Here is a 56,192-nt window from a genome sequence, read left to right as displayed (position 1 = left end):
CCGCGGCCGTCAGGGCCCCACACCACGGCCGGGATGACCAGGCACAGCAGCAGGGTGCGGACCGCGCCGCGGGCGAAGCCGACGGCCGTCCCCGCGGGGCCGCCGAGCGCTCGGACCTGCAGGCGCAGCAGCCGGTGCCCGATCGTGAACCCGGCCGTGCTCACCAGCAGCACGTTCTCGAGGGCGAAGACCCCGAGCGTGACCATCGGGTTCAGCTCGGCGAAGGAGCCGGGGCTCGTCACGAGGTAGGCGATGAGGGTGGCGACCGCCCAGTCGACGACGAGCGCCACGAGCCGCCGTCCGACGGGTGCGGGCGACCCCGGGCCGGACTCCGGGAGCCCGAGCCGGGCGGCCGCCGAGGGGCCCTGGTGACCGGACGTCCCGCCCTCGAGCCACGATCCCATGTCCTCGCGCGATGCCATGGGATCAAGCCTACGTGCCGGTCACGAGGCCGTGTCCGACGCCCGGACCTGCCCGGTGGCCGGCCGGGGGATGCGCGTAACGTGTCGGAAACACCGGCGCCACGCCAGAGAAACGCCCCACCCCTAACGTCGTGGACGCCGACCATCGGCCCCTCACCGCGGTACGTCCGAGCGGTCTGTCCGACCAAGGAGCGCATGCATGTTCACCAACGCCGACGAGGCCATCGCCTTCACCCGTCGTGAGGGGGTGGAGTTCATCGACGTCCGGTTCATCGACCTGCCGGGGGTGATGCAGCACTTCAACATCCCCACCGAGCAGTTCTCGGAGGACTCCTTCACCGAGGGCCTCATGTTCGACGGCTCGTCGATCCGCGGCTTCCAGGCGATCCACGAGTCCGACATGAAGCTGGTCCCCGACGTCACGACGGCGTACCTGGACCCGTTCCGCAAGCGCAAGACGCTCATCATGAACTTCTCGATCGTGGACCCGTTCACGGACGAGCCGTACTCCCGTGACCCGCGCACGATCGCCGCCAAGGCCGAGGCGTACCTGAAGTCGACCGGCATCGCCGACACCGCGTTCTTCGCCCCGGAGGCGGAGTTCTACATCTTCGACGACGTGCGCTTCAAGACCTCGTCGAACGAGGGCTACTACCACATCGACTCCGTCGAAGCCGCGTGGAACACCGGCCGCGAGGAGGAGGGTGGCAACCTCGGGTACAAGACCCGCTACAAGGGCGGCTACTTCCCCGTCTCCCCCAACGACCAGTTCGCGGACCTGCGGGACGAGATGTGCGCCGCGCTGGCCGAGGTCGGCCTCGACGTCGAGCGCGCGCACCACGAGGTGGGCACCGCCGGCCAGCAGGAGATCAACTACCGGTTCAACACGCTGCTGCACTCCGCCGACGACCTGATGAAGTTCAAGTACGTCATCAAGAACGTCGCGTGGCAGGCCGGTAAGTCGGTCACCTTCATGCCGAAGCCGATCTTCGGCGACAACGGCTCGGGCATGCACTCGCACCAGTCGCTGTGGCTGAACGGCGAGCCCCTCTTCTACGACGAGAAGGGCTACGGCGGTCTGTCCGACATGGCCCGCTGGTACATCGGCGGCCTGCTCAAGCACGCGCCGTCGCTGCTGGCGTTCACCAACCCGTCGGTGAACTCCTACCACCGCCTGGTTCCGGGCTACGAGGCTCCGGTCAACCTGGTCTACTCGGCCCGCAACCGCTCCGCGTGCATCCGCATCCCGGTCACCGGCTCGTCGCCGAAGGCCAAGCGTGTCGAGTTCCGCGTGCCGGACCCGTCGGCCAACCCCTACCTCGCGTTTGCCGCCCAGCTCCTCGCGGGCATCGACGGAATCAAGAACCGCATCGAGCCGCCGGCGCCGATCGACAAGGACCTGTACGAGCTGCCCCCCGAGGAGCACGCGCAGATCGCCCAGGTGCCCGCCTCCCTCGGTGAGGCCCTCGACAACCTCGAGCGCGACCACGAGTTCCTGACCCAGGGCGACGTCTTCTCGGAGGACCTCATCGCCACCTGGATCGAGTACAAGCGCAGCGCCGAGATCGACCCGATCCGGCTGCGCCCGCACCCCCACGAGTTCGAGCTCTACTACGACATCTGAGCCATAGCTGCAGGTCAGAAAGATTTCTGGCCGCAGGTGGACATGCAGGTGGACATATCCGCCCTGGCGAACACCCTCACGACGCCCGAACCGAATTCTCGGAATCGGCCGTCGTGAGGGCGTTCTGCACTGCCTGGCGGGCACGCTCGACGCCCTCGGCCGTCACGCTGGTGTAGACCCCGAGCGTGAGGCCTGAGGACTCGTGCCCGGTTACGGCGTCGATCGCCTTCAACGGCACGCCGGCGTCCCCGAGGGTCGTGGTGTAGGTCTTTCGCAGACTGTGCGGCGTGACCCTCCCCGGCAGCTCGGTGCGCTCGCCGAGCGCCCGCACCGCGCGCGCCAGGACGGACTCGTGCACCGGCGCCGGGCCGTACGCCCCGGAGAACAACAGCTCCACGGTGCGCTGTCCCCGTTCAGCGCCGCGCTCCACCCATGGCAGGTTCACCTCGTGCGGCGCACGGTGCGCCGAGAGGACCGCGAGAGTGTCGGCCACGGCCGGCGCGAGCGGCACCGTCCGCACCCCGGCGTCAGTCTTGGGCGGGCAGAGGTAGAACCCTCCCCCGCTCCGCCGCTGGAGCTGGTGGACCACCTCCAGCCGCGTGGGTTGGGGGTAATCGAGCTCATCGACCGATAGCCCGACGAGCTCCCCACCACGTAGCCCAGTGCCGACGGCCAGGCGGACGAACGCCCAGACGTCCACGCGCCCCTCCGCTCGGGCGAGGTCCGCCATGCGTAGCGCCTCAGCCACCGTCGGCACATGCTCGTTCTGCCGGCGCGTCTGGGCACGGGTCAGGCGTATCCGCCCCACGCGGGCAAACGGGCTCATGTCCCGCCACCCGTCGGCGACGACGCCGGCGAACAGCGCACGCACCTGGGAATCGACCTTGCCCTGGGTGCTCGGGGCCATGTCGCTCTGCTCCAGGCGGCGCATGAAGCCCATGGCGTCGCGGTGCGTCACCTCGTCCACCCGCAGGTGCCCGAGCCCTGGGTAGACATGCCGCCGCAGCGTCGCGGCGACGTCGGCGGCCGTGAGCGGCCCGTGGCGCGACTCCACGCGCCAGGACTCGCCGAACGCCTCAACGGTCGGAGCTCTCCCTCGCCGCTGGCCGTTGTCAGCTTTGGCGGCGTCGGCACGCAGCTCGGCCTGCACGCGGCGCGCCTCACGTAGACCGACGACGCGGCGCTGGATGTAGGTGCGCGTCGCAGGGCTGTACACCCGCACTCGGTAGCGGCCACCCCCGACGTCGGAGATGCCGGGTGGGAGGCTGCCCGCGCTCATGCTCGCTCCGCCTTCGCCATCGCAGCCCATTCGTCCTTCAGTGCGGCGGCCACCGTGTCGGCGATTGACCGTGCGGCCTGCGCCCTCGTGCGCTGCACCGACAAATTCATATCGGGGTCGGCCTCGGCGTACCGGTCCAGCGCCCCAGATAGGCGCCCCTCGGCCTCGCCAAGGTGCTTGACGTCATCGCTGATCCTGCCCATGTACACAATCACGTCACGGTCTGCGCCCTGGACGTCGTAGAACAGGCCAGCATCACCCGCTGGCGCCAGCAGTTGGCCGACCTCGACCTGAAGCACCTCGGCTAGATGCACAAGCTCCCGCACGGCCAGCTCACGCGCACCCGTCTCCACCCGGTGCAGCTGTTGCTGGGCGAACGGCTGCCCCAGCCGCTCGGCCAAGTGTCGGGCGACGAACCGCTGGCTGTACCCCTGCGCCTCGCGCGCCTGCCGAACGCGCCGACCCAGGGCTACCACCTCGGGCGGGCGCGTCTTCATCGTCTGTCGTTCTTCATCGTCGTTGGTAGTCACATGCCAAAGTATGAATCCTCACAGGGTGTTGACGCAACACTCGCAGGTTGTCAACGATGGTCGCAGCCGACAACCGGCAGCCATCACCCTCACAACCTGGAGGCGTAATGAGCACCACGACCGCGACCCCGGTGCGCACCTACTACTGGATCGAGGAACTGTCAGCTGAGCTCGGTATCCCCCTGGCGACGCTGCGCCACTGGCGCCGGCTCGGCGCCGGTGGCCCTCGGTCTTTCCTGATTGGCCGCCGCGTGGCCTACGACCGTGCCGACGTCGCCCGCTGGATCAAGGCTCAGCGCGACGGCGGACGGCGGTGACGCGCAAGGAAGCCCCCGGCGCGCGAACGCCGGGGGCCGCAGACCAGCGCGATACCCGCCGAGGCAACCGGACCAGTCGTGCTGTCCAGGCTACCGAGGTGACCGAGGGACGCACAGACCTGGCGCGCCCCGGCGGCGGCAGCCCGTGCCCGTTCTGCGGGGCGAGGCCTGAGCCCCCGAGCCGCGCCGCTCGCCGGCTGGCCGCCCGTGCCGGCGTCGTCGTCCCCGTGCTCGGCGTCTACCGGCACGAGCCGCGCTGCACGGCCGCGCACCGAGGCGGCGACGCCCACGCACCACTGCCACCGCGAGGGGGTGCAGCACGATGACGACGGCCCCGAAGTCCGACCAGCACGACCCCGACGGCATCGACGGTCCGCGCGCCGGCGAGATGCGGCGAATCACCTGGGCGCGCGACGTGCGCGCGGTCTGCCTCGGCTGCGGCTACAAGATCGACAACACCGGCGGCGCCGCGTCGCACGCGCGTTCGGCCCGGCACGTCGTGCGCGTGCACTACTCGACGGTGTTCGGATTCGTCCCTGACGAGCGCCTGGGCGATTTGCTCGGGGGAGGTGGCCGGACATGACGACGACCACCACGACCGTCTGCACCGTCTGCGGCGAGCCGGTCAATCCCTTCACGCTGAGGGTCGGGCGGCACAAGAGCTGCACGCCGACCACGGCCGCGAGGTCGGCCGACGATGCCACGGCTCAGCGCCCATCCGTCTTGGACGTCGCCCTGGCGCTGAACGCTGCCGGCTACTCCACCGTCCCCATCCGCCCGGACGGCTCCAAGGCGCCGGCCGTGCCATGGATCAAACGCCAGCTCCATCTGCCGACCGAGGCCCAGGTGCGCGCCGACCACGAGGACCACCCGGCGCGCGGGCTGGGCATCGTCTGCGGGGCCGTGTCGGGGTGCGAGCTGCTGGAGTTCGAGGGGCGTGTCATAGACCGGCTCTCTGACGTCGTAGACGCGATGCACGACGCCGAGCTGGGCGAGGTGTGGGAGCGGATCGTGACCGGCTGGGCCGAGCGGTCCCCGTCCGGCGGGATGCACCTGCGCTACCGCATCGCGGACGGTGACGTGGCGCCGAACTACCGCATCGCGCAACGCCCGGCGACGCCGGCCGAGCTGGCCGAGCACGTCGCCCAGGAACGCGACCGGATCGGACGCGCCGGCTGGGACGGCGACAAGACCCGGCGGGCGCTCGCGCACGTGGAGACGCTGACCGTCCACGACGTGCCCAAGGTGCTCGCCGAGACGCGCGGAGAGGGCGGGTACGCGGTCGCCTGGCCGTCGAACGGGACGTGCCACCCGTCCGGCGGGTCGTGGGACCGGCTCGCCGGCGGACCCGACACCATCGCCACCGTGACGGCCGCCGAGCGGGCCGGGCTGCACCGGGTCGTGCGCGAGGTGCTGAACGAGACGGTGCCGCGCCAGCCCCGACCGGCGCGCGGCGGTCCGCCGCCGGCGTCCTCGGGAAGCTCAGCCTCGGACCGCCCCGGCGACGACTTCAACGCCCGCACGTCCTGGGCCGACGTGCTGGAGCCCTACGGCTGGCAGGCGGGCGAGCAGACGCCGGGTGGGGAGCTGTGGACGCGGCCGGGCAAGCGGCCGACCGAGGGGCACTCCGCCATCGTGAACGCCGAGACGGATCGGCTGAAGGTGTTCAGCACCTCGGTGGCCGAGCTGCCCACCGAGGGCACGCTGGACCGGTACGCGGTCTATGCGCACTACGAGCACGGCGGCGACTTTCGCCCCGCCGCGTCGGCGCTGCGGGCAGCCGGCTACGGCGGTACCGACGACGATCTGCTGGTCGACCTCGGCGTTGCTGACCCCTCGGCCGGCAAGCTCGACGCCGACCAGGAAGGTGAGCGCGCGGACCACGCCCCCGAGCCGGCGACGCTCGCCGAGGCCGAGGCGGTGTTCCGGCGCTGGCTCGGACCGGACTACGACCTGGACGCGCTGCGGGCGTCGCTCGCCGCCGTGGCCGCCGAACGACTCGACGGCGACCCGCCCTGGGTCTTGGTGCTGTCTGGGTCGGGGAACGCCAAGACCGAGACGGTCATGGCGGCCGAGGGCGCGGCGGCGCTGGTGACGTCATCCGTCTCGGGGCAGGCAGCTCTACTGTCGGCGTCGCCGAAACGGGATCGCGGCGCGGCCTCCACGGGTGGTCTGCTGCGACGCCTCGGCAGCCGGGGCGTGCTGGTCATCAAGGACGTGACGTCGATCCTCTCGATGCACCGCGAGGCCCGGACCGAGGTGCTGGCAGCGTTCCGGGAGGTCGCTGACGGTCGCTGGACCCGAGAGGTCGGAGCCGACGGCGGCACCCTGCACACCTGGCAGGGGCGCATCGTCGTCCTGGGCGCGGTGACGTCCGCGTGGGACAACCACCATGCGGTGATCGCCACGATGGGCGACCGGTTCCTGGTGGTCCGGATCGACTCGCGCACGGGCCGCCGGGCCGCCGGCCGGCAGGCGCTGGCGAACATCGGTCACGAGGTCCGCATGCGCACCGAGCTACGCGCGGCGTTCGGCGGCGTCATCGCCGGCATGGGCGACGCCGTGCCCGACCTGGGCGACCACGAGGTGGAGCTGCTGCTGGACGCCGCCGACCTCGTGACCCTGGTGCGGACCAACGTGGAGCGCGACCAGCGCGACGGCACACCGATGTCCGCCGACCAGCCCGAGGCGCCCACGCGGTTCCTCAAGCAGCTCGGCCAGATACTGCGCGGCGGCGTCGCCGTCGGCATGTCCCGCGACGACGCGCTGCGGCTCGCGCTGCGGCTCGCGCACGACTCCATGCCGCCGGCGCGGTGCGAGGTGCTGCGGTACCTGTCGGCACGGGGTCCGGCGTCGGTGACTGCCGTCCGCCGTGGGATCGGCACGTCGTACAAGTCGGCCGAGCGCGCGCTGCGCGAGCTGCACCTGCTCGGCGTCGTGGAGTTCATCGAGGACACCCTGAGCGACGAGCCCCGCCGTGCTGACGGGCGGTTCCCCACCAACGGCATCTACCGCGTGGGCGAGGCGTTCCAAGCCGCTGCCGAGGCGGTGACCCGGCGATGAAGGTGCAGGTCACACCGTGGCCAGAGGTGTCGGACACGCCCCCGGTGGAGCCATTCGCCGCTCGGGCGCCCTGTTTTCACCCGCACACCAAAGCGACACATCTGGCCACGGTCCGACCTGCGGAAACACCGGCGAGCCACCCGCCATGACGACGGCCAGGCGGTTCTCAGCTCACACCCCCCTCAACCCCACTACTCGAATGGAGCACCACGATGGCAACCGCGCCCCTGACCAACCTGACCGCCCTGACCGACCGCCTGCTCACCTGGATGTACGAGATGCCCGGCGACTGGTCGCTCTGGGACTTGGAGAGCTCCGCCCGCCGTGAGGGCTACGACCCCGACGGCATCCGCGACGCGCTCAACGACCTGATCGCCGACGGCCGCGCCCACGTGCACGTCCTGCGGGCCGGGCTGGACGGCGGCGCGGTCTACGTCGGCCCCAGGGAAGCCTGGATGAACCTGAGCCCCGTGGACCGCCAGCACGCCGAGTCGCGCTGGGTGCCCGTGGTGTTCAACCTCGGCACGAGCTGCACCGGCCCTGACTGCCTGGGGCGCGCGGCGGGCACCGTCACGACGCAGCTGCGATTCGCATGGGAGGGCGCGCGATGAGCTCAACACGATGGTCAGCACGACGGCGCGCGCTGACGGCGCTCGCCCCGTACCTGGACGACGATGACGTGAGGGCCGCCGCGCGAGCGCTGGCGGCCGAGGCCGGCCTGGAGGTGGCCGTGCAGCAGGTGAATGAACTGGACGGCGACGAGGACGTGGAAGCCACCCCCGCGCCCACCGACAACCACGGCGACCACCGCGACCACCACGACAGCGACGACCGCGCGGACGACGACCGCGTGCACCCCGCCGCCGAGGTCGATGCAGGCGCCGATGACGACGCACACGAGCCCGAGCCCGACGAGGAAGCCCTGGCCGAACGACGCCGCGCCATCCTCGCCGAGTCCGAGGCCTTGATGGCCCGAGGCCGACAGTGGGACCACCTGAGGGCAGGCAAGGAGACGGCACGATGACGACGAACGGCTACCCGACCACCCCCGACGAGCGCGCGCTACTCGCACGAGACGTGCACGCCCATCTGCCCGAGGATCGCCGCGTGCAACTGCGTGCGGACGACCTGGAGCGCCTCGCCGCCGGGCTGCCGAACACCTACAGCCCCAACGACGTCGTGGACGCGCTGGCGCGCTGGACGTCGCCGAACGACCCGGGCGGCCTGCCGTGGACCACGACGCGCTCAGGCTTCGATGCCGTCGTGGCGGCCCGCGCCCGGCGAGAGGAACCGCGCGGGATTCTCGAGAAGTACGACCCGGCCTCTCGGGTCGTGACCGGCATCGCGATGCCCGCCTACGCCGTGAGCCACCACCCTGGTCACATCGTGACCCATACGGGTCAGATGGACGTGGTGAGCCTGGACGTCAACGACGTGGCGGTGCACTGGGGCCACGTCACGGGTGTGCGCTGCGGCGCCCTGGTCGGCATCGAACGCCGAGCTGAGGGGTTGCAGGTCTGGCTGGAGCTGCGCGCCGGCGAACTGGAGGGCCGGATGTTGGCCTTGGTAGACCTCGGCCGGGTCGGTCTCAGTGCGGGCTTCAAGGCCCGCATGGGGCCGGAAGCGGGCAGCGGCAGCCGAGCACGCCGGGCGGAAGGCATGCGGCTCGGCGAGGTGAGCCTGACTGACCGGCCGGCGTTCGGCCTCGCCGACACCGCCGTGAAGCGCGTGGCCGACGTGCCCCGGTTCGCCGCCGAGGCCCTGCGGCGCGAGCGCAGCGACGAACTGAACCTGCGCGCCCTGGAGGTCGGGGCAGCCCCGTCCGGCCGTGCGGCGGGCAGGCAGCAGGTGCGGACGTTCCCCGGCGCCAAGATCACTGTCCGGTAGCCCCACCCCTAGACCACGACGGCCTCGCCGCGCACACACCCCATGGCGGGGGCGGGCGGCGGGGCCGTCGTGCTACCCCCTACCTCGTGAGCCGGGGTACCCCTGCCCGGCCAGGCAGGCACCCCCACTCCCGGCCGAGGTACCCCCCATGCGAGACACCCGTCATTCGGCCCGCCATTCGGCGCTGTAGCCGGGCTGACCGGCCAAGGGCACGGCCAAGACCTTCAGCGCATAGAAGAGCCCGTCGAGGCGCCCCGAGATGCGTTCAAGGGTCGGCGGTCCGTCCAGAACTGGGGTCTCTGCGACCAGCGGGTTGCCGTAGTTCGGGTGCTCGCGGAACTCGGCCAGGTCATCCTCGTAAGCCGCGAGCACCAGGCGCGCTGCCTCGGGATCGGGCAGCGTGTCAGCATTGGCGCGTAGGAAGTTGGGCAAGGCGTCGATGTCTCTGGGCTCCATCGCTCCATGCTCGCGCGCCAAAGCACGCCACGTCGCCGGAACCACCGGGTGCTTTTTGAGCCGAGACCCCCGGCCAACCCCGTGCCAGTCTTTTATTCCCTCTGCAAAGGTCGAAGGTTCAACGACTGGCGCCGATGAGGGCCGCTGCCGACCGATGGCCCACGGATCGGGGCAGGGTGGGACAAATCACGTCCGGGTCGCGCCTCGACGCTCGTTCCAGAGTTCCCATGCCTCGTCCATCAAGTACATGGGCAGCGACCACACGCGGGCGAACTGCCCCGCGTAGTCCTTGCCGCGCTCCAGGCCCATGTCCCATGTCCACGTCCGGGCGTGGGCGTTGCCGGAACTGAAGTTCCAGAGTTCCATCAGCCGTGCGAGCGGGTCACCGGGAAGGTGGGACAGTCGCTTAGCCGCGTGGGACAGCAGGGCGGCGTCGGCCATCTCGCTGCGGGGGTTCTCCCCCATCTGTATCAACGCGTTCTCGGTCTCAGTTCTCAGATCGTCGGCGAGCTTTCGCAGGTCCGGGTTGGCCGGCCGCCCCACCTCGGCCTCCCAGACGCCAATGAGGCGGTCCACGTCCTTGCTCTCGGTCCGCAGAAGCCGTAGGGCATGGATGCACCGCTGGTCCGGCTCGTCCGGCTCCAGCAGGTAGAGGGTTCTCGCTGCGCCGATCATCGTGGTTCGGGCGAGCGTCAGGAACGGCTTCACGAGAACACTGCCAGTGGCGATCACATGGTTAGCAGCGGCCACGTGCTCGCCCGCGTTGGCCATCGAGCGCCACGCCATCTTAGGGAGGTCACGCTCGCCTGGCAGGTCAGGCGCCTGCTGGGCGGCGAGAACACTTCCCGGCAGAACCGCACCGAACCGTTCGGGGTCGGTGATCCGCACGGCCCATGCATCGAACGCTTCCCTGATCAGCGCGGCTGAATCCTCGGATCGCATGCGCGCGAGGCTAGCGACTCGTCGGGCCGTTGGCCTTGGGACGGGCCGGGCGTGGCGCGCCTCGCTCACTGCACCCCCACAGGCCAGTGCGCCGACCCCGACGAGGTGAAGGGTCGGGTGATTGTCGGACCCACCTCGGGACGGGAGGGCTGGACGCCCATAGCATCCGACGATGGACCGCTACCCCAGCGCCCTCGCGCCGACCCGCGACACCGCCCCGCGCCGCATTGCCGAGGTCGTCGGCGCAGCCGGGCTCAGCAGCATTCTCGCCCTGGCCCTCTCCACGAGCCCGGTCCAGCCTGCTTTCTGGTGGATCGCCGGCGGCCTGACCGGGCTCGCCGCCGTCGTCGTCATCTGCGACGAGGTGCGGCTGTTCCGGTTCGACGCCCATGCATGGAGCACCGACCAATGGCACCTGCTGCGCGAGAACGAGTACCGCCGACGGCAGGGAATCTTCCTTACCCACGGCGCCGAGCCCACGACCTCACCCGACGGGGACGACGGCCGTCCATGGTGGACGGTCAGCGTCCAGCTGGTTCAGCACCGCGACGGCCCACTCAGCGCCGGCACGGTCAAGGAGGTCGAATACTCGTTCGGCCGAAACTTCACCGAGGGCCCCGTCAAGGTCCAGAGCCCCCAGGATGATTTCCGATACGAGACGGACCTGCACGGCCCCCTGCTGCTGCTGGCGCGAGTGGTGTTCAAGAACCGTTGGAAGCGCCCGCTCATCGTGGAGCGGTACATCAACCTGCCCGAGTGATTACGGGGCACCCCGACTGGCGCGAATGTGGCCCGACAACGTGCCCCCTACGCCTGGACCGCGAGCCCCGACGACGAGGGGGGTACGAGCTCTGTATGCAGCTCGCTCCCCCGTCTCTGTGCGACAGAGCTGCCTATGTCCGATTCCCGCCAGTTGCCACCCTCAGATGGACATGCGGGTGGACATATCCCGGCACGACTCACCATCAAGCACAGTCGCTCACCAGCTGTCAAACGGGCAGGTCAGCGATACTTTCGCAGGTCAGGCGACACCCCCCGACAGTTCGAGCTCTACTACGACATCTGACAGTCGGGGTTGAGCGACCTCCGTGAGGAGGACCGAAACGGCGTCTGACCTGCACGAACGCTTGGCAGCGTTTGGCAGCGTCAGACGCCGTTTCTCGTTCTCGTGTGTGATCAGTGTGTGATTGGCTGCCTGGGGCGCCGTAACTTGGGCACCGTAACTTGGGCACCGTGAGGTCGGACCCGTATTTCGGAATCGAGGGCTACAAGCCGGCCTGGCAACGGGGACTCAGATCGATCCAGGCCAGGCACGGGCGCCGCCTCGCCTCGCTCGTCGGCCGGCGCTTGACGCATGCCTGGCTCCTCTGGGACCGCGAGAATGACGAATGGTTCGCCGACGCGCCCGTCCTTCTCGACCTCGACGGCGAGCAGCTTGAGATCCAGCACCAGAAGTTCGACGACCTGTCACTGACGTGGAGCACGGTCGACCCGTTCGCCTCCGTCGCCTATCCGGAATTCGACCTGGTATGGCGCACGGGCGCCGTCCCCGACTTGGCGAGGCTTGAAGGCCAACACCTTCGGGACATCACACTGCTGGAATGGCAAGGCGGCGACATGGCCGACGGAATGGTCGCTGTGCATCTGTGCTTCGACGACGGGCAGTTGGCCGTCTACAACGCGCTCGATGAGAACGGGGTGTCGTTCGATCGGCCATCGCGCCAGTACGTCACTCATCGGATTGCGTCGCGAACCCGGTCAGGGCGCCGTGTCGAACTCCACGAGCACCCCCTCCAGCCCTAGCGTCTTGTGTGGCGTTCGACGGTCGGAGTCGTCAAGTTCGCCGGCTTGAAGTCGTGCCACGTGGACACCCGTCCGCAGCTCGATCCACGCCAGCGCCCGACCACCGCCATCGCAGTCGGGTCCAAGAATCACTTCGAGCGGACGCCCCAACAGCGGCTTCCATAGTCGGTGTTCCGTGACGTCGATGAAGTTGCCGAGTGCATGATCGGCGAGCCGCGGCGGCCCCTCCCAGATCCTCATGCCAAAGTCCCACTCGGCCTGCTCCCAAGTAGCAAAGAACTCACCTCCGTCGTCTGCGCGAAGCGCGACCCCCATGGTCGGCGTGTGGACGGACCCATACTCCCAGTCCTCCAGCGTGTGACCATCCGCGTCGCTATTCCAGGCGAGGACGAAGTAGGTGACGGCCAAAAAGCGCCGCCCCGCGAGTCGGAGTGCAACCGCTCGGTAGCCTGGCCCCATCATTCATGCGCTCCCGAGACATGTTGCGGCGGCGCCCAGTCGACGGTTTCGAGGTCGTCGTGCTGCCTCACCCCATGGACGAGCGCCGTCGGGCCCCAGAGGCAAGTCGACGTGATGTCCCAGTCCGTCATGACGAACCATGACCGGTCCGCCGGCCACAGGTTCGAAGGCGTAGAGCCGAACTGGTCGACAAGTTCTCCGATCGAGTCCAGACCGCCGACAAGCAACGTCGGCGATTCGTAGTTGTTGGCAGGTACCTGACCGTAGAACGCCAGGATCGGCGCCGCCGCGCCGCCGACGCCCGCCAGAACATCGACGAGCGCGTCGAGGGATGCCTCGTCCAGGGAGCCCTCGGGCGGCGCCGAGATCGACGCCGACCAGGACTGACCGGAACGTAGCGCCGCATCGTTCGGAGGCCACGGCCGTCGATCGAGCGTGGCATCCATCGCCGGTCCGAAGTGCTCGCGCCAGCGCAGACGCTTCCATGGACCATCCGGTCTCTCGGCCCAGCCGAGCGGCGTGCCCGAGTCGACGGTTGCCGCGGAAAGGTCGATACCACCGACGACGTCGGCACCCCGAAGACCGCGGCGGATCGACTCCTTTTCGACGTCGTCGTGCGTGCCGAGGCCGAGGAGCGACTCGTCCTGGTACATCGCGTGGAGGATCCACGTCGAGTCTTCGAACACCGACGGCGCCCAGTACCCCGTGAGCGGATCCTCCTGATCTTCAAGCCATCCGAGGACGGAGATAGGGTTGTGCACCGGCTCCCAGCTACTGAAAAAGCTCATCGTGCGGCCCGTCGCGGGAACTCAAACCGCGTCCACGACGCCCCCGCCATCGCGGGCCTAGCAGTCACGTCCGGTCGAATCGCGTGGAACTCGGCAGCCCAAACCGCAGGTGGACGAGCGAGGACGCGGAGTGCCTCGTCGACGGTGCTGGTTGGCCGTCTCTCGTCGAAATCGAGGAGGAAGAACACCTGGTAGTTCCTGTCGATCGTGTCGAGTGACAAGCGGATCCGGTCGGGTTGGTCCCGCTCGCGCCAGGCCGAGCGCAGCGCGAGACCGACCTGCCAAAGCGCGTGCGCGTCGGAACGCACGACGATCTCGCGGCGCACGAAGTCCTCTGGGCGCTCCCAGGATCGGTCGGAAGCTGCTCGGCTGATCTCGGCGTCGTATTCCGCTGCGTCGAAGGTCACGCCGTGCGGCATCGGAACTTCGGCGAGCCAGTCCCAGTGCACGACGCCATCGTGTCGCACGATGCGAACGTCGGTGACGCCGCAGCCGTACTCGCCGCACTGGCATCGGGCAATCGGGGCGACGTGCGGTTCAGTCGTCGCGACGAGTCGGTTCTCCGGTACGAACAGCGTGAACGGCCCCATTCCGGCGCCGGCCGCTCGGGACGTCATTTCGACTCCATCGATGAAGACCTGCACCTCGAAGTCGTCGAATGTGTCAGCGTGAACGACCTTCAGCTGCAGGTTCTCGACGGCGACGCGCGGCCCGATCGTCCCGTCGTCGGCGATGACATCGGTGAGTGCAAGCGACCCGAGCCGCGGCAAGAGGAGCTCCGAGGCGGTGGCGTCGAGGAGAGTCTGGAGGTCATCGGTATCGTCTCCCGGCTGGCTTGCCGCGATCTCGCGCAGCGTCGGCGAATCCAACCCCGCGAGTAGGGCGGTCACGGCGGCGTCGATGAGCTTCGCGTTGTCTGCTCCGCGATCTGCCGCCCACGTGGTCGCCGTGTCGTAGAAGCGCTGTCTGGGCGAACGGTCGCGAGCCATGCGCACATTCTGTCGCACCGACACACCTGGCCGCCGCTAGATTCGCCCCGATGGTTCGTGGGACGACATCGTCGTCGGTCGCGCCGCCCCGATCCGACCCGCCGAGCGTGGCTCCACGGCATCGCCGAGGACACTGCAGACCACGACCTGCTGATCCTGCGGTCCGGCACGCGATCACTCTTGTCGAAGTTACCGGATCACCGCCCGAAGGTGCGTTACGAGTTGAAGTTGCGCTTTCGTCATCAAAGGTCATCCTCTTCCCCGCGGGAAGAAGTTGACACTCGACGAGTACACATCGAACAGTGACCGTCAGAACCGTGGGCACCGAAGCCCAGGGTTCCCTTCAAGCACCGCCACGTTCGACGCGGTCGTTCACGTCCCGTGACCTGCGCTTCGATGTCGCTGCCAAATAATCCGTGACCTTGCGCAGTTCTCCGTGGTCTTAGCTCAGGCACCCATACTACGGCTGCGCCGTAGGGCGTAGCGTGGCGATCGTGAGCCACGGCGGCATCGAGAAGATCGGCCACGGGAATGGCGGAATGCATTCCGCCGCCCGCGATTTCGCTCGCTATCTCACCACGGACTGCGAGAGCATCAGGATCGAATCCGTGAACGGTGCGGCCGACGCCCAGGGAACTGCGGGTGCGTACGCGGGATACGCGGCTGAGGGTGCCGCGACCGTCCGGCACCTCGCCGTCGCGCTGGGCAGCGCGACCATGCGCCGACAGATCACGCCCGGCCAACTCGAGGCCATGCTGTCGTGGCAGGGAGTCGACGGCACCGGCGAGCATGGCGTCCCGCGGTCGAACTCGGTCCTGGCACTGGACAAGACGTTCAACGTGACCAAGGAACTGTCGATCCTCGCCGGTCTGGACGAGACGTTCGCCGATGTTCTCGAGGACGCGATGCACGAGGCCGTCAGCGTCACCGTGGAGGCGCTGGCCGCCGAGTCCGTGTCTCGCGTGGGGCCCGCTGGCGAACAAGAACTCGTCCCGGTGACATGGCTGGAGGCCGCAATCGCGATGCACCGCACGTCCCGTGCGGGTGACCCGCACTGGCACGCGCACACGGTGATCCCAACCCGTGTGCTCGTGAAGGTCGACGGCGAGGAGCGGTGGGCGGGACTGTGGACCACTCCCCTGTTCCGAGACCAGCGGCGGCTGAACCGGATCTTCGACGCCGCCTTGACGAGCAACCCGCGGCTTCGCCGCGCGCTGCTGGAACGCCGGGCGAGCATCCAGGCTGGCAAGGTCGTCGGCGTGGACGAGCGGGTGGTCGCCGAGTTCTCCCGAAGGCACGCACAGATCGACGCCGCGGTGTCCGACCTCGCGGCCGACTGGCGGGCGTCGCACCCCGGCCAGACTCCGGCGGCCGCCGTCGTCGCCGCCTGGCGCGAGCGCGCACAGAAGCAGACCCGCGCCGCGAAGGACGACACCAGGACGCTCGCGACACTGCGGGCCGAGTGGCGCGCTCGCGCTCATCGCCTCGGATGGACGGGCGCAGGAGCAAACGGCTACACGCCGTTTCGCCTCGGGTTCCAGATCGACCTGCACGAAATCGCGCACCGCGCCATCGACCGCCTCGGCGCCGAACGGTCGCGCTGGCACGAGGGCGATATCCAGGCGAAGGTCTTCGACGAGCTCTCGCGTGCGGACCTCGTCGTCCGGGACCCGGCAGACCTGCGGAAGCTCGGCATGAGAATCACCGATCTCGTCATCGCGGAGTACTGCCTGCCGATCCTGCACGACCCAGCACACATGGATCAGGCACGCCGAGCACGGGTGCGCGCCTGGACCTCCACCGAGGTCGTCCGGCAGGAGCAGGAACTCCGCGCACGGCTCGCCTCGCGTGCCCACGCGGACGCCGCCATCGAACTGCCGTGGATCGAGGCCGTAGCGGCATGCTCACGGGCCAGACTCGGCATAGGCCAGCTGGTCGCGGCAGCGCGCATTGCCGGCGCTGAGAGCCTCGTCGTCGTCGAGGGCGCTGCCGGTACGGGCAAAACGACGATGCTCGACACCGCCGTCCGCACGATCCATGCGACCGGATCCCGCGCGCTCGTGCTCGCGCCGTCGGCCACCGCTGCGAAGGTCGCAGGTGAGGAGACCCGCACGACCGCGTCGACGCTGCACAGGTTCCTGCGGGCGCATGGGTACGTGTGGTCGGAGACCGAACCGTTGCGCCGCCTGCCACCGGAGCAGCGACCCATTCCGGCGCCGGACTCCCCACTCTGGCTCCGGCCCGGGGACGTCGTCATCGTCGACGAGGCGGGGATGGCCGACCAGGACACGATGCGCGCGGTCCTGACCATTGCCGACGAAACGCCTGCGGTCCGGATCCGGCTCGTCGGCGACAGGGCACAGCTGCGCCCGGTCGGCAAGGGCGGGGTGCTGGCGATGGCGGCCGACGTCGTGCCTGTCACCGACCTGAAGGACGTGCATCGCTTCCGCCAACCGTGGTGGAACGCCCTCACGCTGCTAATCCGCGACCGCGACCCACGCTCGTTCGACCACCTGCTCCGCGCGGGAGCTTTCGTCGCCGGCCGGGACCAGGAGGTGACCGCTACCCGGTTCGCGCACGACCTCGTGACCGACCTGCTGGGCGGCAGCGACGCACTCGGAATCGTGGCGACGAATGAGCAGGCCGCCGTGACGAACACCCGCGTCCAGGCCGCGCTTGTCGCTGCCGGGCGCGTTCGCCCCGATGCGCATCGGGCGATACCCGGCCGGGACGGACTCACCGCCGGAATCGGTGACCGCATCACCACGCGGGCGAACGACGGCGACATCGAGGTGCTGAACCGGCAGACCTGGACGGTCACCGGGCACGGCCCCGATGGTGCGCTCCGCGTGCGCGGAAAGGACGGCCAACGGCGCTCCCTCCCCGCGACCTACGTGCACCGCAGCACCCACCTCGCGTACGCCGTCACGGGGTACGGCGCCCAGGGGCTCACCGTCGAGGTCGCGCGAGTCCTAGCCGATGACGCCTCGGGCGCCGTTGCCTACGTCGGCGCGACCCGTGGACGTGAGGCGAATTTCATATACCTCACCGCGAGCGACGCGGCCGAGGCACGTCAAGTCTGGGCCGAAGTCCTGGCCGACGACGCCGACGACGGCATCACGATCGAGGCCTTCAAGACGGTCCGCGAACTGGCAGCGCTCGGCCTGCGGCAGCCGACGCGGCGCGGCACCAACGATCCGGCGGCCACGCCCGCGACTCGCGAGACCCTGGCCTCACGGGCGCGGCTACTCGCCGGACATCGCCACGGCCTGCCACGACCGACGCCACCACGCCGTCCGAAGCCGGAGCCGGAGAGCCCTTCCCTCTCCTGCCCCGAGGCCGGTCCCGGTATTGGCATCTGACTGTGAGCCGGACCAACGACTGATCACGACGCGCTACACCATTCCCAACGGGTTGACCGGTGACGCCCCTACCAGCCGCGCCGCCTGTCCTGTTCCTCACGCGACCTAGCCACTTCAAGTTCTCTACTCAGCAATTCGGCTGCTAGAGCACACACCTCGGCAAGTTCGGGCCGTCGTCCACTCAACGTCCCGAAGAAGTCGAGGTCCTTCAGGATCGCGGCCGATTCGGTGCCGCTCCAACTGCGGCTGCTCAGCGCAGCGGCAACGATCTGGCGTGCGGGCACCTGTGCGGCCACGAGCGCTGGACCGAGTACGTCGACGGTGTGGTCGCGCTCTCCCGACATCGATCTCAGTAGAGTCGGTCCGTCAACGTGTCCCTCGGCAAGGAGGTCCTTGGCGAGTTCCGCATCGCTTCCGAGCACTTCAGAGGCGAAGCCGCTCGAGACCAGTGCCTCAGTCCCAAGGGTCGCAACTATCCGCCTCTTCTGATCCTGCGGGAGAGCTCGTAGCACTTCAGCGAGCGACTCCACTGGGCGAGTACTGCCCAATGAGAGTCCAGTCGTTCGGGAACTCATGATGAACCAGTCGGCGCACAGTTGAGGGTCGGTAGCGATAGCAAGTTTCAGCATCTGGCCTAAGCGCCACTGGGAGTGCTGTGGCAACTGACCGGGAACGGCCTCGACGAGCGCGGCACGCCAGGCGGGCCTGAGCTCGTCGGGCAATGCCGGTCCGTGACCTCGGGCACCGAATCCGAAGGAGACGGCAGCAACGGCCCGCACAGCTGCGCGCGGATGCACGAGCAGTTTACGCAGCGTCGGCGTCACCGACTCGCGGATCCACAGGTCGGCGATCATCGGCACGTCATCGTCGGTCAGGCTTTCGATGACGGAGTGCGCCAAGTCATCCAGCTCTCCGTCCTCCTGGATTACTGCGCGGACGACAATGGGCCGCAGTTCCGGGATCTCAAGAGCTAACCTGACTAGATCATCGACCTCCGTACCGTCCGCGCGCGCCCTCGCGATGAAGGGACCCACGAGCGCGGGGACGTGTGCCTCGATGGCCGCTTCCAACCATGAGTACGGGTCGCTCAGGTTGACAGAAAGTAGGCCCGCGAACTGGTCCCCCTCGTGGTTGCCCTCGAGCATAGAGCACTCAGACACCAGCCTCCGAAACTCGGCGACGCCTTCAACCGCGGTCAACTCGTTGAACTCACGGGCCAGCGACGTGTGCTGATCGCGCCGCTCGGCCATCCAGGCGTCGATGTCGTCTTCGGGTTCTCGCACACCTGCAAAGCGTGCAAGACGATCGTCATCGATCGGCAGCACCTCTAGCGATATAGACCCTCCGTTCCGCATCGATGCAAGTGCGAGTTGCCTGTTAACCCGGATGGGTAGCGCTCGGAAGCGTTCCGCTAGCACCCTAAGCGTGTCGAGCACAAGCGCGGCTCCCTCTAGGGCGACTACCCCATGCTCGGCGGTCGTGGACCCGGCATTGGAGACTCCCGCCGCAAGCCGGGACCATGCGTCGAAGACTTCACAAAGTTGCGCCGCGGCGCGATGGGTGATACGGACGGCCAGATGCCCCCGCACTCTTGAATCGACCTTGCTCCAGAGCGCGATCAGAGAGGACATTGACTCCGGCGCCATAACTCCACGCGACATAGTTAAGGTCAGGTGGCTGCCTGGATCGCTCCAGTTGCCCTCAACGCTCGGGTCGAAAACGTAACGCGCGACCTCCGAGAACACCTCCCACCGGGCCTCGTCCGGGCGCTCCTCGAACCACTCCAGCGCGTACTCCAGAATGCGCTCACGCAGATCGTCCAGGGGCCCATGGTCAGGATCGAGGTAATGCGCCATGTCCTGAATGACCCGCATCGGATGCTCGGGGTGCTGGTGTCGGGGCCGATGGTCCTCCAAAGCTAGGTCAAACAATCCGCGGGCTGCCTCACGGCAGCAACTACGCCGGAAGGCCATGCGAAGGATCCCCTGTGCAGCATTGCCGACAGGATCGTATGTCACGTTGCCGAACAGGAGCTGAGTCTCACGAGGGGCGCCCAGCACAGCACGGGCTAGCACGGCGGCTCGGTCAGCCGAGGCCTCGTTGATACCGCTGTAGACCTCAGCCAAGTCAAGTGGAAGCTCGTCGACTTCCATCGTCGAGATCCTGGCGAACCAAGCATTTGCCAGCGCCTGCACCGTGGCGTCCGGTACGCGACTCGCCACATCAAGGACTGCACGGTCCATGCGCGCATCACCAGGGAACTTCGCGGCAATGGACGCCCAAGTCCTCGTCTTCCGCGCGCCGAAGAACGTCGCTGCGACAATCAGCGGGCGAAGTGGAGCGAGCACAGACCACGCGTCGCCTGTCCGCTCGACAAGACCTCCCTGGGCAGTGGCTTCTAGCCAGGCGATCAAATCGGCGTATGGCACCCCAGCGTGGCTCGCGACTACTTCAATGTCCTCGAGGTTCGCTGCACCGAGCGCGGCGATCCACGCCAGCGCTTCGTTGAGGACAGCGTTACCAGCGATGGCTCTGGTGAGGACGGCGACTTGGTCAAGGAGTGACTGGCCCGCCGCAAACTCCTCGCCCGCACCGTCAACGACGAGACGCGAGAGCGCCACCGCCCAGCCCGGTCGTCCGTCGGACTGTTCAAGCACCGTCACACGCACTCGGAAACCATAAACTCCGAGCGCCTGAATGATTTCATCAAGAGCCGCTCGAGCAAGTCGGTCGACCACGACCCGCACCGGATCGTTCAACAGTTCCTCGACCTGCGCCTCGCTGCCGGGCCACGTAGCGGCGACAATTGTGAAACTGAGCCTTTCCTTGCTGCGAATACTGACCACTTGCTCTAGAAGTTCAAGATGAATATGGGCATCGTCCAGTACAACGATCGATGGATCCATTGTGATGAGATCGTCGGCGAGGTGGTCGCGGCCAAGGCGGTCGACGAAGTGCACGCTGCCTTCGAGCTCCATGAGCAAACGGCTCTTGCCGACGCCAGGCACACCCGACAACGAGACGTCGGTCGCTGAGGCAACCGCGCCCCGCAAGCGCTCGACGTCCTCGTCTCTGCCAAACAGACCAGTGGACGGCACTAACTCGGGCGGTTTCGTCGTCAGCGCTTCGAGTCGCCCCTCGACTCCGGTCAACTCAACGCGAAGATCGGAGTGGCGCCGAAGAGAGTCGACCAGCCACTGCCTTGAGTAGATGTGCGGCACGGGGAGATCGTGAGTTCTGCAGTAGGTTTCGATATTGCGGCGCTTGGCGTCGGAGAGACTCTTGGAAGTTACCATGACGAGCTGGTCAATCCGGAACGTCTCGCCTGCAGCCCAGAACTTCTTCCATGTCCTGTGGCTGCTCTTGAGGTTATCGAGGGCGTCTCCGGTGGTCACGAGGATCCGCCCACGAGAGTCAGGGGTATCAGCGATGGGCGCGATGATGTCGCCGTCGCGGCCCCCGTCGCTCCCGCCCTCGATAGGAACCACGGTTTCATAGTGGTTTGCCATCAATGCCACGGCACACCGCTCGAACACGTGGGCGTCAATGCCCGCGTCAAGCTTCGCCGTAATCCGTGCGTTCAGATCCACGGGCTAAGACTGCCAGGCGGAGCGGGATGGCAGCGACTGATCACGGGAAGCAGGCGAGCGAGGACCACGGCCGGCGGCGATCACGCGATCTTGAACGTCTGGTCGCCGACCTCAACTTCGACCGTCAGCTTGCCGCCGATGGCCTCAACGTACCGACGCAGCGTGTCGACCTGGGTCCGCTCGACGTCACCGCTCTCGATCCGCGAGACGCGTTTCTGGCTGACGGCGAGCTGCTCGGCGACCTGGACCTGGGTCAGCTGGTACTGCTCGCGGATCTCGCGCAGCCGGTACGCCCGCACCTCGGCGAGCATCCGGCGGCGGTGCTCCTCGAGCTGCTCCGGGTCGACGGGGCGCTTGGCGAGCATCTCCTCGAGGCTGGTCATCTCCCCTTCTCCTTCCCGCGCTCTCGGAGCTGCGCCAGGTGTTGGTCGAACAGATTGTCCGCGATCGGGATGTTGACGCGGTACCACTTCTGCCACCTCCCCTGCTTGTCGCCGCCGAGCAGCAGGATGGCCCGCCGTTCGGGATCGAACGCGAACAGGATGCGGATCTCGCTTCGCCCCGCGGATCCTGGCCGCAGCTCCTTCATGTTCTTGTGCCGTGACGCCGTGACGGTGTCCACGAGCGGGCGACCCAGTGAAGGACCACGTTCGCTCAGGAGCGTGGCGGCCGCGATGGCCTGCACGTAGGTCGCCTCGTCGAGGCCAGTGAGCCATTCCTCGACGAGCGTGACGTCGACGTGCCAGCCACCTTGATGCTGCGCCCCTTGGGGCATCGTAGACCTCCAAAGGTATATACCTCAAGCATTCTGCATCGAGCCGGCGGCAGTCACTACGCGAACCCGGTGCCGCGGCCCGAAAGATCGGTCTCGTAGTACGACGACGGCCGCATCCGTTCGCGGTCGAGACGCACGTGCGGGCGCTGGTCTTGCCCGACGGAGCGGAGCGCGGGTTGGGGTCCTATACCGAAGACGTAGTGCACGTCGGGACGTCGCGCGGGCTCCGCGATGAACGGATCGGGCTGTTGCGCCGCGTACTCCTCGACCGACCGCCGGTCCTCGGCCGGAACGGCTGCCCGCCGGTCGCGCGCCCGTTCGGCGACCGCGTCGTGGGTCCGACATGCGGCGTCGGCCGCCACCGCCAGGTCGTAGACCTCCATGCGAAGCACCGGGAGGAATTCCTCGGGCGGCGGTGCGCCGGCGGCTTCCGCGCGCTCACGCAGCTCGCCGGCCTCGTCCTCACCCTCGAGCATTGCCAGCAGCCTCTGCCGCTCGACGAATCTCGCGACGGCACCCATCGCCGCGACCCGCGCCTCGATGCTTCTGCCGAAACCGCCGGTGAACCATCCTGCCGCGCGGTGGGCGGGCTCCACCTCACCGGGCAGCATCGGCACGCTGACGTTCCGCAGGGTGGCGTACGCACCCGCGTCGTCGAGGCCGGGACCGGCCGTCCAGATGACCAGCGGCTCGAGCGGGTAGAGCAGCTCGACGGGCGGAACCCCGAGCGCCGCGGCGAGGATCACAACGTCCTGCAGGTAGATCTTGCTACGCGGCCGCGTCTCGAAGTTGCCGACGGAAGCGCGTGCCATCGGATACCCGAGCTCGGCCGTGCGATCGGCCAGATCCTGGGTCGACAGCCCCTGATTGAGTCGTTCCTCGCGGATCCGCAGGCCGATCCGGGCCGTCCACCCGTCGGACCAGTCGTTCGACATGCCGTCAGGGTAGCGACATCGCACCGGGATCGCGCAAGATGCAATCGGCGACGGTGGTGATGCGTAGGTCTTGCGCAATCAGGTGCTACCGGCGTACGGTGTTAGCAACGGGGTTGGACCGTCACGCACGAGTCGAAGGGGACGCCGTCATGGACACCAACCGGATGCTCACGATCAACGAGGTCGCCGACTACCTCCAGGTCCCGGTGACCACGCTGTACCGGTGGCGCTGCGAGCAGGGCAAGGGCCCAAGAGGCGTGCGCGTCGGGCGGTACATCCGCTACCGCATGGAGGACGTCCAGAAGTGGCTCCGCTCCCTCGACCCACCCGAGGGCACGATCCCGAGCCGGCGCGGCCGCGCCTGACCGAGGACCCGGCCGGACGGACCGGTCATGGCCAGCGTCGAGAAGCGCACCAGGCTTGGCCGCGACGGCAAGGCGGTCGTCACCTGGGTGACCCGCTGGCGCGACCCGGACGGGCGCCAACGAATGCGCTCGTTCGCCCGGAAGACCGATGCCGAACGCAAGCGGCGCGAGGTCGACGCGGAACTGCTTCGCGGGGAGTACGTCGACCCCACGGCCGGCCAGGTGACCTTCCGGGCCTACGCCAGCACGTGGCTCGCCGCCCAGACCTTCGACGCGTCGACGCACGACGCCGTCGAGCTGCGGCTCCGGGTCCACGCCTTCCCCACCCTCGGCGACCACACCCTCGCCGCGATCAAGCCCTCGACGGTCCAGGCATGGCTCCGGCACCTCGGACACCTGGCCGTCACGACCCGGCAGGTCATCTTCGCGAACGTGTCGGCCGTCTTCTCGGCTGCCGTCGACGACGAGCTGATCCGCAAGAACCCGTGCAAGGCCCCCTCCGTGAGCCGCCCGAAGGGCCGCCGACGCAAGGTCGTGCCCTGGACCGCCGAGCGCGTGTTCGCCGTGCGCGACGCGCTGCCCGAGCGCTACCGCATCGTGGTGAGCCTCGGCGCCGGCCTGGGCATACGCCAGGGCGAGATCTTCGGGCTCGCCGTCGACGACGTCGACTTCCTAGCCGGCCGCGTCACCGTGCGTCGCCAGGTGAAGCTCTTCCACGGCAACCGTCGGGTGTTCGCGCTGCCCAAGAACGAGAAGATCCGCGAGGTCCCGCTCCCCGAGTCGATCCGCGACGATCTCGCCGCGCACCTCGCCCGGTATCCCGCGGCGAAGGTGACGCTCCCCTGGAAGGTCGTGTCCGGCGAACCCGCGTCGGCACGGCTCATCGTCACAAGCCGCGAACGCAAGGCGCTCAACCGCAACTACTTCAACAGCCATGTCTGGAAGCGGGCGCTGGCCGCCGCCAGCGGAACCGTCGTCGCACGGTTCTCGGCGACCCATCCCGACGAGACGATCCCGGACTCCGTGCCCATCCAGCCCGTGCGGGAGAACGGGATGCACGCGCTACGACACCACTACGCAAGCGTGCTCCTCGACGCCGGCGAGTCGATCAAGGCGCTCAGCGAGTACCTCGGCCACTCCGACGCCGGCTTCACGCTGCGCGTCTACACGCACCTCATGCCGAGCAGCGACGAACGCACCCGTCGCGCCATCGACGCGGTGTTCCGTGGGAAATCTGTGGGAACCCTGGCCCCATCAGAAGTGTCGTCGCAGATCAGCGCCTGATTCTCGAGCAGTCCTACGACATCTGACAGGCGGCCCGTCGAGGGCCTCTGATGTCGCCTGGACGGCGGCTGACCTGCAGCGTGCGGGTCGGCCGCCGTCGGCGTAGCGGAGAGTCTCGGCCTGATCCCGATCCTCAGCGGCGCTGCGAGGCCATCCACTGCCAGATGGGCGTCCCGCGATGCTGCGGGTCGTTTCGCGCGACGTAGATCCACGACCAGTGCCCGTCGAACCGATGGCCGTCCCAGGTCACGGTGTCGTAGAGCGTCATGAGGGAGTCGCGGATCAGCTCGTGCGCGTGCGCCGTGTTGGCCAGCGGCGGCACCGTCCCGTCGTCCCTGGAGGCGACCAACCAGGTCGGGGTCGTGATCGCCGCCAGCCGGTCGTCCGGGATCAGCGGCGTGGTGGCCTCCCCGAACGGCTGGACGACGCCGCAGATCGGCACCGCCGCCGCGAAGAGCTCGGGGTACTCGGCCGTCATCTTCATCGTCATGTAGCCGCCGTTGCTGCAGCCGACGAGATAGACCCGGTCGCGGTCGACGTCGTGCTCCCGCACGACGTCCTCGACGATCTCCCGGATCATCGGGGCGAACCGGTCGCCGTCCTCCATCCAGAACGACGTGCTCTGCGGCGCCACCACGTGGGCACCGCCGAAGATCCGCTGCGCCTCCTCGGTGGCGAAGCCGAGGGCGCCACGGTTGGCACGCAGCGTCGTCTCGTTGTCGTAGTACCCGTCCGCCAGCGAGGCACCCTCGCCGCCCCCGTGCAGCCACACGACCAAGGGCCGCTTGCCCCGGCCTCCCCCGCGTCCACGGCGCGGCGGCGAGTAGAGCCGATACTTCATCCCCGAGCTCGAGACGCCATGAGTGAACGCGTCAACCTCCGGGTTGGTCAGCTCGCCCTGGACGAGCTCGCCGATCGAGACCGGGCGGCGGTCGCGCCGCATGACCGGCCGTTGCTGGGTCACTGTGTAGGCGAGGTCGAGGCGGACGTTCCGTCCTCTGCTCAGGATGTAGCCGAGGGTTCCGCCACCCACCTGGCCCTCGACGGACTCGAGGTCGAGCACCACGTTCCCGCGCCGGTCGAGCCGGGCCGCCGTGACCGAACGGTCGACGTCGTACGTGCTGAGGTCGACCTCGCCCTCCTCGAGAGGTATCGGGCTCGTCGCCCTGGCGTGGACGACGAACGTGCCCGTCGTCAGACTGGCCGGGTCGATCGGACCGAGACGCGAGGTGTCGAGGGTGAGCGAGGTGACCTGCTCGCCGCCGTCGAGGGTCCGGGCGCCGAGGCGGAACGGTACCGTCGTAGGCGGACGGCCTCCGGCGGCCGCGGTCCCTGCAGGAAGAACTACCCCGGCGGCTACTGCCCCTCCGGCGGCGAGAACTGTGCGACGACTGATCTGTGCGGACATCGGACTCCTTTGTCGATGGTGCACGACCGGGCGGCCAGGATCACCCGCAGCGAATCGCTACCGTACGGTCGAATTGTTCGACAGTGAACATGGCCGCAGACGGTTCCGCAAGACGACCGCCGAGATGCGTCACCTTCACGGCGGCACCGAGCTGCCGTCATACGTCAGCGCGCCCCGTCGTCGCTTCGACGGGGCGCGCTGACGGGCTGGGTGACGCTTCTCAGCGGAGCGTGAACTCGTGCGTCGTCGTGTTCCCGGCGACGTCGTGGACGACCAGGGTGTTGGCACCCGCGACGGCCCCGAACACTCCGGGCTTCACGAAGTTGACGTCGGACCAGGCGTGGTTCGAGAGGTCCTTCACCACGCCGTTGATCTCGACCTTGTCGACCTTGCCGGCGTCGTGCAGCTTGAAGCTGACCCTGCTGTAGGTCGCGCCGTCCTTCGCCGTGAACGCGGCGCCGTCCTTCACGGTCGCCGTGGGCCTGGTCGCGTCGATCGTGACCGCGAGCGTGCTCGTCCGGGAGATGTTCCCGGCGAGGTCTTGCGCGTTGTACCGGACCGTGTACTCGCCCGACGGCAGCGACACCGTCGCCGCGTGCGAACCGGCGGCTGCGCCGTCGGCCACCGTCGACTGCGTGCTCTTGACGAGCGTGGAGCCGGAGTACACGTTCGCGACGATGCGCTGCAGGCCGCGGTCGTCGGTGGCGTCCACCCGCACCGACAGCTCGCGGAACGGGCCCGCGGCGGCCGGCGACACGAGGGAGACCTCGGGACGCGTCGTGTCGGGCTCCTCCACCGGCGGCTCGACGCCGGCCTCGGTGACCCACTTCTGGCCCTCGTCGTTCTTCGTCACGGTGAATTCGTCGTAGACCGCGCCGACCGGCAGGTCGGTCGTGGCGTCCGCGGTCTTCTCGGCGAGGTACGACCGGTAGTGCAGGCTGCCCTCGGAGACGTCGATGACCTGGTATGTCGTCACGCCGGCGCCGCGCAGCACCTGGGTGGCGCCGTTGTTGGTCCAGACGTTGTTCGCGTCGGTCTCGAGCTCGTAGTGCTTCGCGCCCGAGTTGGAGACGACGTAGACCGGGCCGTCGGTGATGCCCGGCGTCTCGGTGACGTCCTCGTTGTTGTAGCCGCGCGCGTAGGTGTGGTCGTGGCCCATCATCACGAGGTCGATGTCGTGCTTCTGGAAGACCGGCACCCAGTACTGGCGCAGCGTCGGTTCGTTGCGGCCGGCCGACGTCGAGTACACGGGCTGGTGGAAGGTCACGACGTTCCACTTCGACGGGCTCTGCTCGAGCACGTGGTCGAGCCACGCCGCCTGGAACTGGGTCCACAGCGCGGCGACCTTCGTCGACGGGCAGTCGGCCGCAGCGCAGGCGGGCAGGGTGTCCGGCGTGAGGAACGTGGTGTCGCGCGTCGCGTTGATCGTGATGAACCGAACGCCCTGGTAGTCGGTGAAGTACACCGTCTCGGTCGCGAACTGCGTCCAGTGCTCGAAGTAGGCGGCGTACTGCTTCGCCACGTCGGTGTCGCCGACGGCGAGGTCGGCGAGGTCGCCGATGCTCTCTGTCGTCGGGTTGTTGTGCGGGTACTCGAAGTTCGCCTTCCACGCCGTCAGCAGCTTGTCACCCGAGTACTCGTGGTTGCCGGGCGCGGCCATCACGTTGGTCGTCGCGGCCGAGGTCTGCATGCCCGTGAACCAGTTGCGCCACTCGGTCTCGTTGCTGCCGGTGTTGATGAGGTCGCCCGCGTGCACCGAACCGATCGAGTCGGGCGCGGAGGCCTCGGCCTGGGCGACGACCTTCGGCCACGTCGAGTCGAGGCCGATCTGCGCGTCGCCGTAGTACACGAACTGGAAGTCCGTGTCGTCCGGGTCGGCCGTCGTGAACTCGAACCATTCGCTCCACGCGCCCTCGAGGCCCACGCGGTACTTGTACGCCGTGCCGGGCTGCAGGGCGTCGACGGTCGCCGAGTAGTGCTGCAGCGGGTTGCCGTTGACGGCGCCCGCGGCGTAGGCGTCCACCGTGCGGACGTCGCCGCCCGCGGCCGGGCGGATCTGCACCTGGCCCGAGGCGTGCGACTCGTCGCCGGCGAGCCACGAGAAGGACTGGCTCGTCTCGGGCGACTCGGTCGGCGTGAGGATGACGCGCGACGGCGGCGTCGCCACGACCTCGCCCGGGTCGGTCGCCTCGACGAGGCGGATCGACGGCACATCGAGGTAGATGTCGCTGCTGGTCTCGCGGTCCTGGTAGAGCGCGACGGCGACGGTGTTCGGGCCGTCGACGAGCACGTCGCCGTCGACCTCGAACGACCCGGCGGCGGGGTCGGACGCCCCGGAGCCGGCGTACTGCACGTTCGCGTCCTCGGTGACCCGGTCGTCGGCGAAGCCCGCGACCTTCTCGCCGTTGATCCAGACGACCGCGCCGTCGTCGTAGACGAGGTCGCCCACGACCTCGCCGACCTCGTCGGCGACGCCTGGCGCGAGCTCGAAGCTCGTGCGGAAGAAGAAGGTCGGCACGTTCGGCGCCGCCTGGCCGTCGAGGTACTGGTTCAGCAGGGTCTTCGGCACACGGGGACCGACGGCGGCGAGCTCGCCTCGCTTCGCACCGAAGCTGCCGGCCGCCTGCTTCCACGCGGAGTCGTCGTAACCGGGCGCGGTCCAGGCCCGCACATTCGCGTCGCCGCGCGCCGGGTCGGTGCCGTCGTCGAGGTAGCGCCAGGTCGTGGACGCGTCCACGACCGGCGCGCTCGAAACCTCGGTCGCCGCCGTCGCGGGCGGCGGCGTCGCGAGCGCGCCGGCGGCGACGACGCCCGCGAGCGCCGCGCCGACGGCGGCCCTGCGGCCCCGTCGTCTGGCTGTCTTGGTCATGTTCTCCCTCTCGAGGAATCGGCCGAACGCGCGCCGGCCCACGCCCGAGCGGGCGGAGCGACGGCGGGTTCCGACCCATCGAAGCGGCCGCGGATGACCCACCGGTGTCCCGGGCGGCAACAGCATCTGAACCTGAGGGGGCGAGGGGTTCGGGTCCGGGCTCCAGCCCGGTTCCGAAGCCGCCCGCGACTCGTCGCCCGGGCGACGACGACCGAGGGTTCACCCTGAGATCTCCCTGAACACCCGCGGGAGGGGTTCCCGCCGCTGACGTGCGGGGCTACGGTCGGCTCGTGCCAGTCATCGCGACGGATCAGCTCACCATGCGGTACCCCCGGGTCACCGCGCTCGACCGCCTCACCGTGGAGGTCGGCGCCGGCGTCACCGGCCTGGTCGGCGCGAACGGCGCCGGCAAGTCGACACTGATCAAGATCCTGCTGGGCCTCGCCGACCCGACGTCCGGCAGCGCCACCGTGCTGGGGCACGACATCCGCGACGACGGCGCCCAGCTGCGCGGCCGCGTCGGCTACATGCCCGAGCACGACTGCCTGCCCGGCGACGTGTCGGCCACAGAGCTGGTGGTCCACCTCGCGCGCATGTCCGGTCTGCCCACCGACGCGGCACGCGAGCGTGCGGCCGACACCCTGCGACACGTCGGGCTCTACGAGGAGCGCTACCGGCCCATCGGCGGGTACTCCACCGGCATGAAGCAACGCGTCAAGCTCGCGCAGGCCCTGGTGCACGACCCGGACGTCGTCTTCCTCGACGAGCCCACCAACGGCCTCGACCCCGCCGGCCGGGACGAGATGCTCGAGCTGGTCCGGCGCATCTACGACGACTTCGGCATCTCCGTCCTGGTGACGTCGCACCTGCTCGGCGAGCTCGAGCGCATCTGCGACACCGTCGTGGTCGTCGACGCCGGCGTGCTCCTGCGCTCATCCACGGTCGCCGACTTCACCCGGGCGAGCGCGAAGCTCGCCGTCGAGGTGGCCGCCGACCCCGACGCGGCCGCGGCCGGGCTGGCGGCCGCAGGGCTGCGCGTCTCCCGCGACGGCCCGCTCCTGCTCGTCGACCTCGAGGGCGACTCCACCTTCGACGTCGTGCGGGACGTCGTCGCCGACCAGGGCTATGGCCTGGTCCGGCTCGAACCGCGCCGCCACCACATCGCCGAGGTCTTCGAGCAGGAGGTCGACGATGTCGCAGTCTGAGTCGCCGTCGGGCGTCATCCACGACATCGGGTACCGCGGCTACGACGGCGAGCGGCTCACCCGGCGCGGGATCGCCTACGGCCTGTACACGCACACCTTGCGCGGCGTCTTCGGTCTCGGCCGCGCGCCGCGGTCGAAGGTCGTGCCGTTCGGCATGTTCGTGGTGATGCTCCTGCCTGCGGTCGTGCTCGCCGTGGTCTCGGTCGTCATGGCCGGGCAGGGCATGATCACCGAGCCGGTCCTGCCTTACACGCGCTACGCGATGGTGACGCAGGCGGCCATCGCGATCTTCCTCGCGGTCGCGGCGCCGCAGGCGGTCTCGCTCGACCTCCGGTTCCACACCCTGCCGCTCTACCTCTCGCGGCCCCTGGAGCGGGTGGACTACGCGCGGGCCAAGCTGGCGGCGCTCGCCACCGCGGTGTTCCTCCTGATCGCGGTGCCGCTGCTGGTCATGTACCTGGGCGCCCTCGCCGCGAGGTTCGACGCCGGCACGCAGACCGTCGACTTCCTCCAGGCGCTGGTGGGCGCGGCTCTGTTCGCGGCGATCCTGTCGGGGATCGCGGCGCTGATCGCGTCGCTGACATCCCGCCGCGGGTTCGGGGTCGCGGCCATCGTCACGGTCCTCGCCCTCAGCTACGCGGTGGTCTCCAGCCTGCAGGGCCTCGTGGCCTTCGACGCGGACGATCCGGAGACCGCCGGCTGGATCGGTCTGTTCTCCCCGATGACGCTCGTGGACGGCGTGCAGGTCTGGGCGTTCGACGTCGAGTCCTCGGCGCCCGCCGGCCCGCCCACGGACGCGGCCGGGGTCGCGTTCCTCGTCGTCACGCTCGCCGTCATCACGCTGTGCTACTGGGCCCTGTCCATGCGATACCGGAGGGTGCGGCTCTGATGGCCACGCTGCAGATCGACGCCTGTTCCCGCTGGTTCGGCAACGTGGTCGCCGTCAACGACGTCACGATGACGGTGGGCCCGGGCATCACCGGGCTGCTCGGCCCCAACGGGGCGGGCAAGTCGACCCTGATCCACATGCTCGGCGGCTTCCTGCCCCCGTCTGCCGGGACCGTCACGTTGGACGGGGCGACCATCTGGAAGAACCAGGAGGTCTACCGCACGATCGGCATCGTCACCGAGCGCGAGGCGACCTACGACTTCCTCACGGGCAAGCAGTTCGTCCGGGCGAGCGCGGAGCTGCACGGCCTGGCGGACCCGGGAGCGGCGGCGCACCGCGCACTGGAGACGGTCGCGATGACCGACGCCCAGGACCGCAAGGTCGGTGAGTACTCCAAGGGCATGAAGCAGCGCGTCAAGATGGCCTCGGCCCTCGTGCACGACCCGGCGGTGCTGCTCCTGGACGAGCCGTTCAACGGCATGGACCCGCGGCAGCGCCTGCACCTCATCGAGCTGCTGCGCGACATGGGGGCCGAAGGCCGGACCGTCCTGTTCAGCTCGCACATCCTCGAGGAGGTGGAGCTGCTGGCGCACCAGATCGAGGTCGTCGTCTCGGGCCGCCACGCCGCGTCGGGCGACTACCGCGAGATCCGTCGGCTGATGATCGACCGGCCGCACCGGTACACGATCACGTCGAGCGACAACCGGTCGCTCGCGTCGGCCCTGGTCGCGGACGGCTCGACGGCGGGCGTCAGCATCGACGGCGACGTCCTGCGGGTGCAGGCCAGCGAGTTCCTGCGCTTCGCCGCGCTCCTGCCCCGCGTCGCGCGCGACGCCGACGTGCGGCTGCTGCAGGTCACCCCGTCCGACGAGTCCCTGGAGAGCGTGTTCTCGTACCTCGTCGAGAGCTCGTCGAGAGCGTCGTCGAGGACGTCGTCCAGAACCCCGGCGCGGGCCACCGCGTCACCGGCCACCAGGGAGCGCTCGTGAACGGGACCGTCGTCCGCCTGACCGCCCGCGGGATGCTCGGCGGCAGGCGGGTGTGGCTGCTCGGCGCGCTCGCCGTGCTCCTCGTCGGCATCGCGGTGCTCGCCCGCGTACTGGTCCCCGTCAGCGACACCGAGGCGGCCACGCTGCTGCAGGGCATCGCGTTCGCGACCTTCCTGCCGCTGTTCGGGTTGATCGTCGGGACGGGCGCCATCGCCCCGGAGATCGACGACGGGTCGATCGTGCACCTGCTGGCCAAGCCGGTCTCGCGGCACACGATCGTGCAGAGCAAGCTCGCGGTGGCGCTCGGTGCGACGATCGCCTTCGCCGTGCTGCCGACCGTCCTGGCCGCCGCCGTCCTCGGCCTGGGCCCCGGCGCCGTGCTCGCCTTCGGCGTGGGCGCGCTGGCCGCCGGTGCCGTGTACAGCGTGCTGTTCCTGCTGCTGTCGATCCTCACCCGGCACGCCGTGATCATCGGGCTCGTCTACGCGCTGCTCTGGGAGAGCCTGGTCGGCAGCTTCGTGCCGGGCGCGCGCAACCTCAGCGTGCAGCAGTGGGCCCTGTCGGTGACCGAGTCCCTCGCGCCGGACGGGCTGGTCACGGCGAACGTCGGGCTGGGGCTCGCGTGCGCCCTCATCGTCGGCGGCTTCGCCGCCGCGACCTGGTACGCCGGCGCCCGCCTGCGCGTGCTCACCCTCACCGGCGAGGACTGAACGGTACGGGGCCGGCGGCCCCGTACCGAACCCTCAGGGACCGGCGTGCGGGGGCCGCTCGTCCGCCGGGGCCGCCGCCTCAGAATTGTGACCGGCGGCAGCGTGACCAGCGGCGTCGTGACCGGCGGCGTCGTGACCGGCGGCGTGCTTCTTCCCGAACGGCAGCACGTGCATCACGGCGACGACGATCGCGCCGACGACCACGCCGACGACCGCGGAGCACAGCGTGTTGACGAGCCACGCGAGAAAGCCACCGATCCCGGGCACCGCGTGCGCGACGGCCTCCTCGAGGTGGTGCACGACGTCGTACGGCGCGTGCCAGCCGAGCTCGTCGACGCCGGTCAGCAGGATGTGCCCGCCGACCCACAGCATCGCGACGGTACCCACGACGGAGATCACGGCGAGCACCTTGGGCATGCCGGACACGAGCGAGCGCCCCAGCCGCTGGCTGGCCGCCGAGGGGCGCCCCGCCAGCGACAGGCCGACGTCGTCCATCTTCACGATCACGGCCACCACCCCGTAGACGATCACGGTGATGGCCAGGGCCACGACGAGCAGGATGGCGAGCCGGGAGAAGAAGGGCTCGGACGCGACCTCGTTGAGCGCGATGACCATGATCTCGGCCGAGAGGATGAGGTCGGTCCGGATCGCGCCGGCGACGAGCGTCTTCTCCGCCTCCGGCCCGACCGCCGCGGCGGGGGCGTCGTGGCCGCTGTGCCCGCGCAGGCGGCCCCAGATCTTCTCGGCACCCTCGAACGCAAGGTAGGTGCCGCCGAGCATGAGGATCGGCGTGAGCAGCCACGGCGCCCACTGGCTCAGGATCAGGGCGGCCGGAAGGATGAAGAGCACCTTGTTCCGGATCGAGCCCCACGCGATCTTCTTGATGATCGGGATCTCACGGTCGGCGGCCACACCGTGCACGTACTGCGGCGTCACGGCGGTGTCGTCGACGACCACCCCGGCCGCCTTCGCGGTCGCCTTCGCGGCCGCTGCGCCGACGTCGTCGAGCGAGGCCGCGGCCAGCTTCGCGATGGCCGCGACGTCGTCCAGCAGCCCGAGGAGCCCGGCGCTCATGCGGTCACGCCTCGGTGGCCGGGACGACGGACGGACGGGGCGCCCGCGGGAGCGGGCGACGGTGGCATGCGCATGCCCCTATCGTGCCGCACCGGCGCCCGTCCGGGAGCCGCCCGGGGCGCCCTGACGGCTCCCGTGGCACGAACCCTCACCGCCGCCTAGCCTCGGGGCGGTGAGAAGCGAGGCGGACACGGCGACGGCGGAGGAGCTTCTCGACCGTTCCCGCATGACGCCGCTGCACCGGCGCATCTGGCTCGTCGCCGCGCTCGGGCTCATGCTGGACGGCTTCGACTTCTTCCTCATCGGCGTCTGCCTCCCGCTCATCACGGCGGACCTCGACCCCTCGCCGATCGAGACCGGTCTCATCGCGTCGTCGGCCGTCGTCGGGTCGGTGGTCGGCTCGCTCGCCGGCGGCCCGCTCGCCGACCGGATCGGCCGACGGCGGGTCTTCCAGGCCGACCTCGCCCTGTTCGTCGTCGCGGCACTCGCCTGCGCGCTGGCGTGGGGCGTGTGGCCCCTGATCGTCTTCCGGTTCGTGCTCGGCATCGCGATCGGCGCCGACTACCCGCTGAGCTCCAGCTACGCCGCGGAGATCGCGCCCGGGCGGCTGCGCCGGCGGCTGCTGGTCGGGGTCATCAGCTTCCAGGCGGTGGGGTCGCTGCTCGGGGTCCTGACCGGGCTGGTGATCCTCCGCCTCGACCCCTCGGCCGGCTCGTGGCGCTGGATCCTCGGTTCCGGCGCGCTGCTCGCCGTCGTGGTCGTGGTGGCGCGGATCGGGGTGCCCGAGAGCCCCCGCTGGCTGGCCGCGCGGGGGCGGCGCGAGGAGGCCGCCGCCGTCGTCTCCCGCCTGGTGCGCCAGCCCGTGCTCCCCGCGCAGGTCGAGGTGTCCGACGCCGAGCCCGTCCCGTGGCGCGCGCTGTTCGGTACCGGGCTGCGCCGGCTCACGACGCTGACCAGCGTGCCGTGGTTCCTGCTGGACGTCGTGGTGTACGGCGTGGGCGTGTTCACCCCGACCGTCCTGGCGGGAGCCGCGGTCGAGGACTCGGGCGGCTTCGTCGACGAGGCGATCACGAGCCTGCGCCAGACCGCCGTGACCAACGTCTTCCTCGTCCTCGGCTTCGCCGCCGCGATCGTGGTGATCAACCGGGCCGGGGTCGTCCGGCTGCAGTCGGCCGGGTTCGCCCTGGTGTCCGTGGGCCTGACCCTGCTCGCCCTGTCCGCCGGGCTCCCCGGCGACTCGGGGGCCTACTACTGGCTGGCGTTCGCCGGCTTCGCGCTGACCAACTTCTTCCAGAACCTCGGACCGAACTCCACCACGTTCGTGCTGCCCGCGATGGTCTTTCCCACGGAGGTGCGCGCGAGCGGAGCCGGCTTCGGCGCGGCCGCGGGCAAGGCCGGCGCGGTCCTGGTGACCCTCTGCTTCCCCGTCCTTCAGGAGGTGTGGGGCCTGGCCGTCACCGTCGGCGTCATGGCCGGCGGTGCGATGCTCGCCGCGGTGGTGACGGTCCTCGCGCGACCCGCGCCGACGCCGGGCCGGGATCAGTCCTCGCCGTAGAGCACGCGCTCGACGACGGCGCGGGCGCGACGCGCGGTGCGCAGGTACAGCTCCTCGAGCTCGCCGCCCGTCCCGACGTCGCGCAGCAGCCCGGCGACGCCGGTGAGCGAGCGGGCGTCGTGCGGGAGCACGTCGGCCTGCGGGCCGGTGGTCCGCCCGGACCACAGCACGACGGCCGACCGCAGCCGGGACGCGAGGATCCACGCGTCCCGCAGCTGCGCGGCGTCGTCCTCGTCCAGCAGTCGCGCGGACGCGGCGGCGTCGAGCGCGGCGACCGTGCCCGTCGTGCGCAGGGACGGCACCTCCCCCGCGTGCTGCAGCTGCAGGAGCTGTGCCGTCCACTCCACGTCCGAGACGCCCCCGCGCCCCAGCTTCAGGTGGCGGGCCGGGTCCGCGCCCCGCGGCAGCCGCTCCGCCTCGACCCGCGCCTTGATGCGGCGCACCTCGCGCAGGTCGGCCTCGGCGAGCCCGCCGTCGCGGTAGCGCAGCGGGTCCGCGAGCGCCGCGAACCGCTCCCCCAGGGCGCCCGGACCGAGGTCGCCGGCGACGGGCCGCGCCCGCAGCAGCGCCTGCGCCTCCCACACGCTGGACCACCGCGCGTAGTACTCCCCGTACGAGGCGAGCGTGCGTACGAGCGGGCCCTGGCGGCCCTCGGGGCGCAGGTCGGCGTCGACGGGCAGTGCCGGCTCCGGCCCGACGGCGGACAGCAGCCGCTGCAGGTGGCGGGCGGTGCGCAGGGCGAAGTCCTGCGCGAGCTGCGCCTCCGCGCCGGGCACCGGGTCGTGCACGAAGAGCACGTCGGCGTCGGAGCCGTACCCCATCTCGCGGCCGCCGAGGCGGCCCATCGCGACGACGAGCATCCGCGTGGGGTTCGCCTCGGGCGACGCGCCGAGCCTCAGCTCCGTGCGCGCGGCGTGCTCCGCCGCCCGCAGCCCCCCGACGAGCACGACGTCGGCGGCGTCGGAGAGCGCCGCGGCCGCGCCGACCGGGTCGAGGAAGCCCAACACCTCGGCAGCACCGGTGCGGGCCAGCTCGCGGCGCCGCACCGCCCGCAGGCGAGTCACCGCGGGCTCGACCTCCTCCGCGCGGGTGAGCAGCGCGTCCGCCTCGGCCGCGAGCCGCGGCGCCCCGCGCGGCTCCAGGCCGGCGGCGTCGGCGAGCCACTGCACCGACTCGGGCGACCGGGCGAGCGCGTCGGCGAGGTAGGTGGAGGAGGAAAGCAGCACCGCGAGCCGGTAGGCCGCGTTCTCGGAGTCGCGCAGCAGCCGCAGGTACCAGGGGGTGGCGCCCAGGTCGTCGGACAGCTTGCGGAACGCGAGCAGGCCGCCGTCCGGGTCGGCGCCCTCGGCGAACCAGCCGAGCAGCACCGGCAGGAGCTGGCGCTGCAGGGCGGCCCGCCGCGACGTGCCCGCCGTGAGCGCGACCACGTGCCGCATCGCACCGTCGGGGTCGCGGTACCCGATCGCGGCGAACCGCTCGCGCGCCACCTCGGGCGCGAGCGAGAGCTCGTCCTCCGAGAGCTGGGCGGAGGCGGGCAGCAGCGGCCGGTAGAAGACCTCCTCGTGCAGCGAGCGCACCTCGCGCCGGGTGGCGCGCCACCGCTTCAGCAGCCCGTCGGCCCCCTCGGCGCGCATCCCCAACGACCGGGCGAGGCGCCGCAGGTCGTCCTCCGCGGTCGGCAGCAGGTGCGTGCGGCGCAGCCGGAAGAGCTGCACCCGGTGCTCCAGCGCGCGCAGGAACCGGTAGCAGACCCCCATCCGCGCGGCGTGCTCGCGGCCGACGAACCCGCCCGCGGCCAGCGCCGCCAGGGCCGAGAGCGTGTGCGGGGAGCGGATCTGCGGGTCGGTGCGCCCGTGCACCAGCTGCAGCAGCTGCACGGTGAACTCGACGTCCCGCAGCCCGCCCTTGCCGAGCTTGATCTGCCGCTCCGACTCGGCGGGCGGCACGTGGTCCTCGACGCGGCGGCGCATCGCGCGGGCGTCCTCGACGAAGTTCTCCCGGTGCGCGGCCGACCACACGAACACCTCGACGGCGTCGCGGTAGGCGCGGCCGAGCGCGACGTCCCCCGCCACGGGCCGGGCCTTGAGCAGGGCCTGGAACTCCCACGTGGAGGCCCAGCGCTCGTAGTACGCGACGTGGCTGGCCAGGGTGCGCACGAGCGGGCCGTTCTTCCCCTCGGGCCGCAGCGCGGCGTCGACGGGCCACAGCGCCGGCTCGTCGGAGGCGCCGGAGCACGCCCGCTGCAGCGCGGTGGCCAGCCGGGCGCCGAGGGCCATCGCGTCGTCCTCGGCGACCGCGGCGCCGTCGGCGCGCTCGCCCGGCTCGCAGACGTAGACGACGTCGACGTCGGAGACGTAGTTGAGCTCGTGGCCGCCCGTCTTGCCCATACCGATGACGGCGAGGCGCACGCCGTCGGCGGCATCGCCCACCTCCGCCCGCGCCACCGCGAGGGCGCCCTCCAGCGCGGCGGCGGCCAGGTCGGCGAGCGCCGCGGCGACGGCCGACAGCCGCGACAGAGGGTCGGCGGCGGTGAGGTCGCTCGCCGCGATCTGCAGCAGCCGGGCGCGGTAGGCGCGGCGCAGCGCGTCGGTCGTCGTGGCGGCGCCGGCGTCCGGCCAACCCGCTCCCGGCTCGCCGCCGGGGTCCGCGGCCACCGGGACGTCCGCGTGCGGGTCTGCCCCGACGGCGCGCAGGAGCTCGGCCCGCACGGCCTCGCCCGGCGTCGACAGCGGGTCGTCGCCGTCCGCGCGGAGCGCGTCGAGCAGGTCAGGCCGGCGTACCAGCTCGTCGCCGAGCGCCGACGACGCGCCGAGCACGGCGAGCAGGCGCGTCCTCGCGAGCCCGTCGAGGACCTCCGGGTCTGCCGCGAGCACCGCGGCGACCCGACGCTGCCCGTCCGGGGATCCCGCGAGCCGCACGAGCTGCAGCAGCGCGAGGTCCGGGTCGGCGCAGGCACCCAGCGACGCGAGCACCGCCACGCCGTCGTCCCCGGGCAGCACCGCCTGCAGGCCGTCGTCGGCCCACAGCGACGCCGACCGGGTGAGGTCGGCGAAGCCGGCGTGCAGCAGCCGGCTCGTGAGGGTCGAGCGCCGGCCCGTCCCCGATCCCGCGGGAGTGCTCACGCCCCGCCTCTCAGAGGAACTGCAGGAAGCGGTGCAGCTCGTACGGCGTGACCTGGGCCCGGTACGCGTCCCACTCCTGGCGCTTGTTGCGCAGCACGTAGTCGAAGACGTGCTCGCCGAGCGTCTCCGCCACGAGCTCCGAGGACTCCATGAGGTCGACGGCCTCGTCGAGCGACTGCGGCAGCGGCGCGATGCCGAGGGACCGGCGCTCGCGGTCGGTCAGCTCCCACACGTCGTCGCCGGTCGCCTCGGGCAGGTCGTAGCCGTCCTCGATGCCCTTGAGCCCGGCGGCGAGCAGGACCGCGAACGCCAGGTACGGGTTGGTGGCCGAGTCCAGCGCGCGGTACTCGACCCGCGCCGAGTTGCCCTTGCCCGGCTTGTACATGGGAACGCGCACGAGGGCGGAGCGGTTGTTGTGGCCCCAGCAGATGTAGCTGGGCGCCTCGGCGCCGCCCCACAACCGCTTGTACGAGTTCACGTACTGGTTGGTGATCGCCGTGATCTCCGCGGCATGCACGAGCAGGCCGGCGATGAACTGGCGCGCCGTCTTGGACAGCTCGAACTGCGCGCCGGGCTCGTGGAACGCGTTGCGGTCGCCCTCGAACAGCGACAGGTGCGTGTGCATCCCGGACCCCGGCTGGTCCGCCATCGGCTTGGGCATGAACGACGCGAACACGCCCTGCTCGAGCGCGACCTCCTTGACCACGGTGCGGAACGTCATGAGGTTGTCCGCGGTGGTGAGGGCGTCGGCGTAGCGCAGGTCGATCTCGTTCTGCCCGGGGCCGGCCTCGTGGTGGGAGAACTCCACCGAGATGCCCATCGACTCGAGCATCGTGATCGCCGCGCGGCGGAAGTCGTGCGTGCTGCCGCGGGCCAGGTGGTCGAAGTAGCCGCCGTTGTCGACCGGGACCAGCGGGGCGTCCGGGGAGGCGAGCTGGTTGAACAGGTAGAACTCGACCTCGGGGTGGGTGTAGAAGGTGAAGCCGCGGTCGCTGGCCTTGGCGAGCGTCCGCTTGAGCACGTTGCGCGAGTCCGCGAGCGACGGCTCGCCCTCGGGCGTGAGGATGTCGCAGAACATGCGGCCCGTGCCGTGCCGCTCGCCCCGCCACGGGAGCACCTGGAACGTCGTCGGGTCCGGCTTGGCGATCATGTCGGCCTCGTACACGCGGGTGAGGCCCTCGATCGAGCTGCCGTCGAACCCGATGCCCTCCGCGAACGCCTGCTCGAGCTCGGCCGGGGCGACCGCCACCGACTTGAGAACCCCGAGCACGTCGGTGAACCAGAGCCGGATGAAGCGGATGTCGCGCTCCTCGACCGTGCGGAGCACGAACTCCTGCTGCCTGTCCATGAGTCCATCCTGCACGAGTTGTGTTAACCGTGGATGACATGCGGCCGATACGCTGACCGCCATGGCGACTTCCACCCCGACATCCGGCGACGGCGCTGCTCACGACGCTCCCGCCGAGACCCGCCGGAGGCGGTACCGCGTCCACCACCTGGCCCGCGCGAAAGAGTCGGGCGAGCGGATCACGATGCTCACCGCGTACGACGCGATGAGCGCCGCGATCTTCGACGCCGCCGGGATCGACCTGCTGCTGGTGGGCGACTCCATCGGCAACACCATGCACGGGCACACGACGACGCTGCCGGTCACGGTCGACGACATGATCCCAGCGGCGCGGGCCGTCGCCGGTGCGGCGCCGCACTCGCTCGTCGTCGTCGACCTGCCGTTCGGCTCGTACGAGGCCGGGCCCGAGCAGGCGCTGGGCACCGCGGTGCGCTTCATGAAGGAGACCGGCGCCGCCGCGGTCAAGCTCGAGGGCGGGCGGCGCTGCGCCGCGCAGATCCGGGCGATCACCGACGCCGGCATCCCCGTCGTCGGGCACCTCGGTTTCACGCCCCAGTCCGAGCACGCCCTCGGCGGGCACCGCGTCCAGGGCCGTGGGGACGAGGCCGCCGAGGCGCTGTGGGCGGACGCGCTCGCCGTGCAGGAGGCCGGAGCCGTGGCCGTCGTGCTCGAGATGGTCCCGGTCGACGTCGCCGCCCGGGCGACCGAGACCCTGCGGATCCCCACCATCGGCATCGGCGCGGGCCCGCGCACCGACGGCCAGGTGCTCGTCTGGACGGACATGGCCGGCATGACCGAGTGGACGCCGCGGTTCGCCCGGCGCTTCGCCGAGCTGGGCGCCGCGCTGCGCGAGGCCGCGCAGGAGTACGCGTCCGAGGTGCGGGCCGGCACGTTCCCGGACGCCGCGCACTCGTTCGAGCGCTGAGAGCCGCCCGAGCGTCGAGGGTCGCCCGGGCGGCGCGTCAGGACTTCCCGCCGCGCCAGTCGGCGTCCTCGTCCTCCCAGGTGTCGTTGCGCTGCTTGGCCTGGTCGAGGGCGCGCTCGGCCGCCTCGCGCGTCGGGTAGGGGCCCATCCGGTGGGTCCAGCTCGACCGCGTGCTGCTCTCCTCGACCTCGCCGGTCCGGGTGTTGAACCAGTACTGCACGCCGCCGTCGCCGCTCTTGTCGCTCATACGACGATCCTGCATCAAGATGGGCGCATGGTGGAGGCATCGGAGCCGGTCATGACGTCGGATGCGGGATCGAGCGCGGGGACGGCCAGGGAGCCGCAGCATGCCGTGGCGCTGGGGATCGACATCGGCGGCTCGGGGATCAAGGGAGCACCGGTCGACCTGACCTCGGGCGCGTTCGCGGCCGAGCGCCGTCGCATCCCGACGCCCCACAGGTCGACGCCCCGCGCCGTCGCGGACGTCCTCGCCGAGCTCGTCGACTCGTTCGACCTGCCGGGCGACGCGCCCGTCGGCGTCGCCTTCCCCGCGCCGATGGACCACGGCGTGGTGCGCTTCATCGCCAACCTCGACAAGTCGTGGAAGGGCGTGGACCTGCCCGCCCTCGTGCACGACGCGACGGGCCGGGAGGTCACGGCCGTCAACGACGCCGACGCCGCGGGCGTGGGCGAGCAGCGGTTCGGCGCGGCGCGGGGGCGCGACGGCGTGGTGCTCATGGTCACCCTCGGCACGGGCATCGGCTCGGCCCTGCTGGTGGACGGCGTGCTCGTGCCCAACACGGAGCTCGGCCACCTGGAGATCGACGGGCACGACGCCGAGCACCGCGCCGCCGAGTCGGCGCGCGAGCGGCACGACCTGTCATGGGAGAAGTGGGCGGAGCGACTGCAGCGCTACTTCGAGACCGTCGAGATGCTGCTCTCCCCCGAGCTGATCGTCGTCGGCGGAGGCGTGAGCAAGCAGCACGAGAAGTTCCTGCCGCTGCTGGACCTGCGGGCGCCGATCATCCCCGCGACGCTGCGCAACAAGGCGGGCATCGTCGGCGCGGCGGCGTTGGCCGCAGATCCCCGCGTCCACTGACCGTCGAGACGAGGGCCGGGGCCGGGGTAGCCCGGGACCGGCGGGTAGCCCGGGACCGGCGCGGCTCGGCGCGGACTCAGTCCGGACTCAGTGCGCGGTGTCCTGGAGCTCCGCCCGCCCGCCGAGCACCGTGTCGTCCAGGTCGAGGTCGAGCATGTGCAGGACCTCGCGCACCGGGGCGGGTGCGTCGTGAATCGTGACCCGCAGGCCCTCGTCGCGCCCGATGCGGCACAGCTGGACCAGGAACGCCACGCCCGCGGAGTCGATGAAGGTCACCCGCGCCGTGTCGACGACGACCGGCAGGTCCCGCTCGAAAGCGCGTGCGAGCGCCGCGCCCGCCTCGTTGCGCAGGGCGATGTCGATCTCGCCCCACATGTCCACCACGCTGACGTCGGGCCGCTCCACGAGAGCGATCCCCCCGGTCTGTGCCTCATTGGTGAGAGTCACTGCCACACCTTCGTCCCACGTCCTGGCGTCCTGCGCGCCGCGGTCTCGAGCGCTGCGAAAACGGACTCGCGACCTCGTCGTCGCGACGCCTGTCACCGTACACCCGGGAAGAGGCGCAGCGGAACCTGACCATAGGGTTTCTTTACCGCCTGTTCACACACACGGCCCCTCGTGAAGGTGATCACCGTGCCGGAGCCCGGACCTCGACCGCCGTCGGGTGCCGCGCGGACCGATCGCCGCCGCGGCGGTGCTCCTGGCGGGCACGGTTCTCGGGACGTTCAGCATCGGGATGTTCTTCGCCCCGTCCGCCGTCTGCGCCGTGGTCGCGGTGCTCGTGCCCGTGCGGCGAGCCGCGGCCGACGCCTGATCGGCGCCTGACGGCGCCGACGGTCGCCCGACCGTCAAGATTCCGGGATCGCGGGCGTGTCAGAGATCGTCCGCCGCTCGTGCGCCCGACGTCCGTCCGGTCGGGTGGGGCCGGTCCTGGTACTCCGCCGTCCGGGACTCGTGCGTGGTGTCATTCGTCGCGGCCCAGCTCGCCAGCAGCGTGAGCCGTTCCTCGTGCGGGGTGCCCGGCTCGGCGGTGTAGAGCGAGAGGTCGTGCACGGCCCGGCCCGCGGACGGCAGGTCGACGGACTGGTACGTGAGCTCGAGGATGCCGACCTCGGGGTGCTGGAGCCGCTTGGTCCCGTGGTGATGGATGCGGATGTCGTGGGAGGCCCACAGCTCGCGAAACTCGCTGCTCAGGGTGGAGAGCTCGCCGACGAGCTCGCGCAACGCCCTGTCGTGGGGCTCGCGGCCGGCCTCCGCCCGCAGCAGTGCGGCGGTGGCCGCGGCGCCCGACTCCCAGTCGACGAAGAAGTCGCGGGAGGTGGGGTCGAGGAAGTGGTAGCGGGCGAAGTTCGCCCGGCCGTGCTCCGTCGTCGTGCCGCTGGCGAACATCGGCGCGTGCAGAGCCCGGGCGAGGCTGTTCGTGGCGACGACGTCGAGGCGCCCGTTGCGCACGAACGCCGCGGACATGGTGATGGAGTCCAGCATCCACTGCACCGGGGGCGCGAGCACGACGTCGCGTCGACGGGTGGCCCTGCGGTGGGCGGGCCGTGCGGCGCGGGCGAGGTCGAACAGGTAGGTGCGTTCCTCGTCGTCGAGCTTGAGCGCGTGGGCAACCGCGTCGAGCACCTCCTCGGACACCCCGGCGATGTGGCCCTTCTCGAGCCGGGTGTACCACTCGGTGCTCACCCCGGCCAGGACGGCGACCTCCTCGCGCCGGAGCCCCGTGACCCGACGGCGGGCGCTCGTGGGCAGCCCCACCTGGTCGGGGGTGAGCCTGGCGCGCCGGCTGACGAGGAAGTCCCTGATGTCCGCGCGGTTGTCCATGCCTTCCACGGTACGCAGCAGCCGCCGCCCCATGGGGGTTGAGGTTCTGCCCCCACCAACGCAACCTTCTCCGCCCGCGAGATCAGGCGTGAACTCGATGCAGTCACCGACCGCACCAACCCGACCGATCCGAGGTTCACCATGCGCGCCGAAGCCCCCACGGCTTCTCCCGACGAGGCATCACAGCAGGCTCGTCCCACGCCCGACGCCGGCCGACCGGCCCGACTGCCGCTCGTGGTCTACGTCCTGGCGTTGGGCACGTTCCTGATGCTCACCAGCGAGTTCGTCGTCGCGGGCATCCTGCCGGAGATCGCCACCGACCTGCAGGTCACACTCGCGCAGGCGGGGTCGTTCATTACCGTCTTCGCGATCGGGATGATCGTCGGCGCCCCTCTGATGACCATGCTCACGAGGCGACTGTCCAAGCGACTGACCTTGATGCTCGCGCTCGTCGTCTTCGTCGCCGGTCACATCGTGGTCGCGCTCGGGTCGGACTTCACGCTCCTGCTCGGTGCTCGGTTCGTCACCGCGCTGGCGACTGGCGCGTTCTGGGCGGTGTCCGCCGTCGTCGCCTCGCGCGCCGCGGGCCCGTCGCTGGGTTCGCGGGCCGTGGGCGTCGTGGGCGCCGGCGGTTCGCTCGCCACGGTCCTCGGGGTGCCGCTGGGCGCATTCCTCGCCCATCACGTCGGCTGGCGCGGCACCTTCTGGGCCCTCGCGGTCGCCGCCGCGGTAGCCGTCGTGCTCGTCGCCCGGCTCGTCCCGGCCGACTCGTCCGCGCACCAGGTGTCCTCGCTCGGCTCCGAGCTGGCGGGCCTGCGCTCGATGCGACTGTGGCTCGTCCTGGCGGCCTGCGTCACGACGAGCGGCGGGGTGCTCGCCACCTACTCGTTCATCGCCCCGATCCTCACCGAGCAGACCGGCGTCCCGGAGTCCCTGGTGCCGGTGGTGCTCACAGGCTTCGGCATCGGCTCGTTCGTCGGCACCCTCGTCGGCGGGCGCCTCGGAGACTCCCGACCCCACCTGGTCACGATCACCACGCCCGCGGTGACCACGATCGTCCTGCTCGGCATCGCCCTGTTCGCGGACTCGACCTGGCTGATGATCGTGCTGGTCGTGCTGCTGGGACTGTTCGGGCTCAGCGCCAACAGCGTGCTCATCCACCTCGCCGTGCGCTACGCCGGGAAGGCGGCGACCCTCGGCTCGGCCCTCGCCGTCGCGTCGTTCAACGCCGGCACCGCCATCGGCACCGCGGTCGCCGGGGCCCTGCTGACCACCTCGCTCGGGCTCACCGGCCCCCCGATCGTGGGCACGGTCGTCGTCGCACTCACCCTGATCCCCACCGTCTCGCTCGCCGTCGTCAACCGCCGCGAGGCGACGACCGACGGGCCCGTACAGCATTGATTCAGACCCCTCCACGAACCAGTCGAAAGAGAACCCCCATGCGCGCAACCCTGATGTACTCCGCCGGCGACGTCCGCGTCGAGGACGTGCCCGACTCCACGATCAAGAACCCGACGGACGCGCTGGTGCGGATCACGGCGTCCTGCATCTGCGGCAGCGACCTGCACCCTTTCCACTCGATGACCGCGGCCGACGGACCGGCCCGCATGGGCCACGAGTTCATCGGCATCGTCGAGGAGGTCGGCTCGGCGGTCAGCACCCTGGCCAAGGGCGACCTGGTCGTCTCCCCGTTCGCGATCTCCGACAACACCTGCGAGTTCTGCCGCGAGAACCTGCAGACCTCCTGCACCCACCACGAGGCCACCTTCTGGGACGGGATCGCGGACGAGGGCGCCCAGGCCGAGGCCATCCGCGTGCCCCTCGCCGACGGCACCCTCGTCAAGCTGCCGGTCGCCCCCGACTCCGCCCTCATGCCGTCCCTGCTGACCCTCGCCGACGTGCTCGGCACCGGGTACCACGCCGCCAAGATCGGCGGCGTCACCCCCGGCAGCCGCGTGACCGTGATCGGAGACGGCGCCGTCGGCCTGCTCGCCGTGCAGTCCGCCAAGCTCCTCGGCGCCGAGCAGATCGTCCTCATGGGCCGCCACCAGGACCGCACCGACCTCGGACGCGAGCTCGGCGCGACCGACGTCGTGGCCGAGCGCGGCGAGGAAGGCATCGCCGAGGTGCGCGACCTGACCGGCGGGCACGGCTCGCACGTCGTGCTCGAGGCCGTCGGGCACATGCCCGCCTACGAACAGGCAGTCGGCGTCGTGCGCCCCGGTGGCGTCATCAGCCGCGTCGGAGTGCCACAGTACGCGGACGCACCCATCGGCTTCGCCAGCCTGTTCGGCCGCAACGTCCGCCTCGCCGGCGGCCCCGCACCCGTGCGCGCCTACATCGACGAGCTCATGCCCCACATCCTGTCCGGCGAGATCGAGCCCGGAAAGGTCTTCGACGCCACCACGAATCTCGACGGCGCCCCCGCCGGCTACCGGGACATGGACGAGCGCACGAGCCTCAAGGTCCTCATCAACCTCTGAATCGCAGACGAAGGGACACCACCATGCCGACCATCGCCATCGTGGGCGCCGGCCGCGGCCTCGGCGCCGCCGTCGCCCACGAGTTCGCCACGCACGGGTACGACGTCGCGCTGATCTCGCGCACCCAGGGACACGTCGACGCCCTGGCAGCCGACGTCCGCACCGTCGGCGTCGACGCCCGCGGGTTCGCCGCCGACGCCCGAGACCCGCACCAGCTCGCGGCCGCCCTCGACTCTGCTGCCACACAGCTGGGCACCATCGAGGTGCTCCAGTACAGCCCGGTGCCGCAGCGCGACTTCATGAAGCCGGTGCTCGAGACCACCGCCGACGACCTCGTGGCGCCGGTCGAGCAGTCCGTCTACGGCCCGGTCACGGCGGTGCAGCAGGTGCTCCCCGGCATGCGCTCGACCGGCCGCGGCACCATCGTGCTCGTGAACGGCGGCAGCGCCGTCCGACCGGGACCGAACGTCGCGGGCACGTCGGTCGCGTTCGCCGCGGAGAGCGCCTATGGCCAGCTGCTGCACGACGCGCTCGCCCCCGAGGGCATCCACGTCGGCCAGCTGATCATCCCGCGCGGCATCGGCGCCGGGGAGCCGTCGCACGAGCCCGCGGCCCTGGCCGCGCGGATCTGGGCCATGCACCGCGACCGCGGCGAGTTCCGGACGTTCGCTGCCGAGCTCGACTGAGGTCGGACGACGTTCCGAGCGGCGTCCCCTCTGCGGACGGGGGTCGCTCCGGCCATGTGCACCCGCAGGTCAGACCGTGTGATGCGGACGAGCCGGTCTGTACGCCGGGTTCTGTCCCCGCGCCTGGTCGCCCCGGCACGGGTGACGGCCATCCATCTAGGCCCTGCGTTGCCGCAGGGCTCGAGCGGTCTACCCGACTGTGCTTCTCATCAGAGAATCGGGCGGGCCGCCCTCAAACACAGTCTGTCTGACCTTGCTCCAGGTGGGGTTTACCTAGCCACGCCCGTCACCGGGCGCGCTGGTGGTCTCTTACACCACCGTTTCACCCTTACCGCCGCCGGTCTCCCGGCGACGGCGGTCTGATCTCTGTGGCACTGTCCCGCGGGTCACCCCGGGTGGCCGTTAGCCACCACCTTGCCCTTCGGAGCCCGGACGTTCCTCGGCGACGACGCCCGAGGGCACCGCCGACGCGACCGTCCGACCGACTCGTCCGCGTCGCACAGTCTATGCGCCCGACGCCGGTGCACCGGCTAGCCGCTCCAGCGCCGCGAGCACCCGCTCGACCGCCGGACCTGGTTGCCCCGGCGACAGCACTGCCCCGATGTCCCGCACCGCCGACAGAGCTCGCTCAGACGTCGACCGCGTAGGTCAGCGCCAGTTCGTCGCCCGACCGGCCTCGGATGCCCCAGCTCTCGGGGGGCGACTCGAGGACGACGAGCTCGACGTCGTCGACCTCGAGCCCCAACGCGGGGGCGACGTCGTCGTACACGCGACGGATGAGCTCGCGCTTCGCCTCCCGCGAGCGCCCCGCGAAGGCCACGACCTCGATCATCAGGTAGGCCTCGGACCGCGGGGCGACGAGGTCGCCGTCGTCCAGGAGCAGGAACCGGTGGAACCGCTTGTCCTCCGGGATCCGCCAGGCGCCGACCAGCGCCTCGTGCAGCGCGTCGGAGACCACCCCGCGCCGCTCGCCCCAGACCCGCCGGTTGCCGTAGACCTTCACCTGGACCATGCCCGACGACGTTAGCCGTGACGGACGCCACTGTCACCGGCCCGTCCGGCTGCCGAACACGGGCTCGACCTCGGAAAACGGTCGGAAAGCGAGCGCAACCCCGTGTTCGGCGGGACGTAGGGTGCTCTGGTGCTGATCTGCCTGCCGCCCTCCGAGGGCAAGACGCCCGCGCCCGACGGCGCCGACCCTGTCGACCTCGCGGCGCTCACCGGGGCGGCGGAGTTGACCGACCAGCGGCGCGCCGTCGGGGAGGCCCTGGCCGCGGTCAGCAGCCGTCCGGATGCAGCCGCCGTCCTCGGGGTCGGGCAGTCCCTCGCCGAGGAGGTCGCCCGCAACGTCGACCTGAAGTCCGCCACGGCGGCGCCCGCGGCCCGGGTCTACACGGGTGTGCTGTACGCCGCCGCGGGCCTGGCCGGCCTGACGGGCGACGCCGCCCAGCGTGCGGCCGGGGACGTGCGGGTCTTCTCCGGCCTGTGGGGCGTCGTCGCGCCCGACGACCGCATCCCCGCCTACCGCCTGTCCATGGGGGTCGACCTGCCCGGTGTCGGGAAGCTCGCCGCCGCCTGGCGCCCGCACCTCGCCGCGGCGCTCGACGCGCGCGCGGCCGGGGACGTCGTCGTCGACTGCCGCTCCGCGGCCTATCTGGCGGCGTGGAAGCCCGACACCTCGTCCGCCGACTGGGTCGCCGTGCGCGTCGTCCGCGAGACCGACGGACGGCGCACGGTCGTGTCGCACAACGCCAAGCACACGCGCGGCGTGCTCGCGGGCCACCTGCTGCGCCGGGCCGGGAGCCCGCCGTCGACGGCGGCCGAGCTGCTCGCCGCGACCCGCGAGCTCGACGGCAAGGTGATCGGCACCGAGATCGGCTCGGGACTGAGCTACCGCATGGTCGAGGCCGCCCTGCACGAGCCGTCGACCCGCCGTGGGCCGCGCACCCTCGAGGTCGTCATCTCCTGACGGCAGGTCCGTCGTGCCGGCGGGCGGCACCGCCGCCACACTGGCCGCATGGCCTACGACGAGGAGCTCGCCGCGCGCGTCCGCGACGCCGTGAGCGAGCGCGCCCCGTTCACCGAGCAGAAGATGTTCGGCGGTGTCGCGTTCATGGTGCACACGCACATGGCGGTCGGCGTCGGCGGGGACGAGCTGATGGTGCACGTCGGCACGGACGGCCACGCGACCGCGATCGCGGACGGCGCCCACGAGATGCGGATGGGCGAGCGCACCATGCGCGGCATGGTGGCGGTGCCGCCCCAGGTCACGGCCGACGACGACGCGCTGCACGCCTGGGTCGGCCGCGGCGTCGAGCTCGCCCTGGCGACGCCGCCGAAGCCCCCCAAGAAGCCGAGGAGCCCGTAGCCCTCAGCGGTCGGTCGGGTAGCCCACGACGGTGGCCTCCGCGAGGGCCGGCTCGCCGTCGTCGGCGCCGAGGCCCAGCCGCAGCACCGTGAGCGAGCAGGGCGGCACGCGCAGCCGCGGCCACGACGCCGGGGGCGCCCCCAGCGCGCGGCCCACCAGGGAGCGGATGGTCACGGTGTGCGCGACGACGACGGTCGAGCTCGCCCCAGGGCTGCTCGCGACGACGTCGCGGAGCCCGGCCCACGCCCGCTCGCCGACGTCGGCGTACGACTCCCCGCCCGGGGCGGGCTGCGTGCCCGTGGTGGCCCAGGCCGTGAACTCCTCGGGCCAGCCGTCGGCGATGCGGTCGGGGGTCAGCCCCTCCCAGTCGCCGAAGACGCACTCGGCGAAGCGCTCGTCGAGCTGCACGTGCGAGCCGATGCGCCGGCCGACGGCCGCCGCAGTCTCCAGCGTGCGCACCATCGGCGACGCCACGAGCACGCCGGCGCGAGGCAGGTCGGGCCACAGGTCCTTGCCGATCCGGAACACGGCGTCCGCCGCCCGCGCGGCCTGGGTGCGCCCCCGGGTGGTCAGCGACGGCCCGGGCACACCTCCGCCCGAGTAGACGCGCACCTCGGTCAGCGGGGTCACGCCGTGCCGTACCAGGACGACGGTCCGCACCTCGCCGTCCGCCAGCGGGCTCGCCCCGGAGGGGCGGGCCATCAGGCAGCCGCGGCGTCGTCGACGACCCGCACGAGAATCCGGCCGCACTCCTCGCAGCGCACGACCTGGTCCGGTGCGGCCGAGCGCACCGCCGCCAGGTCGCCCGCGTTGAGCTCGAGGCGGCAGCCCTCGCAGCGCCCGCCGCGCAGCGCTGCGGCGCCCTGCCCGCCGAGCTGTCCCCGCAGCCGGTCGTACAGCGTGACGAGCCCGGCGTCGAGGCCGGCGACGGCCGCGGCCCGCTCGCCCGCCACTCGGCGGCCCGTCGTGTCGATCTCCGCCCAGGCCGCGTCCCGCTCGGCCGTGGCCTTCTCCTTGCCGGCGACGAGATCGGCGTGCGCGGCCTCGACCTTCGCGAGGGACTCCTGGTGCGCCTCGAGCCGCTCCATCACCTCGAGCTCGGCGTCCTCCAGCACGGACTGACGCCGCCCGAGGGACTCGAGCTCGCTCACGAGTGCCTGGGAGTCCTTGGCCGACAGCGCGCCCGAGTCGAGCTTGTGCTGGTCCCGCTCGGCGCGGGCGCGCACCTGCGCGACGTCGGCCTCCGACTTGGCGAGCTCACGCTCGAGGTCACCCACGGCCGTGCGGGAGTCGACCAGGGACCCGTGCAGGTCGGCGATGCGCTTCTCGAGCTCCGCGAGCGCGGCGAGCGACGGGTGGGTGCGGCGCTGGTGCGTGAGCTGCTGCAGCCGCGTGTCGAGGGCCTGGACCTCGAGCAGTCGGCGCTGGTCCTCGGGCGGTGCGGTAGCCACGGGCGGGTCCTCTCACGTGTGTTCAGATAGGTCGGGCGATCAGCGGCCGGGGCTCGCGACCCGAGCGGTCCAGGGGTCGGTGGCCAGCGTGCTCACCCTCGTGGTCACCGTACCCTCCCCCGCGTGCGCCCGGAGCCGGTCGGCGAGGTCCTCGGCGGCGTAGGCGAGCCAGGGCCACTCGCTGGCGAAGTGGGCCACGTCCACGAGGAAGGGCGTGCCCGCGGCCCGGCCCGTCGGAGAGCCGGCGGGCCCGGCGGTCCGTGCCTCGAACGCGGCACGCTCGCGCAGCTCCGAGGCGGGGTGGTGGCGCAGGTCGGCGGTGACGTACACGTCGGCGACGGCCGCCCGGACCGCGTCGAACAGCGAGTCGCCGGAGCCTCCGACGACCGCGGCCGTGGTCACAAGGGCGTCCAGGTCGCCCGCGACGCGCACCCCCTGCGCGGTGGCCGGCAGCGCCGCCGCGACGCGCTCGGCGAACGCGCGCAGCGTCACGGGCTCCGCGAGGCGCCCGACCCGCCCGATGCCGCGCTCGGCGTCGTCCGCGTCGGCCTCGCGCGCCACCAGCGGGCGGCGGTCGACGACGCCGACCAGGTCCGCGAGCGCGTCCGCCACCCCGCGCGGGGCGGCGTCGGCGTTGGTGTGCGCCACGTGCAGCGCGCAGCCCGCCGCCAGCAGCCGGTGCACGACCGCGCCCTTGAACGTCGTGGCCGCCACGGAGTGCACGCCGCGCAGGAACAGCGGGTGGTGGGCCACGACGAGGTCCGCGCCCCACGCGAGGGCCTCGTCCACGACCTCGGCGACCGGGTCGACCGCGAACAGGACCTTGCGCACCTCGGCGGCCGGGTCGCCGGCCACCAGCCCGACGGCGTCCCAGCCCTCCGCCGTCGACGGCGGGTACAGGTCGTCGAGGACGGCGACGACGTCGGCGAGCGTCGGGGCGCTGGCGGCTGCGGCATCCATGCGCCCGACACTACTGTCCGGCGGGTGCTCGTCACTTCGCGTCGGCGTAGCTGTCCACGGTGGCGACGGTGAGGGGGAAGTCCACCGGGAAACCGCCGAAGAGCAGCCGCCCGGCCTCGTCGGCCGCAGCGCGCACGGCGTCCGCCACGTCGTCGGCCATCGCCGCCGGGGCGTGCACCACCACCTCGTCGTGCAGGAAGAACACCAGGTGCGGCCGGTCGGCGAACGGGGCCGGCGCCAGGCCCTGCGCGCCCCCGCCCTCGGGCACGACGCCCATCGCCCACAGCCGCCGCCGGATCGACGCGAGCCAGCACAGCGCCCACTCGGCGGCCGTGCCCTGGACCACGAAGTTGCGCGTGAACCGCCCCCACGACCGGGTGTACGACCGCGCCCGCGCGGCGGCGTCCGCGCCGGCCTCGTCGTCGAACGCCCCGGCCTGCGCCGCGTCCCAGTCGCTGCCGGGCGGCGGGGAGCTGCGCCCGAGCCGCGTCGTGACGACGCCCCCGCGCTCGCCGGCGCGCGCCGCCTCCTCCACCAGGGCGATCGCGCGCGGGAACGTCCGGGCGAGGCGCGGCAGCACCTGAGCGCTGGCGCCGGTCGTGCCGCCGTAGAGCGCGCCGAGCATGCCCACCTTGGCCAGCTCGCGGGTGTCGACCGCGCCCGAGGCCACGATGCCCGCGTACAGGTCGCCGTCGCGCCCGGCGCTCGCCATCGCCTCGTCGCCCGCCATCCCGGCGAGCACGCGCGGCTCGAGCTGCGCGGCGTCGGCGACCACGAGGCGCCAGCCCGGGTCCGCGACGACGGCGCGGCGCACGCCCTTCGGCAGCTGCAGCGCTCCCCCGCCGCTGGACGCCCACCGGCCGGTGACGACGCCGCCCACCACGTACTCGGGCCGGAACCTCCCGCCCGTCACCCACGTGTCCAACCAGTGCCAGCCGTTCGCGGTGAGCAACCGGTACAGGTTCTTGTACTCCAGCAGCGGCGCGACGACGGGATGGTCGATCGTCGAGAGCTCCCACTTGCGCAGGCTGCGCGCCCCGACCCCCGCGTACTGCATCGCCTTGAGCAGGTCGGGGTGCGAGTCGGGGTTGAGCGTCGGCGGGGCGTCGAGCGCGTCGCGGATGCGGCCGGCGAGCTCCTCCAGCCGTGCCGGGCGTCGGCCCTCCGGCGGGCGCGGCCCCAGCGCCTCGGTGAGGATCGCGTCGTGCACGTCCGCGCGCCAGGGCAGACCCGCGTGCCGCATCTCCGCCGCGACGAGCGCGCCCGCCGACTCCGCCGCGAGCAGGAGGCGCAGCCGCCCAGGTGCCGGGGAGTCCGCCACCGCCGCCTCCTGGGCGCGCAGCTCGGCGACAGGGCCCTCGGCGCCGTCCACCGCGGAGGCCTGCCGCCGCGTCCCGGGGCGGCCCGCCGACCGGGGGCCCGCGCCGGCGGCCAGGTCGAACAGCGCGTCGGGCTGGGGGGCCCGGTCCATCCCCACCGGCGCGGCCACCGTCAGGGGCGCCTCGTCCCACGGCCCGGCGGGCGCGGACGCGAGCGCCGAGGAGGCCGCCAGCGAGGAGTGCCGCAGGATCCGGTGGCACAGGCGCAGGTCGTGCGCGCGCTCCACGCGCACTCCCGCGGCGAGCAGCCCGGCGTACCAGGCCGACGTGTCGTCCCACGTCCAGCGCGGCGCGGGTCCCGTGCCGCCGGGGCCGCCCGGCTCCGCCTCCCGCACGACGGCGGGCAGCGCAGCGGGCGGGACGGTGCGCGCCTCGCCCGTCGCGGCGCCCGGGACGTCGTGCACGCGCACCGAGCCGGAGGGGTCATGGGCGAGGACGACGTGCACGGCACCATCCTGCCGCCCGCCACCGACGCTCCTGGCCGCGCCCGCCGCCGACCGGTCGGCCCGGTCCGCGTTCGACGCGCGACGTCTCGGCCGATGTGGTGCGCTGGCCGTGGTCGCCGCCGGGCGACCGGACATCCCACCTGCGACGGAGGACCGATGACGACCGAGGCACCGACCGCGCCGGACGAGACCGTGGACGTCGTGGTGATCGGCACGGGACCGGGGGGCGAGGACGCGGCCGCGCGGCTCGCCCGCGCCGGGCTGGACGTGGTTGCGGTCGAGGCCCGCCTCGTCGGCGGCGAGTGCCCCTACTACGGCTGCATCCCGACGAAGATGATGGTCCGCGCGTCCGACGCGCTGGCGGAGGCGCGACGCGTGCCGGCGCTCGCCGGCCGGGCCGACGTCGAGCCGGACTGGGCGCCGGTGGCACGGCGGATCCGCGACGAGGCGACGACCGGCTGGGACGACACGGCCGCGGTCGAGCGCCTCGAGGCGGCCGGCGGCCGCCTTGTGCGCGGCCGGGGCAGGCTCGTCGGCCCGGGAGAGGTCGTGGTGGAGACGGCTGACGGCGCGCGCCGGCTGCGGGCCTCGCGCGCCGTCGTGCTCAATCCCGGCACGGAGCCGGCGGTGCCGCCGATCGACGGCCTGGCGGGCACCCCGTTCTGGACCAACCGCGAGGCCGTCGAGGCGGTCGCGGCCCCCGCCTCGCTGACCGTCCTGGGCGGCGGCGCGATCGGCTGCGAGCTCGCCCAGGTGTTCGCCCGGTTCGGCACGGCGGTCGAGGTGGTCGAGGCTGCCGACCGCCTGCTGCTCGCCGACGAGCCCGAGGCGAGCGACCTCGTGGCCGCGCGCTTCGCCGCCGAGGGGATCGGCGTCCGCACCGGCGCGCGGGCGCAGCAGGTCACCCACGACGGGTCCGGCTTCACCGTGCACCTGGCGGACGGCACGCAGCTCGTCTCCGAGCGCCTCCTCGTCGCGGCCGGGCGACGCACGGACCTGGCGTCGCTCGGCGTCGCGTCGGTCGGCCTCGACGCAGGCGCCCGCACCATCACCGTCGACGACCGCCTGCGCGCCGCCGACGGCGTCTGGGCCGTGGGCGACGCCACCGGCCACGGCGCCTTCACGCACGTCTCGATGTACCAGGCGCGGATCGCCGTCGCGGACATCCTCGGCACCGGCGACGAGCGCGCCGACTACCGTGCCGTCCCGCACGTGACCTTCACCGACCCGGAGGTGGGCGCGGTCGGGCTCACGGAGGCCGCGGCCCGCGACGCGGGCCTGTCGGTGCGCACGGGGACCACCGACCTGGCGTCGTCGTCGCGCGGGTTCGTGCACGGCCCCGGGAACGAGGGGCTGATCAAGCTCGTCGAGGACGCCGACGCCGGCGTGCTCGTAGGGGCGACGGCGGCCGGACCCGCCGGCGGCGAGATCCTCGCCGTCCTCACGCTCGCCGTGCAGGCCCGGGTGCCCGTCACCGAGCTGCAGCACATGATCTACGCCTACCCGACCTTCCACCGCGCGATCGAGACGGCCCTCGCCGACCTGGCGGACGGATGACGGTTCCGCCTTCGCGGTCGGCAGCGGTGTCCGCGGCGGTATCCGCGGCGCGATCGGCCGCCGTGTCGGCGGCAGCGCCTACGCTGCCCGGGTGAGCCAGCACAGCACGACCGCACCCCCGGCGCGCACGGTCACCGACCGTCTCGTCCTGACGGCGGCGGGCCCCGCCGACGCCGACGACCTGTACGCCCTGAACTCCGACCCCCGCGTCTGGACGCACTTCCCGCAGGGGCGGCACACGGACCCGGAGCAGACCGCCCGGCAGGTCGCCGACTTCGCCGCCGACTGGGCGCGCGACGGCCTCGGCTACTGGGCTGCCCGCCGCCGCGACGACGGCGCGCTCGTGGGCGTCGGCGGCGTCAAGCTGCGCCGGGAAGGGGTGCTCAACCTCTACTACCGCATCGCCGCCGAGCAGCAGGGGCAGGGGTTCGCGACCGAGCTCGGGCGTGCGGCGGTCGACGCCGCGGCCGGGGTGCTCCCCGGCGTCCCCGTCACGGCGTTCCTCCTGGAGCACAACGCCGCCTCGCGGGCCACGGCCGAGAAGCTCGGCCTCCGGCTCGTGTGGCGCGGCCCGGACGCCGGCAACGCCGACCCCGACGCCGTCCGCCTCGTGTTCGCCGACCGGGAGCTCGACGACGAGACGCTCGCGCGCGTCGGAGGGGCCTGAGCCCCACCCGGCGGCAGGTGTCCCCACCGCTTATCCTGTGATCGCTCATGACTGAAATGACCGAGTTCGCCGCACCGACGCCCTCGCCCGCGGGCATTCACCTCGACGCTGCGCCGCTCCAGCGGTGCATGGCATGACGCCGGAGGAGCAGGCCGACGGGTCGGCGGGCGGACACGTCGTGCTCGGCGGCAAGTACGTCCTGGGCGACATCCTCGGCACCGGGGGCACGTACACCGTCTACGAGGCCTCGCGGGTGCGTGCGGCAGCGGCCGGGTCGGAAGACGCCGGCCCGGACGGCGCCGGCCAGG

General features: G+C 71.4%; 52 protein-coding genes and 1 other RNA gene (1 of these 53 only partly in view). 27 read left to right on the top strand and 26 right to left on the bottom strand.

Annotation, left to right across the window (positions count from 1 at the left end):
* Window positions 1-422 carry the 5' portion of an RDD family protein gene (locus ABD254_RS19395; protein ID WP_344250445.1) on the bottom strand. The gene continues 43 nt to the left of window position 1, outside the view, so only the first 422 of its 465 coding nucleotides appear in the window; the start codon lies at window positions 420-422; its stop codon lies off the left edge, out of view.
* A 199-nt stretch (window positions 423-621) separates the two neighbouring features.
* Here ABD254_RS19395 and glnA (ABD254_RS19390) point away from each other — a divergent pair, with 199 nt between their 5' ends.
* Window positions 622-2,046, top strand: a complete 1,425-nt coding sequence (glnA, locus tag ABD254_RS19390) for a type I glutamate--ammonia ligase (RefSeq protein ID WP_344250444.1) — start codon at window positions 622-624, stop codon at window positions 2,044-2,046.
* Between the two features lie 76 nt (window positions 2,047-2,122).
* On the opposite strand, the gene ABD254_RS19385 is transcribed toward glnA (ABD254_RS19390), so the two are convergent.
* Both ABD254_RS19385 and ABD254_RS19380 read right to left on the bottom strand, forming a co-directional pair.
* Entirely contained in the window at window positions 2,123-3,325 is a 1,203-nt protein-coding gene (locus tag ABD254_RS19385; RefSeq protein ID WP_344250443.1) for a tyrosine-type recombinase/integrase, read from the bottom strand.
* The gene (locus ABD254_RS19380) at window positions 3,322-3,855 is read right to left on the bottom strand and encodes a helix-turn-helix domain-containing protein (protein ID WP_344250442.1); all 534 of its coding nucleotides are present in this window, start codon (window positions 3,853-3,855) and stop codon (window positions 3,322-3,324) included. The genes ABD254_RS19385 and ABD254_RS19380 overlap by 4 nt, the downstream gene beginning before the upstream one ends.
* Window positions 3,856-3,962: 107 nt before the next feature.
* Between ABD254_RS19380 and ABD254_RS19375 the strand changes: the two genes are divergently transcribed.
* The 6 genes from ABD254_RS19375 to ABD254_RS19350 all read left to right on the top strand — a co-directional run bounded on the left by ABD254_RS19375 (window position 3,963) and on the right by ABD254_RS19350 (window position 9,122).
* Complete coding sequence (locus ABD254_RS19375; RefSeq protein ID WP_344250441.1) at window positions 3,963-4,172, top strand: helix-turn-helix domain-containing protein; 210 nt, start codon at window positions 3,963-3,965, stop codon at window positions 4,170-4,172.
* 322 nt (window positions 4,173-4,494) lie between these two features.
* A complete protein-coding gene (locus tag ABD254_RS19370) occupies window positions 4,495-4,755 on the top strand; it encodes a hypothetical protein (RefSeq protein ID WP_344250440.1) in 261 nt (86 codons plus the stop codon).
* Window positions 4,752-7,235, top strand: a complete 2,484-nt coding sequence (locus ABD254_RS19365; RefSeq protein WP_344250439.1) for a bifunctional DNA primase/polymerase — start codon at window positions 4,752-4,754, stop codon at window positions 7,233-7,235. The genes ABD254_RS19370 and ABD254_RS19365 overlap by 4 nt, the downstream gene beginning before the upstream one ends.
* 212 nt (window positions 7,236-7,447) lie before the next feature.
* Window positions 7,448-7,846, top strand: a complete 399-nt coding sequence (locus ABD254_RS19360; protein WP_344250438.1) for a hypothetical protein — start codon at window positions 7,448-7,450, stop codon at window positions 7,844-7,846.
* 68 nt (window positions 7,847-7,914) lie between these two features.
* The gene (locus ABD254_RS19355; protein ID WP_344250437.1) at window positions 7,915-8,259 is read left to right on the top strand and encodes a hypothetical protein; all 345 of its coding nucleotides are present in this window, start codon (window positions 7,915-7,917) and stop codon (window positions 8,257-8,259) included.
* Window positions 8,256-9,122 (top strand): hypothetical protein, encoded by an 867-nt coding sequence (locus ABD254_RS19350; protein ID WP_344250436.1) that lies wholly within the window; start codon window positions 8,256-8,258, stop codon window positions 9,120-9,122. Before ABD254_RS19355 ends, ABD254_RS19350 begins: the two co-directional genes overlap by 4 nt.
* Window positions 9,123-9,284: 162 nt before the next feature.
* On the opposite strand, the gene ABD254_RS19345 is transcribed toward ABD254_RS19350, so the two are convergent.
* Window positions 9,285-9,578 (bottom strand): hypothetical protein, encoded by a 294-nt coding sequence (locus ABD254_RS19345; RefSeq protein ID WP_344250435.1) that lies wholly within the window; start codon window positions 9,576-9,578, stop codon window positions 9,285-9,287.
* A 186-nt stretch (window positions 9,579-9,764) separates the two neighbouring features.
* A complete protein-coding gene (locus ABD254_RS19340; protein WP_344250434.1) occupies window positions 9,765-10,520 on the bottom strand; it encodes a hypothetical protein in 756 nt (251 codons plus the stop codon).
* Between the two features lie 172 nt (window positions 10,521-10,692).
* Between ABD254_RS19340 and ABD254_RS19335 the strand changes: the two genes are divergently transcribed.
* Window positions 10,693-11,280 carry a hypothetical protein gene (locus ABD254_RS19335; RefSeq protein WP_344250433.1) on the top strand — a complete coding sequence of 196 codons (588 nt, stop codon included), beginning with the start codon at window positions 10,693-10,695 and terminating at the stop codon, window positions 11,278-11,280.
* A 473-nt stretch (window positions 11,281-11,753) separates the two neighbouring features.
* The gene (locus ABD254_RS19330; RefSeq protein ID WP_344250432.1) at window positions 11,754-12,323 is read left to right on the top strand and encodes a hypothetical protein; all 570 of its coding nucleotides are present in this window, start codon (window positions 11,754-11,756) and stop codon (window positions 12,321-12,323) included.
* On the opposite strand, the gene ABD254_RS19325 is transcribed toward ABD254_RS19330, so the two are convergent.
* The 3 genes from ABD254_RS19325 to ABD254_RS19315 are packed head-to-tail and all read right to left on the bottom strand — an operon-like array spanning window position 12,279 to window position 14,559.
* A complete protein-coding gene (locus tag ABD254_RS19325) occupies window positions 12,279-12,731 on the bottom strand; it encodes a hypothetical protein (protein WP_344250431.1) in 453 nt (150 codons plus the stop codon). The genes ABD254_RS19330 and ABD254_RS19325 overlap by 45 nt on opposite strands.
* Window positions 12,732-12,781: 50 nt before the next feature.
* A complete protein-coding gene (locus ABD254_RS19320) occupies window positions 12,782-13,570 on the bottom strand; it encodes a hypothetical protein (RefSeq protein WP_344250430.1) in 789 nt (262 codons plus the stop codon).
* Window positions 13,567-14,559: a hypothetical protein gene (locus ABD254_RS19315; RefSeq protein WP_344250429.1), complete on the bottom strand. Its 993-nt coding sequence runs from the start codon at window positions 14,557-14,559 to the stop codon at window positions 13,567-13,569. Before ABD254_RS19315 ends, ABD254_RS19320 begins: the two co-directional genes overlap by 4 nt.
* A gap of 494 nt (window positions 14,560-15,053) precedes the next feature.
* Between ABD254_RS19315 and mobF the strand changes: the two genes are divergently transcribed.
* Window positions 15,054-17,921: a MobF family relaxase gene (gene mobF / locus ABD254_RS19310; RefSeq protein ID WP_344250428.1), complete on the top strand. Its 2,868-nt coding sequence runs from the start codon at window positions 15,054-15,056 to the stop codon at window positions 17,919-17,921.
* A 68-nt stretch (window positions 17,922-17,989) separates the two neighbouring features.
* On the opposite strand, the gene ABD254_RS19305 is transcribed toward mobF, so the two are convergent.
* From ABD254_RS19305 to ABD254_RS19290, 4 genes are all read right to left on the bottom strand, one after another.
* Complete coding sequence (locus ABD254_RS19305; protein WP_344250427.1) at window positions 17,990-21,511, bottom strand: ATP-binding protein; 3,522 nt, start codon at window positions 21,509-21,511, stop codon at window positions 17,990-17,992.
* Window positions 21,512-21,591: 80 nt separating this feature from the next.
* Window positions 21,592-21,894, bottom strand: a complete 303-nt coding sequence (locus ABD254_RS19300; RefSeq protein WP_344250426.1) for an XRE family transcriptional regulator — start codon at window positions 21,892-21,894, stop codon at window positions 21,592-21,594.
* Window positions 21,891-22,286: a type II toxin-antitoxin system RelE/ParE family toxin gene (locus tag ABD254_RS19295; protein WP_344250425.1), complete on the bottom strand. Its 396-nt coding sequence runs from the start codon at window positions 22,284-22,286 to the stop codon at window positions 21,891-21,893. The genes ABD254_RS19300 and ABD254_RS19295 overlap by 4 nt, the downstream gene beginning before the upstream one ends.
* A gap of 56 nt (window positions 22,287-22,342) precedes the next feature.
* On the bottom strand, window positions 22,343-23,299 hold the full coding sequence (locus tag ABD254_RS19290; RefSeq protein ID WP_344250423.1) for a helix-turn-helix domain-containing protein: 957 nt from the start codon (window positions 23,297-23,299) through the stop codon (window positions 22,343-22,345).
* Between the two features lie 71 nt (window positions 23,300-23,370).
* Here ABD254_RS19290 and ABD254_RS19285 point away from each other — a divergent pair, with 71 nt between their 5' ends.
* Window positions 23,371-23,586, top strand: coding sequence for a helix-turn-helix domain-containing protein (locus ABD254_RS19285; protein WP_344250422.1), 216 nt, complete (start codon window positions 23,371-23,373; stop codon window positions 23,584-23,586).
* Window positions 23,587-23,613: 27 nt separating this feature from the next.
* Entirely contained in the window at window positions 23,614-24,870 is a 1,257-nt protein-coding gene (locus ABD254_RS19280; protein ID WP_344250421.1) for a tyrosine-type recombinase/integrase, read from the top strand.
* A gap of 133 nt (window positions 24,871-25,003) precedes the next feature.
* On the opposite strand, the gene ABD254_RS19275 is transcribed toward ABD254_RS19280, so the two are convergent.
* A complete protein-coding gene (locus tag ABD254_RS19275) occupies window positions 25,004-26,278 on the bottom strand; it encodes a prolyl oligopeptidase family serine peptidase (RefSeq protein ID WP_344250420.1) in 1,275 nt (424 codons plus the stop codon).
* 220 nt (window positions 26,279-26,498) lie between these two features.
* Window positions 26,499-29,147, bottom strand: coding sequence for a fibronectin type III domain-containing protein (locus tag ABD254_RS19270; protein WP_344250419.1), 2,649 nt, complete (start codon window positions 29,145-29,147; stop codon window positions 26,499-26,501).
* A 290-nt stretch (window positions 29,148-29,437) separates the two neighbouring features.
* Here ABD254_RS19270 and ABD254_RS19265 point away from each other — a divergent pair, with 290 nt between their 5' ends.
* The 4 genes from ABD254_RS19265 to ABD254_RS19250 are packed head-to-tail and all read left to right on the top strand — an operon-like array spanning window position 29,438 to window position 32,940.
* Window positions 29,438-30,352 carry an ABC transporter ATP-binding protein gene (locus ABD254_RS19265; RefSeq protein WP_344250418.1) on the top strand — a complete coding sequence of 305 codons (915 nt, stop codon included), beginning with the start codon at window positions 29,438-29,440 and terminating at the stop codon, window positions 30,350-30,352.
* Window positions 30,339-31,241, top strand: a complete 903-nt coding sequence (locus tag ABD254_RS19260; protein ID WP_344250416.1) for an ABC transporter permease — start codon at window positions 30,339-30,341, stop codon at window positions 31,239-31,241. Before ABD254_RS19265 ends, ABD254_RS19260 begins: the two co-directional genes overlap by 14 nt.
* On the top strand, window positions 31,241-32,230 hold the full coding sequence (locus ABD254_RS19255) for an ABC transporter ATP-binding protein (protein WP_344250415.1): 990 nt from the start codon (window positions 31,241-31,243) through the stop codon (window positions 32,228-32,230). Before ABD254_RS19260 ends, ABD254_RS19255 begins: the two co-directional genes overlap by 1 nt.
* Window positions 32,227-32,940 (top strand): ABC transporter permease, encoded by a 714-nt coding sequence (locus ABD254_RS19250; RefSeq protein ID WP_344250414.1) that lies wholly within the window; start codon window positions 32,227-32,229, stop codon window positions 32,938-32,940. Before ABD254_RS19255 ends, ABD254_RS19250 begins: the two co-directional genes overlap by 4 nt.
* 33 nt (window positions 32,941-32,973) lie before the next feature.
* Here ABD254_RS19250 and ABD254_RS19245 read toward each other — a convergent pair whose 3' ends face one another.
* Window positions 32,974-34,014 carry a DUF808 domain-containing protein gene (locus tag ABD254_RS19245; protein WP_344250413.1) on the bottom strand — a complete coding sequence of 347 codons (1,041 nt, stop codon included), beginning with the start codon at window positions 34,012-34,014 and terminating at the stop codon, window positions 32,974-32,976.
* 172 nt (window positions 34,015-34,186) lie between these two features.
* Between ABD254_RS19245 and ABD254_RS19240 the strand changes: the two genes are divergently transcribed.
* Entirely contained in the window at window positions 34,187-35,569 is a 1,383-nt protein-coding gene (locus ABD254_RS19240) for an MFS transporter (protein ID WP_344250412.1), read from the top strand.
* Here ABD254_RS19240 and ABD254_RS19235 read toward each other — a convergent pair.
* Together ABD254_RS19235 and glnA (ABD254_RS19230) are read right to left on the bottom strand one after the other, a co-directional pair.
* A complete protein-coding gene (locus tag ABD254_RS19235; protein WP_344250411.1) occupies window positions 35,554-38,691 on the bottom strand; it encodes a bifunctional [glutamine synthetase] adenylyltransferase/[glutamine synthetase]-adenylyl-L-tyrosine phosphorylase in 3,138 nt (1,045 codons plus the stop codon). The genes ABD254_RS19240 and ABD254_RS19235 overlap by 16 nt on opposite strands.
* Window positions 38,692-38,701: 10 nt before the next feature.
* A complete protein-coding gene (gene glnA / locus ABD254_RS19230) occupies window positions 38,702-40,039 on the bottom strand; it encodes a type I glutamate--ammonia ligase (RefSeq protein ID WP_344250410.1) in 1,338 nt (445 codons plus the stop codon).
* A gap of 61 nt (window positions 40,040-40,100) precedes the next feature.
* Between glnA (ABD254_RS19230) and panB the strand changes: the two genes are divergently transcribed.
* Window positions 40,101-40,964 (top strand): 3-methyl-2-oxobutanoate hydroxymethyltransferase, encoded by an 864-nt coding sequence (panB, locus tag ABD254_RS19225; RefSeq protein ID WP_344250409.1) that lies wholly within the window; start codon window positions 40,101-40,103, stop codon window positions 40,962-40,964.
* Window positions 40,965-41,001: 37 nt separating this feature from the next.
* Here the strand turns inward: panB and ABD254_RS19220 are convergent, their stop codons facing one another.
* The gene (locus ABD254_RS19220) at window positions 41,002-41,211 is read right to left on the bottom strand and encodes an SPOR domain-containing protein (protein ID WP_344250408.1); all 210 of its coding nucleotides are present in this window, start codon (window positions 41,209-41,211) and stop codon (window positions 41,002-41,004) included.
* A 51-nt stretch (window positions 41,212-41,262) separates the two neighbouring features.
* On the opposite strand from ABD254_RS19220, the gene ppgK reads away from it, so the two are divergent.
* Window positions 41,263-42,063, top strand: a complete 801-nt coding sequence (gene ppgK / locus ABD254_RS19215; protein WP_344250625.1) for a polyphosphate--glucose phosphotransferase — start codon at window positions 41,263-41,265, stop codon at window positions 42,061-42,063.
* A gap of 87 nt (window positions 42,064-42,150) precedes the next feature.
* On the opposite strand, the gene ABD254_RS19210 is transcribed toward ppgK, so the two are convergent.
* Window positions 42,151-42,510 (bottom strand): STAS domain-containing protein, encoded by a 360-nt coding sequence (locus tag ABD254_RS19210; protein WP_344250407.1) that lies wholly within the window; start codon window positions 42,508-42,510, stop codon window positions 42,151-42,153.
* Window positions 42,511-42,727: 217 nt separating this feature from the next.
* On the opposite strand from ABD254_RS19210, the gene ABD254_RS19205 reads away from it, so the two are divergent.
* Entirely contained in the window at window positions 42,728-42,877 is a 150-nt protein-coding gene (locus ABD254_RS19205; protein ID WP_344250406.1) for a hypothetical protein, read from the top strand.
* 59 nt (window positions 42,878-42,936) lie between these two features.
* Here ABD254_RS19205 and ABD254_RS19200 read toward each other — a convergent pair whose 3' ends face one another.
* Window positions 42,937-43,887 (bottom strand): helix-turn-helix transcriptional regulator, encoded by a 951-nt coding sequence (locus ABD254_RS19200; protein WP_344250405.1) that lies wholly within the window; start codon window positions 43,885-43,887, stop codon window positions 42,937-42,939.
* Between the two features lie 234 nt (window positions 43,888-44,121).
* Here ABD254_RS19200 and ABD254_RS19195 point away from each other — a divergent pair, with 234 nt between their 5' ends.
* Genes ABD254_RS19195 through ABD254_RS19185 form a run of 3 tightly spaced genes read left to right on the top strand, consistent with a single transcriptional unit; the run spans window position 44,122 to window position 47,056 of the window.
* Window positions 44,122-45,288 (top strand): MFS transporter, encoded by a 1,167-nt coding sequence (locus ABD254_RS19195; RefSeq protein ID WP_344250403.1) that lies wholly within the window; start codon window positions 44,122-44,124, stop codon window positions 45,286-45,288.
* 38 nt (window positions 45,289-45,326) lie between these two features.
* Window positions 45,327-46,370: a zinc-binding dehydrogenase gene (locus ABD254_RS19190; RefSeq protein ID WP_344250402.1), complete on the top strand. Its 1,044-nt coding sequence runs from the start codon at window positions 45,327-45,329 to the stop codon at window positions 46,368-46,370.
* 23 nt (window positions 46,371-46,393) lie between these two features.
* Complete coding sequence (locus ABD254_RS19185; RefSeq protein ID WP_344250401.1) at window positions 46,394-47,056, top strand: SDR family NAD(P)-dependent oxidoreductase; 663 nt, start codon at window positions 46,394-46,396, stop codon at window positions 47,054-47,056.
* Window positions 47,057-47,140: 84 nt separating this feature from the next.
* Here the strand turns inward: ABD254_RS19185 and rnpB are convergent.
* Window positions 47,141-47,545: RNase P RNA component class A (gene rnpB / locus ABD254_RS19180), an RNA gene on the bottom strand.
* 139 nt (window positions 47,546-47,684) lie between these two features.
* Window positions 47,685-48,068 (bottom strand): tautomerase family protein, encoded by a 384-nt coding sequence (locus ABD254_RS19175; protein ID WP_344250400.1) that lies wholly within the window; start codon window positions 48,066-48,068, stop codon window positions 47,685-47,687.
* A 129-nt stretch (window positions 48,069-48,197) separates the two neighbouring features.
* Here ABD254_RS19175 and ABD254_RS19170 point away from each other — a divergent pair, with 129 nt between their 5' ends.
* Entirely contained in the window at window positions 48,198-49,025 is an 828-nt protein-coding gene (locus ABD254_RS19170) for a YaaA family protein (RefSeq protein WP_344250399.1), read from the top strand.
* A gap of 48 nt (window positions 49,026-49,073) precedes the next feature.
* Entirely contained in the window at window positions 49,074-49,424 is a 351-nt protein-coding gene (locus ABD254_RS19165) for a TfoX/Sxy family protein (protein ID WP_344250398.1), read from the top strand.
* Window positions 49,425-49,427: 3 nt separating this feature from the next.
* On the opposite strand, the gene ABD254_RS19160 is transcribed toward ABD254_RS19165, so the two are convergent.
* The 4 genes from ABD254_RS19160 to ABD254_RS19145 are packed head-to-tail and all read right to left on the bottom strand — an operon-like array spanning window position 49,428 to window position 53,660.
* Window positions 49,428-50,126, bottom strand: a complete 699-nt coding sequence (locus tag ABD254_RS19160; RefSeq protein WP_344250397.1) for a histidine phosphatase family protein — start codon at window positions 50,124-50,126, stop codon at window positions 49,428-49,430.
* On the bottom strand, window positions 50,126-50,875 hold the full coding sequence (locus tag ABD254_RS19155; protein ID WP_344250395.1) for a zinc ribbon domain-containing protein: 750 nt from the start codon (window positions 50,873-50,875) through the stop codon (window positions 50,126-50,128). Before ABD254_RS19155 ends, ABD254_RS19160 begins: the two co-directional genes overlap by 1 nt.
* Before the next feature lie 39 nt (window positions 50,876-50,914).
* On the bottom strand, window positions 50,915-51,835 hold the full coding sequence (locus ABD254_RS19150; RefSeq protein ID WP_344250393.1) for a Nif3-like dinuclear metal center hexameric protein: 921 nt from the start codon (window positions 51,833-51,835) through the stop codon (window positions 50,915-50,917).
* Between the two features lie 31 nt (window positions 51,836-51,866).
* On the bottom strand, window positions 51,867-53,660 hold the full coding sequence (locus ABD254_RS19145; RefSeq protein ID WP_344250391.1) for a bifunctional 3'-5' exonuclease/DNA polymerase: 1,794 nt from the start codon (window positions 53,658-53,660) through the stop codon (window positions 51,867-51,869).
* Window positions 53,661-53,816: 156 nt separating this feature from the next.
* On the opposite strand from ABD254_RS19145, the gene ABD254_RS19140 reads away from it, so the two are divergent.
* Both ABD254_RS19140 and ABD254_RS19135 read left to right on the top strand, forming a co-directional pair.
* On the top strand, window positions 53,817-55,217 hold the full coding sequence (locus ABD254_RS19140; protein ID WP_344250389.1) for a dihydrolipoyl dehydrogenase family protein: 1,401 nt from the start codon (window positions 53,817-53,819) through the stop codon (window positions 55,215-55,217).
* A gap of 91 nt (window positions 55,218-55,308) precedes the next feature.
* Complete coding sequence (locus ABD254_RS19135) at window positions 55,309-55,884, top strand: GNAT family N-acetyltransferase (RefSeq protein WP_344250387.1); 576 nt, start codon at window positions 55,309-55,311, stop codon at window positions 55,882-55,884.
* The last annotated feature ends 308 nt before the right edge of the window (window positions 55,885-56,192 follow it).

Source organism: Isoptericola hypogeus (assembly GCF_039531145.1).
GTDB classification, from domain to species: domain Bacteria; phylum Actinomycetota; class Actinomycetes; order Actinomycetales; family Cellulomonadaceae; genus Isoptericola; species Isoptericola hypogeus.
Note: the sequence above shows the minus strand (reverse complement) of the source record. Positions and strands in the feature narration are given on the sequence as shown.

Bases quoted from the DNA above. Each gene is read 5' to 3' on its own strand.
- ABD254_RS19285 (WP_344250422.1), top strand. From the start codon at position 23,371: ATGGACACCAACCGGATGCTCACGATCAACGAGGTCGCCGACTACCTC.
- ABD254_RS19345 (WP_344250435.1), bottom strand. From the start codon at position 9,578: ATGGAGCCCAGAGACATCGACGCCTTGCCCAACTTCCTACGCGCCAAT.
- ABD254_RS19260 (WP_344250416.1), top strand. From the start codon at position 30,339: ATGTCGCAGTCTGAGTCGCCGTCGGGCGTCATCCACGACATCGGGTAC.
- ABD254_RS19220 (WP_344250408.1), bottom strand. From the start codon at position 41,211: ATGAGCGACAAGAGCGGCGACGGCGGCGTGCAGTACTGGTTCAACACC.
- ABD254_RS19175 (WP_344250400.1), bottom strand. From the start codon at position 48,068: ATGGTCCAGGTGAAGGTCTACGGCAACCGGCGGGTCTGGGGCGAGCGG.
- ABD254_RS19295 (WP_344250425.1), bottom strand. From the start codon at position 22,286: ATGCCCCAAGGGGCGCAGCATCAAGGTGGCTGGCACGTCGACGTCACG.
- ABD254_RS19245 (WP_344250413.1), bottom strand. From the start codon at position 34,014: ATGAGCGCCGGGCTCCTCGGGCTGCTGGACGACGTCGCGGCCATCGCG.
- ABD254_RS19270 (WP_344250419.1), bottom strand. From the start codon at position 29,147: ATGACCAAGACAGCCAGACGACGGGGCCGCAGGGCCGCCGTCGGCGCG.
- ABD254_RS19335 (WP_344250433.1), top strand. From the start codon at position 10,693: ATGGACCGCTACCCCAGCGCCCTCGCGCCGACCCGCGACACCGCCCCG.
- ABD254_RS19360 (WP_344250438.1), top strand. From the start codon at position 7,448: ATGGCAACCGCGCCCCTGACCAACCTGACCGCCCTGACCGACCGCCTG.
- ABD254_RS19315 (WP_344250429.1), bottom strand. From the start codon at position 14,559: ATGGCTCGCGACCGTTCGCCCAGACAGCGCTTCTACGACACGGCGACC.
- glnA (WP_344250444.1), top strand. From the start codon at position 622: ATGTTCACCAACGCCGACGAGGCCATCGCCTTCACCCGTCGTGAGGGG.
- ABD254_RS19350 (WP_344250436.1), top strand. From the start codon at position 8,256: ATGACGACGAACGGCTACCCGACCACCCCCGACGAGCGCGCGCTACTC.
- ABD254_RS19200 (WP_344250405.1), bottom strand. From the start codon at position 43,887: ATGGACAACCGCGCGGACATCAGGGACTTCCTCGTCAGCCGGCGCGCC.
- ABD254_RS19370 (WP_344250440.1), top strand. From the start codon at position 4,495: ATGACGACGGCCCCGAAGTCCGACCAGCACGACCCCGACGGCATCGAC.
- ABD254_RS19140 (WP_344250389.1), top strand. From the start codon at position 53,817: ATGACGACCGAGGCACCGACCGCGCCGGACGAGACCGTGGACGTCGTG.
- ABD254_RS19320 (WP_344250430.1), bottom strand. From the start codon at position 13,570: ATGAGCTTTTTCAGTAGCTGGGAGCCGGTGCACAACCCTATCTCCGTC.
- ABD254_RS19275 (WP_344250420.1), bottom strand. From the start codon at position 26,278: ATGTCCGCACAGATCAGTCGTCGCACAGTTCTCGCCGCCGGAGGGGCA.
- ABD254_RS19300 (WP_344250426.1), bottom strand. From the start codon at position 21,894: ATGACCAGCCTCGAGGAGATGCTCGCCAAGCGCCCCGTCGACCCGGAG.
- ABD254_RS19365 (WP_344250439.1), top strand. From the start codon at position 4,752: ATGACGACGACCACCACGACCGTCTGCACCGTCTGCGGCGAGCCGGTC.
- ABD254_RS19150 (WP_344250393.1), bottom strand. From the start codon at position 51,835: ATGGATGCCGCAGCCGCCAGCGCCCCGACGCTCGCCGACGTCGTCGCC.
- ABD254_RS19340 (WP_344250434.1), bottom strand. From the start codon at position 10,520: ATGCGATCCGAGGATTCAGCCGCGCTGATCAGGGAAGCGTTCGATGCA.
- ABD254_RS19375 (WP_344250441.1), top strand. From the start codon at position 3,963: ATGAGCACCACGACCGCGACCCCGGTGCGCACCTACTACTGGATCGAG.
- ABD254_RS19160 (WP_344250397.1), bottom strand. From the start codon at position 50,126: ATGGCCCGCCCCTCCGGGGCGAGCCCGCTGGCGGACGGCGAGGTGCGG.
- glnA (WP_344250410.1), bottom strand. From the start codon at position 40,039: ATGGACAGGCAGCAGGAGTTCGTGCTCCGCACGGTCGAGGAGCGCGAC.
- panB (WP_344250409.1), top strand. From the start codon at position 40,101: ATGGCGACTTCCACCCCGACATCCGGCGACGGCGCTGCTCACGACGCT.
- ABD254_RS19190 (WP_344250402.1), top strand. From the start codon at position 45,327: ATGCGCGCAACCCTGATGTACTCCGCCGGCGACGTCCGCGTCGAGGAC.
- ABD254_RS19255 (WP_344250415.1), top strand. From the start codon at position 31,241: ATGGCCACGCTGCAGATCGACGCCTGTTCCCGCTGGTTCGGCAACGTG.
- ABD254_RS19185 (WP_344250401.1), top strand. From the start codon at position 46,394: ATGCCGACCATCGCCATCGTGGGCGCCGGCCGCGGCCTCGGCGCCGCC.
- ppgK (WP_344250625.1), top strand. From the start codon at position 41,263: ATGACGTCGGATGCGGGATCGAGCGCGGGGACGGCCAGGGAGCCGCAG.
- ABD254_RS19385 (WP_344250443.1), bottom strand. From the start codon at position 3,325: ATGAGCGCGGGCAGCCTCCCACCCGGCATCTCCGACGTCGGGGGTGGC.
- ABD254_RS19280 (WP_344250421.1), top strand. From the start codon at position 23,614: ATGGCCAGCGTCGAGAAGCGCACCAGGCTTGGCCGCGACGGCAAGGCG.
- ABD254_RS19165 (WP_344250398.1), top strand. From the start codon at position 49,074: ATGGCCTACGACGAGGAGCTCGCCGCGCGCGTCCGCGACGCCGTGAGC.